The 56646-nt window shown below is 69.8% G+C and carries 53 protein-coding genes (1 of these 53 only partly in view); 4 read left to right on the top strand and 49 right to left on the bottom strand.

Features of this window, described 5'->3' with window-relative positions:
* Positions 1 to 278, top strand: partial view of a transcriptional repressor LexA gene (lexA, locus tag H6A07_RS08490; RefSeq protein WP_204814492.1) — the 3' end only. 373 nt of this gene lie to the left of the window's left edge; the window shows 278 of its 651 coding nt (coding positions 374–651); its start codon lies off the left edge, out of view; it ends in the stop codon at positions 276 to 278.
* On the top strand, positions 275 to 1057 hold the full coding sequence (locus H6A07_RS08485; protein WP_239471174.1) for a heparan-alpha-glucosaminide N-acetyltransferase: 783 nt from the start codon (positions 275 to 277) through the stop codon (positions 1055 to 1057). Before lexA ends, H6A07_RS08485 begins: the two co-directional genes overlap by 4 nt.
* Here H6A07_RS08485 and hflX read toward each other — a convergent pair.
* The 28 genes from hflX to H6A07_RS08345 all read right to left on the bottom strand — a co-directional run bounded on the left by hflX (position 1054) and on the right by H6A07_RS08345 (position 30853).
* Entirely contained in the window at positions 1054 to 2358 is a 1305-nt protein-coding gene (gene hflX / locus H6A07_RS08480) for a GTPase HflX (RefSeq protein WP_204814491.1), read from the bottom strand. The genes H6A07_RS08485 and hflX overlap by 4 nt on opposite strands.
* The gene (miaA, locus tag H6A07_RS08475) at positions 2345 to 3289 is read right to left on the bottom strand and encodes a tRNA (adenosine(37)-N6)-dimethylallyltransferase MiaA (RefSeq protein ID WP_204814490.1); all 945 of its coding nucleotides are present in this window, start codon (positions 3287 to 3289) and stop codon (positions 2345 to 2347) included. The genes hflX and miaA overlap by 14 nt, the downstream gene beginning before the upstream one ends.
* Positions 3286 to 4653, bottom strand: coding sequence for a tRNA (N6-isopentenyl adenosine(37)-C2)-methylthiotransferase MiaB (gene miaB / locus H6A07_RS08470; RefSeq protein WP_204814489.1), 1368 nt, complete (start codon positions 4651 to 4653; stop codon positions 3286 to 3288). The genes miaA and miaB overlap by 4 nt, the downstream gene beginning before the upstream one ends.
* A complete protein-coding gene (locus H6A07_RS08465; protein WP_204814488.1) occupies positions 4653 to 4970 on the bottom strand; it encodes a stage V sporulation protein S in 318 nt (105 codons plus the stop codon). The genes miaB and H6A07_RS08465 overlap by 1 nt, the downstream gene beginning before the upstream one ends.
* 93 nt (positions 4971 to 5063) lie before the next feature.
* Positions 5064 to 6158, bottom strand: a complete 1095-nt coding sequence (locus H6A07_RS08460) for an ATP-binding protein (protein WP_204814487.1) — start codon at positions 6156 to 6158, stop codon at positions 5064 to 5066.
* A 5-nt stretch (positions 6159 to 6163) separates the two neighbouring features.
* A complete protein-coding gene (gene rny, locus H6A07_RS08455) occupies positions 6164 to 7726 on the bottom strand; it encodes a ribonuclease Y (protein ID WP_204814486.1) in 1563 nt (520 codons plus the stop codon).
* Positions 7727 to 7970: 244 nt separating this feature from the next.
* Complete coding sequence (locus H6A07_RS08450; RefSeq protein ID WP_204814544.1) at positions 7971 to 8183, bottom strand: hypothetical protein; 213 nt, start codon at positions 8181 to 8183, stop codon at positions 7971 to 7973.
* A gap of 22 nt (positions 8184 to 8205) precedes the next feature.
* Positions 8206 to 8805 (bottom strand): hypothetical protein, encoded by a 600-nt coding sequence (locus H6A07_RS08445; protein WP_204814485.1) that lies wholly within the window; start codon positions 8803 to 8805, stop codon positions 8206 to 8208.
* A gap of 42 nt (positions 8806 to 8847) precedes the next feature.
* Entirely contained in the window at positions 8848 to 9519 is a 672-nt protein-coding gene (locus tag H6A07_RS10390) for a RecX family transcriptional regulator (RefSeq protein ID WP_204814484.1), read from the bottom strand.
* Positions 9516 to 10622, bottom strand: coding sequence for a recombinase RecA (gene recA / locus H6A07_RS08435; RefSeq protein ID WP_204814483.1), 1107 nt, complete (start codon positions 10620 to 10622; stop codon positions 9516 to 9518). Before recA ends, H6A07_RS10390 begins: the two co-directional genes overlap by 4 nt.
* Positions 10623 to 10837: 215 nt before the next feature.
* Positions 10838 to 11359, bottom strand: coding sequence for a CinA family protein (locus H6A07_RS08430; RefSeq protein ID WP_204814482.1), 522 nt, complete (start codon positions 11357 to 11359; stop codon positions 10838 to 10840).
* Positions 11360 to 11363: 4 nt separating this feature from the next.
* The gene (pgsA, locus tag H6A07_RS08425; RefSeq protein WP_204814481.1) at positions 11364 to 11957 is read right to left on the bottom strand and encodes a CDP-diacylglycerol--glycerol-3-phosphate 3-phosphatidyltransferase; all 594 of its coding nucleotides are present in this window, start codon (positions 11955 to 11957) and stop codon (positions 11364 to 11366) included.
* A 1-nt stretch (position 11958) separates the two neighbouring features.
* Positions 11959 to 13224: a 30S ribosomal protein S12 methylthiotransferase RimO gene (gene rimO / locus H6A07_RS08420; RefSeq protein ID WP_239471185.1), complete on the bottom strand. Its 1266-nt coding sequence runs from the start codon at positions 13222 to 13224 to the stop codon at positions 11959 to 11961.
* Positions 13225 to 13293: 69 nt separating this feature from the next.
* A complete protein-coding gene (locus tag H6A07_RS08415) occupies positions 13294 to 13791 on the bottom strand; it encodes a YajQ family cyclic di-GMP-binding protein (protein WP_204814479.1) in 498 nt (165 codons plus the stop codon).
* Between the two features lie 41 nt (positions 13792 to 13832).
* Positions 13833 to 15395, bottom strand: coding sequence for a helix-turn-helix domain-containing protein (locus tag H6A07_RS08410; protein WP_204814478.1), 1563 nt, complete (start codon positions 15393 to 15395; stop codon positions 13833 to 13835).
* Position 15396: 1 nt separating this feature from the next.
* The gene (locus H6A07_RS08405) at positions 15397 to 17898 is read right to left on the bottom strand and encodes an FtsK/SpoIIIE family DNA translocase (protein ID WP_204814477.1); all 2502 of its coding nucleotides are present in this window, start codon (positions 17896 to 17898) and stop codon (positions 15397 to 15399) included.
* A 3-nt stretch (positions 17899 to 17901) separates the two neighbouring features.
* Positions 17902 to 19563: a ribonuclease J gene (locus tag H6A07_RS08400; protein ID WP_204814476.1), complete on the bottom strand. Its 1662-nt coding sequence runs from the start codon at positions 19561 to 19563 to the stop codon at positions 17902 to 17904.
* A gap of 559 nt (positions 19564 to 20122) precedes the next feature.
* Positions 20123 to 22357, bottom strand: coding sequence for a polyribonucleotide nucleotidyltransferase (locus H6A07_RS08395; RefSeq protein WP_204814475.1), 2235 nt, complete (start codon positions 22355 to 22357; stop codon positions 20123 to 20125).
* Between the two features lie 129 nt (positions 22358 to 22486).
* On the bottom strand, positions 22487 to 22765 hold the full coding sequence (gene rpsO, locus H6A07_RS08390; RefSeq protein ID WP_204814474.1) for a 30S ribosomal protein S15: 279 nt from the start codon (positions 22763 to 22765) through the stop codon (positions 22487 to 22489).
* A gap of 165 nt (positions 22766 to 22930) precedes the next feature.
* Positions 22931 to 23680 (bottom strand): DNA repair protein RecO, encoded by a 750-nt coding sequence (recO, locus tag H6A07_RS08385; RefSeq protein ID WP_204814473.1) that lies wholly within the window; start codon positions 23678 to 23680, stop codon positions 22931 to 22933.
* A 3-nt stretch (positions 23681 to 23683) separates the two neighbouring features.
* Positions 23684 to 24595, bottom strand: a complete 912-nt coding sequence (gene era, locus H6A07_RS08380; protein ID WP_204814472.1) for a GTPase Era — start codon at positions 24593 to 24595, stop codon at positions 23684 to 23686.
* Between the two features lie 16 nt (positions 24596 to 24611).
* Positions 24612 to 24992: a diacylglycerol kinase family protein gene (locus H6A07_RS08375; protein ID WP_204814471.1), complete on the bottom strand. Its 381-nt coding sequence runs from the start codon at positions 24990 to 24992 to the stop codon at positions 24612 to 24614.
* Positions 24989 to 25504: an rRNA maturation RNase YbeY gene (ybeY, locus tag H6A07_RS08370; protein WP_204814470.1), complete on the bottom strand. Its 516-nt coding sequence runs from the start codon at positions 25502 to 25504 to the stop codon at positions 24989 to 24991. The genes H6A07_RS08375 and ybeY overlap by 4 nt, the downstream gene beginning before the upstream one ends.
* The gene (locus H6A07_RS08365) at positions 25501 to 26460 is read right to left on the bottom strand and encodes a PhoH family protein (RefSeq protein ID WP_204814469.1); all 960 of its coding nucleotides are present in this window, start codon (positions 26458 to 26460) and stop codon (positions 25501 to 25503) included. Before H6A07_RS08365 ends, ybeY begins: the two co-directional genes overlap by 4 nt.
* Positions 26461 to 26662: 202 nt before the next feature.
* Positions 26663 to 27928 carry a MiaB/RimO family radical SAM methylthiotransferase gene (locus H6A07_RS08360; protein WP_204814468.1) on the bottom strand — a complete coding sequence of 422 codons (1266 nt, stop codon included), beginning with the start codon at positions 27926 to 27928 and terminating at the stop codon, positions 26663 to 26665.
* Positions 27925 to 29163, bottom strand: a complete 1239-nt coding sequence (dnaJ, locus tag H6A07_RS08355; RefSeq protein WP_204814467.1) for a molecular chaperone DnaJ — start codon at positions 29161 to 29163, stop codon at positions 27925 to 27927. The genes H6A07_RS08360 and dnaJ overlap by 4 nt, the downstream gene beginning before the upstream one ends.
* Before the next feature lie 69 nt (positions 29164 to 29232).
* The gene (locus H6A07_RS08350) at positions 29233 to 30312 is read right to left on the bottom strand and encodes a DnaJ domain-containing protein (RefSeq protein WP_204814466.1); all 1080 of its coding nucleotides are present in this window, start codon (positions 30310 to 30312) and stop codon (positions 29233 to 29235) included.
* A 70-nt stretch (positions 30313 to 30382) separates the two neighbouring features.
* Positions 30383 to 30853 carry a deoxycytidylate deaminase gene (locus H6A07_RS08345; protein WP_204814465.1) on the bottom strand — a complete coding sequence of 157 codons (471 nt, stop codon included), beginning with the start codon at positions 30851 to 30853 and terminating at the stop codon, positions 30383 to 30385.
* Between the two features lie 299 nt (positions 30854 to 31152).
* Between H6A07_RS08345 and H6A07_RS08340 the strand changes: the two genes are divergently transcribed.
* Positions 31153 to 32085, top strand: coding sequence for a GIY-YIG nuclease family protein (locus tag H6A07_RS08340; protein ID WP_204814464.1), 933 nt, complete (start codon positions 31153 to 31155; stop codon positions 32083 to 32085).
* A 119-nt stretch (positions 32086 to 32204) separates the two neighbouring features.
* Here the strand turns inward: H6A07_RS08340 and hemW are convergent, their stop codons facing one another.
* From hemW to lepA, 3 genes are all read right to left on the bottom strand, one after another.
* Positions 32205 to 33419 (bottom strand): radical SAM family heme chaperone HemW, encoded by a 1215-nt coding sequence (hemW, locus tag H6A07_RS08335; protein ID WP_239471173.1) that lies wholly within the window; start codon positions 33417 to 33419, stop codon positions 32205 to 32207.
* 130 nt (positions 33420 to 33549) lie between these two features.
* Positions 33550 to 34551, bottom strand: a complete 1002-nt coding sequence (locus H6A07_RS08330) for a tRNA dihydrouridine synthase (protein ID WP_440589998.1) — start codon at positions 34549 to 34551, stop codon at positions 33550 to 33552.
* Positions 34548 to 36359: a translation elongation factor 4 gene (gene lepA, locus H6A07_RS08325; RefSeq protein WP_204814537.1), complete on the bottom strand. Its 1812-nt coding sequence runs from the start codon at positions 36357 to 36359 to the stop codon at positions 34548 to 34550. Before lepA ends, H6A07_RS08330 begins: the two co-directional genes overlap by 4 nt.
* Positions 36360 to 36468: 109 nt before the next feature.
* Between lepA and rpsT the strand changes: the two genes are divergently transcribed.
* Positions 36469 to 36732: a 30S ribosomal protein S20 gene (gene rpsT, locus H6A07_RS08320; protein WP_193530213.1), complete on the top strand. Its 264-nt coding sequence runs from the start codon at positions 36469 to 36471 to the stop codon at positions 36730 to 36732.
* A gap of 169 nt (positions 36733 to 36901) precedes the next feature.
* Here the strand turns inward: rpsT and H6A07_RS08315 are convergent, their stop codons facing one another.
* From H6A07_RS08315 to H6A07_RS08230, 18 genes are all read right to left on the bottom strand, one after another.
* Complete coding sequence (locus tag H6A07_RS08315) at positions 36902 to 38035, bottom strand: hypothetical protein (protein ID WP_204814463.1); 1134 nt, start codon at positions 38033 to 38035, stop codon at positions 36902 to 36904.
* Between the two features lie 111 nt (positions 38036 to 38146).
* A complete protein-coding gene (gene holA / locus H6A07_RS08310) occupies positions 38147 to 39109 on the bottom strand; it encodes a DNA polymerase III subunit delta (RefSeq protein WP_204814462.1) in 963 nt (320 codons plus the stop codon).
* 13 nt (positions 39110 to 39122) lie between these two features.
* A complete protein-coding gene (locus H6A07_RS08305; protein ID WP_239471181.1) occupies positions 39123 to 39428 on the bottom strand; it encodes a type II toxin-antitoxin system RelE/ParE family toxin in 306 nt (101 codons plus the stop codon).
* Positions 39418 to 39753 (bottom strand): type II toxin-antitoxin system Phd/YefM family antitoxin, encoded by a 336-nt coding sequence (locus H6A07_RS08300; protein WP_204814460.1) that lies wholly within the window; start codon positions 39751 to 39753, stop codon positions 39418 to 39420. Before H6A07_RS08300 ends, H6A07_RS08305 begins: the two co-directional genes overlap by 11 nt.
* A complete protein-coding gene (locus H6A07_RS08295; RefSeq protein WP_204814459.1) occupies positions 39750 to 42080 on the bottom strand; it encodes a ComEC/Rec2 family competence protein in 2331 nt (776 codons plus the stop codon). Before H6A07_RS08295 ends, H6A07_RS08300 begins: the two co-directional genes overlap by 4 nt.
* A complete protein-coding gene (locus tag H6A07_RS08290) occupies positions 42073 to 42732 on the bottom strand; it encodes a ComEA family DNA-binding protein (RefSeq protein ID WP_204814458.1) in 660 nt (219 codons plus the stop codon). Before H6A07_RS08290 ends, H6A07_RS08295 begins: the two co-directional genes overlap by 8 nt.
* 181 nt (positions 42733 to 42913) lie before the next feature.
* Positions 42914 to 44161, bottom strand: a complete 1248-nt coding sequence (gene thiI, locus H6A07_RS08285; RefSeq protein ID WP_204814457.1) for a tRNA uracil 4-sulfurtransferase ThiI — start codon at positions 44159 to 44161, stop codon at positions 42914 to 42916.
* Between the two features lie 7 nt (positions 44162 to 44168).
* Positions 44169 to 44453, bottom strand: a complete 285-nt coding sequence (locus tag H6A07_RS08280; RefSeq protein ID WP_204814456.1) for a DNA-directed RNA polymerase subunit omega — start codon at positions 44451 to 44453, stop codon at positions 44169 to 44171.
* Complete coding sequence (gmk, locus tag H6A07_RS08275) at positions 44428 to 45033, bottom strand: guanylate kinase (protein WP_204814455.1); 606 nt, start codon at positions 45031 to 45033, stop codon at positions 44428 to 44430. Before gmk ends, H6A07_RS08280 begins: the two co-directional genes overlap by 26 nt.
* 2 nt (positions 45034 to 45035) lie before the next feature.
* The gene (gene mihF, locus H6A07_RS08270) at positions 45036 to 45344 is read right to left on the bottom strand and encodes an integration host factor, actinobacterial type (protein WP_204814454.1); all 309 of its coding nucleotides are present in this window, start codon (positions 45342 to 45344) and stop codon (positions 45036 to 45038) included.
* A gap of 159 nt (positions 45345 to 45503) precedes the next feature.
* Positions 45504 to 46226 (bottom strand): orotidine-5'-phosphate decarboxylase, encoded by a 723-nt coding sequence (gene pyrF, locus H6A07_RS08265; RefSeq protein WP_204814453.1) that lies wholly within the window; start codon positions 46224 to 46226, stop codon positions 45504 to 45506.
* The gene (locus H6A07_RS08260; protein WP_239471172.1) at positions 46220 to 47164 is read right to left on the bottom strand and encodes a dihydroorotate dehydrogenase; all 945 of its coding nucleotides are present in this window, start codon (positions 47162 to 47164) and stop codon (positions 46220 to 46222) included. Before H6A07_RS08260 ends, pyrF begins: the two co-directional genes overlap by 7 nt.
* A complete protein-coding gene (locus H6A07_RS08255; protein WP_204814452.1) occupies positions 47164 to 47955 on the bottom strand; it encodes a dihydroorotate dehydrogenase electron transfer subunit in 792 nt (263 codons plus the stop codon). The genes H6A07_RS08260 and H6A07_RS08255 overlap by 1 nt, the downstream gene beginning before the upstream one ends.
* Entirely contained in the window at positions 47952 to 49265 is a 1314-nt protein-coding gene (locus H6A07_RS08250) for a dihydroorotase (RefSeq protein WP_204814451.1), read from the bottom strand. Before H6A07_RS08250 ends, H6A07_RS08255 begins: the two co-directional genes overlap by 4 nt.
* Positions 49249 to 50184 (bottom strand): aspartate carbamoyltransferase catalytic subunit, encoded by a 936-nt coding sequence (locus H6A07_RS08245; protein ID WP_204814450.1) that lies wholly within the window; start codon positions 50182 to 50184, stop codon positions 49249 to 49251. Before H6A07_RS08245 ends, H6A07_RS08250 begins: the two co-directional genes overlap by 17 nt.
* A 20-nt stretch (positions 50185 to 50204) precedes the next feature.
* Positions 50205 to 50756, bottom strand: a complete 552-nt coding sequence (gene pyrR, locus H6A07_RS08240) for a bifunctional pyr operon transcriptional regulator/uracil phosphoribosyltransferase PyrR (RefSeq protein ID WP_204814449.1) — start codon at positions 50754 to 50756, stop codon at positions 50205 to 50207.
* Between the two features lie 323 nt (positions 50757 to 51079).
* Positions 51080 to 52906, bottom strand: coding sequence for an InlB B-repeat-containing protein (locus H6A07_RS08235; protein ID WP_204814448.1), 1827 nt, complete (start codon positions 52904 to 52906; stop codon positions 51080 to 51082).
* A gap of 64 nt (positions 52907 to 52970) precedes the next feature.
* Positions 52971 to 55991, bottom strand: coding sequence for a hypothetical protein (locus H6A07_RS08230; protein WP_369334321.1), 3021 nt, complete (start codon positions 55989 to 55991; stop codon positions 52971 to 52973).
* Between the last annotated feature and the right edge of the window lie 655 nt (positions 55992 to 56646).

The following is a 56646-nucleotide window of genomic DNA, read 5'->3' as shown; positions in this document are numbered from 1 at the left end:
TCGGGGACTCCAGCTCCTTCATCCTGCGCGTGCGCGGGGAGTCCATGATCAACGCCGGGATCTTCGACGGGGACTACATCGTCGTCAAGGAGCAGCACGACGCCCATGACGGGGAGATCGTCGTCGCCCTCATCGACGACTCCGCCACCGTCAAGACCTTCTACCGCGAGAAGGACCGCGTGCGCCTGCAGCCCGAGAACGACACGATGGACCCCATCTACGTCGAGAACCCCGTGATCCTCGGGCGCGTCACCGCGCTCATCCGCTCCGTCTCATGACGACGGGGGCCGCACCCGCAACCGGCTCCGATGCACCCGCGCCCCCTGTCGGGCGCATCGGCATCTTCGACGCCGTCCGGGGCTTCTCGGTCATCTCGATGGTGCTGTTCCACCTCTGCTACGACCTGCGCTTCATCGTGGGCGCGGACCTGTCATGGTTCGCGCCTCCCCTGCAGGACGTCTGGCGCTGCAGCATCTCCTGGACGTTCCTCTTCATAGCCGGCTGCATGTGCCCGCTCTCCCGCAGCAACCTGCGGCGCGCGGCCCAGTACGGCGCCGTCGCCCTGGCCATCTGGCTCGTCACCACCGTGGCTGCGGTGGACACCCCCATCTCGTTCGGCATCATCTACTGCATGGCGGCCTGCACGCTCGTCGCCTGGGCGCTCGACCGCCTCGGCCTCCTGCCGCGCGGCCCGCTCGCGGCGGCCGTCCTCCTCGTCGGGTTTCTCGCCCTCCAGGGCCTCTCCGACGGCACGGTTGGCCTCGGGCCGCTCTCCGTGGAGCTCCCGCACGGGCTCTACGAGACGCCCTGGCTCTCCTGGCTCGGCCTCCCGGACGCCGGCTTCGCCTCGGGGGACTACTATCCCCTGCTCCCCTACCTGCTCATCTATCTCGCCGGGGCCGCAATGGGCGCCCACTGGGCACGGCGCGGCTACCCCGCCTGGGCCCGCGCGGCCCATGTCGCGCCCCTCAACTTCGTCGGGCGCCACGCGCTGGCCGTCTACGTGATCCACCAGCCCGTCATACTCGGCCTCTGCGTCCTCCTCGGGACGCTCTAGCCCTCCTCGTTCTCGCCCACCACGTAGGGCGCGAGCGTCGAGGCCATGCGCGCGTCGGCGCGCACGGTCGCGAGAAGCCCCTCCTGGACGTAGCGCTCCCGCATGACCTGGCAGCGCTCGTGGACCATCTTCATGAGCAGGCCCTTCTCGTAGGGCACGAGTACCGTCAGCGCCACGCTGCCCGCGCTCGCCTCGCGGGCGATGCGGTAGAGGAGCCCGCGCAGGCCGCTTCCCTCCAGGGCGGAGACGACCTGGGCGTCGGGGTGCGCGGCCTGGGCGGCGCGTAGGGCCTCCTCGTCGAGCAGATCGCACTTGTTGAGGACCTCGACGCAGCGGATCTCGTGCGCGCCGATCTCCTCGAGGACGGAGCGCACGGCGGAGATCTCCAGCTCGCGATGCGGGTCGGACGCGTCCACGACGAGCAGGACGAGGTCGGCCGCGCGCACCTCGGCGAGCGTCGACTTGAAGGACTCCACGAGCGTGGTCGGGAGCTTCTGGATGAAGCCGACCGTGTCGGTGAGCGTGACCCGACGGCCCTCCTCGAGGTCGAGCGCGCGGGTCGTGGGGTCGAGCGTGGCGAACAGCTCGTCGCGCACGTACACGTCCGACCCGGTCAGGCGGTTGAGCAGCGTGGACTTGCCGGCGTTGGTGTAGCCCACGAGCGCGACGCGGTAGACCCCCGAGTCCCACCGGGCCTTGCTCTGCACGCCGCGACGGCGCTCGAGCCGCTCCAGCTCGCGGCGCAGCGTGGAGATGCGCGCCCGGACGAGACGGCGGTCGACCTCGAGCTGGCTCTCGCCCTGCCCGAAGCGGCTGCCGATGCCGCCGCGCGTCTGCTCGCCCACGAGGTGGCTCCACATGCCGCGCAGGCGCGGGAGCACGTACTGGAGCTGGGCGAGCTGGACCTGGAGGCGCCCCTCGTGCGTCTTGGCGTGCACGCCGAAGATGTCCAGGATGAGTGCCGTGCGGTCGATGATCTTGACGGGCTCCCCCACCGCGCGCTCGAGGTTCGCCTGCTGGGAGGGCGTGAGCTCGTCGTCGAAGATGACGACGTCGGCATCGAGGGCCCGGACGGCCGAGACGAGCTCCTCGACCTTGCCCTTGCCGATGAAGGTCTTGGGGACGGGCGCGTCGAGCCGCTGCGTCATCGTGAGAACCACCTCGGCGCCGTCGGTCTGCGCGAGGCGGCCGAGCTCGGCGAGCGACTCCTCGCAGCCCCACTCCGAGCGTCCCAGGTCGACTCCCACGAGGATCGCGCGCTCGGGGACGGGCGCGGTCGAGAGCGGCCTAAAGCGTCCCACGCGTCGCCTCCCCCGCGTCACCGACGACGAGACGGGCCGCCTCGCCGACGCTCGTCTCGTCCAGGTCGATCCAGCAGACGCGCCCGTCATGGCGGAACCACGAGAGCTGGCGCTTCGCGTAGCGGCGCGACCGGCGCTTGATGAGCTCGACCGCCTCGTCGACGCTCGTCTCGCCGTCGAGCGCGGCGAGCAGCTCCTTGTAGCCGATGGCCTGACCGGCGCTGAGCTCCCTCGTCAGGCCGCGCGCCGCGAGGGCGCGCACCTCGTCGAGGAGCCCCTGCGCCATCATGTCGTCCACGCGGGCGTCGATGCGCGCGTAGAGGCGCTCGCGGGACATCGTGAGTCCCCACAGGCGCGCATCGTAGTGCGGGGCGCGCGCATGGAGCCCCTCGTGATGGCGGGCGTAGGAGACGCCCTCGTCAAGCATCTCGAGCGCGCGCACGACGCGGCGGACGTTGTTGGCGTGGACGAGCGCCGCACTCTCGGGGTCGCGCTCCGCCAGGAGCGCGTGCAGGGCCTCGGCGCCGCGCTCCCGCGCGATGCGCTCGTAGCGCTCGCGCGAGGCGCCGCCCTTCTCGCCGGCCGGAAACTCCATCTCGTCGATGACGGCGTTGAGATAGAGGCCCGTGCCGCCGCAGAGGACCGGCACCCGGCCCTCCCCGAGCGCGGCGTCGATGCAAGCGCGCGCGTCGCGCTGGAAGAGACGGACCGAGTAGTCCTCGAGCGGGTCGGCGACGTCGACCATGAGCAGCTCCGCGCGGCGCTCCGCAGGCGGCGTCTTGGCGGTCCCGACGTCCATGCCGCGATAGACCTGCATCGCGTCGACCGAGACGACCGGGCTTCCGAGCCGCTCGGCGACCAGGTCGGCGAGAGCGCTCTTGCCCGAGGCGGTGGGCCCGACGACGCAGACGACCGCGCCGCGCCCGCTCATCGCGGGTCGCCCTCGACCGAGCCGCGCAGATACCAGGTGCGCGCCTGCTCGACGCGGACGTCGACGATGGAGCCGACGAGGTCGTCGGCGGAGCGCCCCTCCGGGAGCGAGAAGTGCACGGTCCGGTTCTTCTCGCTGTGCCCGACGAGGATGCTCGCGTCGCGCTTGGAGGCCCCCTCGACGAGCACGCTCACGAGGCGGCCGAGGTCCTCCTGGTTCGCCGTGTGCGCCTGCTCGGCCACGAGGTCGGCGAGACGGTCGAAGCGCCCCTGGATGACCTCTCGCGGCGTATCGTCGGGCATCTCGGCGGCCGGCGTGCCGGGGCGGCGCGAGTAGATGAAGGTGAACGCCGATGAGAAGGCGGCCTCGCGCACGAGGGAGAGCGTGTCGAGGAAGTCCTCCTCGGTCTCCCCGGGGAAGCCGACGATGATGTCGGTGGAGAGAGCCAGCTCGGGCATCGCGGCGCGGAGGCGGCCGACGAGCTCGAGGTACTCCTCGCGCGTGTACCTGCGATTCATGGCCTTGAGGACGCGCGTGGAGCCGCTCTGCACGGCGAGGTGGAGGTGCGGCATGACGGCATCGAGCTCCGCCATCGCGCGGATGACGTCGTCGCCCAGGTCCTTGGGGTTGGAGGAGGTGAACCGGATGCGCTCGACGCCCGTCGCGGCCACGCAGCGCAGCAGCTCGGCGAAGCGCGGCTCGCCGTAGATGTTGCGCCCGTAGGAGTTGACGTTCTGGCCGAGCAGGGTGACCTCGCGCACGCCGTCGGCCACGAGCCGCTCGACCTCGGCGACGACGCTCTCCATGGTGCGGCTCTTCTCGCGGCCGCGCACGTACGGGACGATGCAGTAGGTGCAGAAGTTGTTGCAGCCCGTCATGATGGGGACCCAGGCATGGAAGGCCGTCGCGCGGTGGCTCGGCAGGTCGGTCGAGAAGGACCTCCCCTCCTCGACGGTGTCGACCTCCGCCCGCGACCCGTCGCCCGCGAAGGCGTCGGCAAGCAGGGAGGGCAGGCTCGAGATGGCGCTCGTGCCGAAGACCACGTCGGCGCAGGCCACGTGCTCGCGGATCTTCTCGCCGTCGCGCTGGGCGATGCAGCCGCCGATGGCCACGACGCGCCGGCCCGAGGGGGGCGTGGGCGCGCTGACCATGGCCGAGGCCTGGCCGTAGAGGTGCTGGTCGGCCTTCTCGCGGACGCAGCAGGTCATGAAGACGACGATGTCGGCGCCGTCCGGGTCGTCCACGCAGATGCAGCCGCACTCGTCGAGCACGCCAGCGACGCGCTCGGAGTCGTGCAGGTTCATCTGGCAGCCGAAGGTCCTGACGTAGTAGGTCTTGCCTACGAGCTCGCGCGGGTGTTCCATCAGGCCTCAGCCCTCTCGGGCGCCGTGGCCGCCGCGACGGCGGACGGCGCGGTGACGCGGTGCACGTAGACGGCGATCCTGATGGCCGTGCGGCTCTCCCCGCCGATCTCCACGTCGGAGAAGGTCGGCGCGCAGGAGATGTCGACGCCGGTGGGGATGAGGAAGCCGCGCGCGATGGCGACGGCCTTGATCGCCTGGTTCACGGCCCCGGCGCCGACACACTGCATGTTGACGGGCACGCCGTCCTTGACGAGCCCCGCGATGGCGCCCGCGACGGACGCCGGCGAGGACTTGCTCGAAACCTTCAGATAGTCCATGGGTGAGTCTCCTGGTGTGACGGTGCGACGTGTCAGGTTCGTGTGTGCGACAGACCTTGATTCTACTGGTTGGCGGACGGCATGAGAAGCGCGCTAGTCGGACGGCGCGAGGTCGAAGGTGACGGTGAGGCGGTGTCCCGAGACCCGCACGCGCGGCGCGGCGGAGAGGGTGAGGTAGTAGCGGTCCGCGATCATAGAGAAGTCGCGCTCCATGAGGCGGGAGAACTCCTCGGCGTCGGCGGGGGCGATCCTGAGGCCGCGCCGGTCGCGCTCGAGGTCGACCTCGCGCTCGCCGGCGGACGCGCAGTCGACATCCCCGCTGCGCGTGAGGCGCGCGGCGACGCCCCGCAGCGGGCGGATCTGGCCCGAGACGATCCGATGCGCGGTGCGCTCGGACATCTCCAGACCGAGCGCGGCGGCCTGGTCCCTGAGCTCGCGCGCATCCGCCGCGGCGCGCAGGCGCTCCACGACGGGCAGCTCGTCGAGGGAGTCCATGAAGAGCAGGTCGGAGCCGTCCACGGAGCGCGGCGCGCGGGCGCGGGCCGTGGCGACCACCTCGGCCGGGGAGCCGAGGTAGACCTCGCAGGTCCCGCGCTCCTCCAGGGCGAACTCGCAGCACGTCCGGACGATGTTGTGCGGGCCGCGGACACAGGTCTCGCGGCCGTCCTCGTCGGTGCCCACCGCCGGCCAGCTGGACTGGTCCGCGCGCTCGGGAAGGGCGTTCACGTCGGTCACGACGCGCAGCGCCGTCCCCTTGCCGGGCGCCGAGGAGACGACCTCCGCGCTGACGGCGTTCTCGCGTATCGAGAAGAGCGCCATGCCGCGGCCGTGGATGCCCCAGCGGTCCATGTGGACCGTCTCGAGCTTGGAGGTGACGCGCGCCTCGAAGACGCGCTCGTGCATGTCCTCCGGGATGCCGGATCCGTCGTCGAGCATGGTGGTGGTGCGCAGGTCGCCCTCGCGCGTCGTGGCGACGTAGATGTGCCGGGCGCCGGCGTCTCGGGCGTTGCGCAGCATCTCCATGACCGCGTCCTCGACGCAGCGGACGTCATGCTTGGCCTGACGGCGCTCGGCCTCGGCGACGCGCAGGCGCACGAACCCCTCGCCGAGGCTCTCCTCGACGCGCAGGGCCCGGTCTCCCCCCAGGAAGGAGACGAAGTCGGCGAGGCCGCCGGACGCGCCCGACACGACGCCTACTTGGCGACGTCGACGGCGCGGGACTCGCGGATCACCACGACGCGCACCTGACCGGGGTACTCCATCTCGTCCTCGATCTGCTTGGCGATGTCGTGGGCGAGGACCGCGGCCTGGGCGTCGGAGATCTTCTCGGGCTCGACCATGACGTGGAGCTCGCGGCCGGCCTGCATCGCGTAGGTGCGCTCGACGCCGTCGTGGGCGTTGGAGATCGCCTCGAGCTTCTCGAGGCGCTTGATGTAGTTCTCGGCGGACTCGCGACGGGCGCCCGGGCGGGCGGCGGAGATGGCGTCGGCGGCCTGGACGAGGACGTCGAGGACCGTGTCGGGGTCGACGTCGGCGTGGTGCGCCTCGATGGCGTGGACGATCTCGGGACGCTCGCCGTAGCGGCGGGCCAGGTCGGCGCCGATCACCGCGTGCGGGCCCTCGACCTCGTGGTCGATCGCCTTGCCGAGGTCGTGGAGGAGTCCCGCGCGCTTGGCGGGCGCCTCGTCAAGGCCGAGCTCGGAGGCCATGATGCCGCAGAGCGCGGAGACCTGGACGGAGTGCGAGAGGACGTTCTGACCGAAGGAGGTGCGGTAGCGGAGTGCCCCGAGGGTCTTCACGAGCTCGGGGTGCAGGTCGTGGATGCCGGCGTCGAAGGCGGCCTGCTCGCCGGCCTCGCGGACGCGCTCGGCGACGAGGGCCTCGGCCTTCTTGTAGAGCTCCTCGATGCGCGCGGGATGGATGCGGCCGTCGGCGATGAGGTTCTCGAGCGCGACGCGGGCGGTCTCGCGGCGCACCGGGTCGAAGCTCGAGAGCACGACGGTCTCGGGCGTGTCGTCGATGACGAGGGAGACGCCGGAGACCTGCTCGAAGGTGCGGATGTTGCGCCCCTCGCGGCCGATGATGCGGCCCTTGAGGTCGTCGGAGGGGATGTGGACCGAGGTCACCGTAATCTCGCCGGCCTGGTCGGCGGCGCAGCGCTGGATGGCGGTCGAGACGATCTCGCGCGCGGTCTTGTCCGCCTGGGCGCGGACGCGCTGCTCGGCCTCCCTCAGGATCTGGGCCTCCTCGCGCACGGAGTCGGCGCGGACGCGGGCGAGCAGCTCGTCGTGGGCCTCCTCGGTCGAGAGCCCGGCGATGCGCTCGAGCTCGCTGGACTGGCGCTCCACGAGCTCGTCGAGGTCGCTCTTGCGACGGTCGAGCTGGCCCTGGAGGCTCGAGAGCTGGTGCTCGCGGCGGTCGAGGGCGTCGTTTCTGTGGTCGAGGGACTCCTCGCGCTGCATGATGCGGTTCTCGAGCGTCTGGAGCTCGCCCTTGCGCTTCTTCTCCTCGGCCTCGGAGTTCTGCTTGAGTTGGAGGATCTCCTCCTTGGCCTCGAGGACGGCCTCCTTCTTGGCGTTCTCGGCCTGGCGCGCGGCCTCCTGCGTGATGCGGTCAGCCTCGCTGCGCGCGGAGTCGAGCTGCGCCTCGGCGTCACGGAGCTTGGAGCCGGCCTTGCCGGCCAGCAGGAAGTACACGAGGGCGGCGCCCACCACGAGGCACACGGCCCCCACCACGATGGTAATGGGATCTGTCATGTCTGCTCCTCAAAGTCATTCGCACGTTGGTTCAGGAGACCGTGCGCGATCGCGCGACGGAACCCGCCGTGGAGGTGCAGTCATGACGCTTGCCGCGCGAGCGGCTATGGCAGCTAACGTGACCTACAGAGAACAGAATCGGCAGCTGGCGGACCAGCGAGAGAATGCGCTCCACGAGCATTCATATCCTAGCCCCGATGTAAGCTCCTTGTCAAACGAGCCGCAGGTGAGCGGCCGGCGAAAATCACGCGGCGCAGGTCACGCGAGAAGCCTCCTCGTCAGCGAAGCGCTCCATGATCACGCGCTCGCAAATCTCGTCGAAGTCGGGCTTCATGCCGTGCTCGGGAGTCATCTTCTCGACGAGAAGAGCCTCTTTCCGCCAGAGGTCGCTGTCATAGGAGGAACACGTTCTCAGATACTCCGCGAGGGGGTTGCAGTCATCGTCGTACGCTCTCATGCGCCTCGAGGCCTTCAGGGCCTCAGCGAATATGCTCAATGTGCACCCCCAGCTCATCCCTAAAAGCCCGGAGCAACCTGGCTTCATCCGCTCCCCAGAGCTCCTGGATTCGGTCGACCCTGTCATTGTCGATAGTATACCCCGGAGCAGGTTCGCCGACGATCTCGAAGACGTACAGGCTGCCGTCGTGGCAGGCGATGACGCCGCGTTTGGCACCGGTCGCCTCAAGGCTCAGGATGTCTGGGGCGGACGGGGGCATGCTGCCCGGATGGTTGTGGACGATGACGACCTCGGCCCCTCCCTTCACCGCGAACGACGTCGCCACCCGCAGCCCGTCGGTGAACTCGACCCGTTTGGGGACCCGCGCGGTGACTGTGCTTCCGATGAGGGGGCCGTCCCTCAGGTCGTAGACATACAGGTCCTCGTAGGACGTGCCGCTGCGATGCCCGAGCATGCGAACGATTCCCCGGTGGACCGCCTTCGCCGCGCGCGGTCCGACGGCGCGTCTCACGCGGGCGCGGTATGACTTGCCCCGCACGAAGACCAGGTCGACGACCCTGTGCGAGGCGTCCTCGCGCCAGTCCTCGAGAAGATCGGAAACGGCCTGGGGCTCGTCGTCCATCCCGTCACCCCCCCTGCCGAGAGGCACGCCTCGACTGCGGCGCTACTCGCCCACCCCCTCGAGGACCTCGCGGGCGACGGAGGTGGCGAGCGGAATCGCGAAACCGCGACCGCAAAGGAAGCGCACGAGCTTCTGGTAGTCGTTCTTGCCGGTGAGGCGGCGACGCGAGGCGAGCGCAAGGGCGCGCTCGCGCTCGTCGTCGGCGGAGAGGAACTCCTCGGGCCAGCCGGGCACCTCCGTCGGCTCGACGCCGCGACGGGAGAGCTCGCGCTCGATCTTGACCCTCCCCCACCCGGCGAGCGCCTTCGAGCGGGCGAACGCGGCGCCGTAGCGGGCGTCGTCGACGATCCCCACCTCGACCGCGCGCGCGACGATCTCCTCGACGACCGAGCGCGCGTAGCCGTCGCGCAGCAGGCGCTCGGTGAGCTCGCGCGAGGAGTAGTCACGCCTGCCCACCAGGTCCTCCATGCGAGCGTGGGCGCACCGGCGCGAGAGCTCCCCCAGCCGGAAGAGCAGCTCGGCCCTGCTGTCGGGCACGGCCTCCTCGCGGGACAGCCGGTCGAGCGCCCTCCCCACGGCGACGGGCACAACGATCCGCTCGTCTCCGTGGCTCGTCGAGGACACGCTCAGCTGCGCGCGGGGAGCCCTCCCGCCCGACGGGCGCGCGCCGCGAGCGGGAAGCTCGACGGACCACGCGAACGAGGGCTCGCTCACGAGAGGGCGTCCGAAGCGGCGTCCTCGGGGGCGAGGTCGGTGACCTCGCCGACGCGCTCGTCGCCGAGCTCCAGCCCGCAGGCGACGCGGACCTTGTGGTCGATCTCGTCCATGAGGTCGGGGTTGGAGGACAGGAACTCCTTGGCCGCCTCGCGTCCCTGCCCGAGCCGCTCGCCCTCGTAGGTGTACCAGGCGCCCGACTTGTTGACGATCTCGTAGTCGACGGCCATGTCCAGGATCGAGCCCTCCTTGGAGATGCCCTTGCCGTACATGATGTCGAACTCGGCCTGCTTGAAGGGCGGGGCGACCTTGTTCTTGACGACCTTCACGCGCACGCGGTTGCCGATGACCTCGTCCTTGTTCTTGATGGAGTCGATGCGGCGGATGTCCATGCGCACGGACGAGAAGAACTTGAGCGCGCGGCCGCCGGGCGTGGTCTCGGGGTTGCCGAACATCACGCCGATCTTCTCGCGCAGCTGGTTGATGAAGATGCAGGTGGTGTTGGACTTGGAGAGCGAGCCCGCGAGCTTGCGCAGCGCCTGGCTCATGAGGCGGGCCTGCAGGCCCACCGTGGAGTCGCCGATCTCCCCCTCGATCTCCGCGCGGGGGGTGAGCGCCGCCACCGAGTCCACGACCACGACGTCGATGGCGCCGGAGCGCACGAGCATGTCGCAGATCTCGAGCGCCTGCTCGCCGGTGTCCGGCTGGGAGATGAGCACCTCGTCGATGTCCACGCCGATGCGGGCGGCATAGCCCGGGTCGAGCGCGTGCTCGGCGTCGATGAACGCGACGACGCCGCCCATGGCCTGGGCCTCCGCCAGGATCTCGAGCGAGAGCGTGGTCTTACCCGAGGACTCGGGGCCGTAGATCTCCACGATGCGCCCGCGCGGGACGCCCCCGATGCCGAGCGCCGCGTCCAGCGCGATCGAGCCGGTCGGGATCGCCTCGACCTCGAGGCTCGGGCCGTCGTCGCCGAAGCGCATGATGGCGCCCTTGCCGAACTTCTTCTCGATCTCATCGGTGGTGGACTTAAGGACCTTGTCACGCTCCTCGCCGGTGGTGCGCGGCTTGATCTCCTTGGTGATGCCCTTGCTCTTGGCCATGCTCACTCCCTTGCTCGCGATACGTCGCCATGGTATACGAACAACCGTTCTACGTCAACCGACGTGGGACAAGCGTAGCCGGGGGCGCTAACACGGGCCTCTCGCCTGGCTGCCGCATAGCTCTCGGCGGGCTCGCGGCTGGCCGACCCGGCCCGGAGGACAGCAGGCCGAGGACCCGGCGAGACCGGACGAGCGCAACGGGGCTCAGCGGAGCCTCACGACATCTCCATGACGGCCGTCCCCAACAGGCCCACTGCGGCGCGGACCGCCTGGTGCCGGACCTCGGCGCGGTCCCCCGGGAACTCGAAGCGGCGCGTGAGCGAGCCGGCGGGCGCGCACACGCCCATCCAGACGGTGCCGACGGGCTTTCCGGGCTCCGCTCCCCCGGGTCCGGCGATGCCGGTCACGGAGACCGCCACGTCGCAGCCGAGGACGCGCCGGGCGCCCTCGGCCATCTGAGCGGCGCACTCGGAGGACACGGCGCCGAGCGCGGGGTCGTCGAGCACGTCCGACGTCACGCCGAGCACGGCGTGCTTGACCGGAATCGCGTAGCTCACGACCCCACCGCGCACGACGTCGGAGGAGCCGGGGACGGCGGTGAGGCAGCCGCTCACGAGCCCGCCCGTGCACGACTCGGCGCACCCGAGCGTGAGGCCACGCCCGCGGGCGCGGGCGAGAAGCGCGGCGCACTCGTCATAGAGCCCAGCATCGTCGCTAAAGATCGTGCGGTCCGCCATGCGCTCACTCCCCGAAGACGACGTGGCGCGCGTTCCAGAAGTACTGGACGCCCGAGACCACCGTGAGCACGACGGCGGCCACCATGAGCGCGCGGGCGACGAGGTCGACCATGCCCCCGAGCCCCTGGAGCCCCGTCGCGAGCAGCGCGTAGGCGAGGTAGTAGCCGCACAGCGACACCATCGTGACCGCCGTCTTGGCCTTGCCGAGCCCGTCGGCGGCGATGACCTGGCCGTTCGCGCCGGCGACCATGCGCAGGGCGCTCACGAGGAACTCTCGCACGAGGATGACGAAGACGACCCCCACGCCCACCTCGCCGCGATCGAGCAGCAGCAGGAGGGCGGAGAAGACGAGAAGCTTGTCCGCGATCGGGTCGAGGAACTTCCCGAAGTCCGTGATCTCGTCGCGGGAGCGGGCGAGGTAGCCGTCGACCTTGTCCGTGAGCGAGAGCGTGAGGTAGACGAGAAACGCCGCCACGGCGAGCGCCGGCTCGGCCGGGCCGTCCGCGAGGGCCGCCACGACCATGAACACCGGGATGAACGCGATCCTCACGCAGGTCACGACGTTGGCCGGGGTCCAGACGCCCTTATCGCCCGCCATGTCACTCGCCCCCTTCCACGAGCTCGCCGACGAGCTCGTAGCAGAACGCGTCCACGAGGTCGACGGTCACGACGTCGCCGACCGTGGCCTCCCCATACGGGATGTGGACGGCGCCGTCGGAGTCCGGCGCCTGGAACCACGCGTGGCCGATGAGCTCGGGGCCGTCCGCGCCCTCCTCCACGCCGTCCACGATCACGCGGACGCGCTCGCCCACGTGCGCCGCCGTGGCGGCAAAGCCCAGCTGCTCGGTGAGGTCGATCAGGCGCTGCGTGCGCTCGAGCTTGACGGCCTCGTCCACCTGGCCGTCCATGCGCGCCGCAGCGGTTCCCTCCTCCTGCGAGTACGCGAAGACGGAGCAGTAGTCGAAGCCCTCCGCGGCGATGAAGTCGTAGAGCTCGTCGGCCTCCTCGTCCGTCTCGCCGGGAAAGCCCGCCATGCCGGTCGTGCGCAGCACCATGCCGGGAATCTCCGTGCGCAGGCGCGAGAAGAGCGCGCGCAGCTCCTCGGGCGAGCCGGAGCGGCCCATGGCCCTGAGCACGCGCGCGGAGCAGTGCTGGATGGGGATGTCGATGTAGGGCAGCACCTCGGGGACATCCCGGATGGTGGCGATGAGCTCGTCGGTCATGCCCTCGGGCTGCAGGTAGAGCACGCGCACCCAGCCGCCGTAGGGACGCACGGCCTCCGCCACGCGCCGCAGGAGCGCGGCGAGCGTCTCCCCCTCGCCGAGGTCGCACCCCCAGACGCCCGTGTCCTGGCCGATGAGCACGACCTCGCGCACGCCGCCGGCCATGAGCGCGCGGACCTCGGAGACGACCTCCTCGGCCGGGCGGGAGTGGTAGCGGCCGCGGATGTAGGGGATCGCGCAGAAGGTGCAGAAGCGGTCGCAGCCCTCGGAGATCTTGACGAAGGCGCTCGTGCCCTCGACCGTCCGCAGGGTCTCGGGGAGCGCGTCCTTCTCGCCCGCGGAGAGCCCGAGCACCGCGCGGACCACACCGACGATGCCGTCCTCGTCCTCGGCGCGCACGAAGGCGGCGACCTCGGGGAGCTCGGCGGCGAGCGCGTCGCCGTAGCGCGACGGCACGCAGCCGCACATCACGATCGGGCAGGCGCGCACCCCCTCGGCGCGCTCCTCGGCGAGCTCGAGTGTGGCCTCGACCGACTCCTCGGTCGCCGAGGCGAGAAACGAGCACGTGTTGACGATGGCGACGTCGGCCTCGCCCGCCTCGGGCGTCTCCTCGAAGCCGTCCGCGAGCAGCAGGGCCCGCATGCGGTCGGAGTCCACCTCGTTCTTGGCGCAGCCGAGCGTGACGATGAGAAAGCGCACGGGACCCCCTCGCTAGCGGTAGTTGACGAACTGGAGCGGCTGGCCGTAGTCGCGCTGGCGCAGCTCGCCGATCACGGTCTGCAGCACGTCTTTGGAGGCCGAGCTCACGCGGAGCTTGTCGCCCTCGACCGTGGCCTTGGCCTTGAGCTTAAGGTCGCGGACGTCCTTGGCGATCTTCTTGGCGGTGTCCTGGTCGATCCCCTGGATCACGGTGCCCGTCTGGCGCACGGTCATGCCCGAGGCTGCGACCGGGTCCGCCCAGCGCACGGCCGTGAGGTCCACGCCGCGCTTCACGAGCTTGGAGCCCAGGATGTCGCGCACCTGGGACGCCACGAACTCCGAGGGCGCGGAGATCTTGAGGACGCCCTCCTTCTTGGAGAGCTCGAGCGTGGCGCCCGTCCCCTTGAGGTCGTAGCGCTGCGAGAGCTCGCGGGCGGCCTGCTGGCAGGCGTTGTCCACCTCCTGCATGTCGACCGTCGAGACGACGTCGAAGCTTGATTCCTTGGCCATGGTCTGCCTTTCCCGGGCGCGCGGCCCGCGTCGTGATGGGTCTACTGCTCGGTGGCGGCGTCGGCGTCTCCGCCGTCCGTCGTCCCGCCGTCGGTCGCGTCGGCGTCCGCGTCGTCGGGCAGGGGCGTCCCCTCGATCGTGACCGAGCCGAGCCCGCCCGCGCGCGGGGAGAGCTGGACGCGCTCGCCGTTCTTGGTCACGGTGACCACGTCGGGGTTGGCGACCTGGATCGTGATCGAGTCGTGGACGGTGTAGCTCTGGCGCCACGGCCCCGTCACGCTGTCCGCGACCTCGCTCGTGCCGTCGCAGGTGATCTCCACCCAGGAGACCGAGCCGCTCTCGATGCTCACCTCGACGACGGTCTCCTCGGGCTCGGCGTCCGCGTCGGCATCGGCGTCAGCGTCGGCGTCCTTGTCGTCGCCCACGTCCGTCGCGTCGGGCTCGGGCTCGTCCGCCTGCGCGTCGTCCGTCGCGTCCGGCTCGTCGGTCGCCGCCGGCTCGTCCGCGTCGGAGGCGCCCGCGCCGTCGACGGGGACCACCTGGGCCGGCTCGTCGGCCTGGTTGTGGCCGCCGACGCACGAGCTCACCGAGAAGAGCAGGATCGCGGTGAGGACCACGGCGAGAAGGACGATCAGGGCGAAGAGCGCGCGGCGCGGATCGGAGAGGAACTGCGCCACGACCCCGCCGCGCCGGGGAGGGCGGGAGGAGCCGCCGGAGCGGCCGCGCGCGGGGCGGCGCCTCACGTTGGGGCGCTCCACGCTGGCGATGTTGCGGGAGGAGCGCCGGCCCGAGGCGGTCGCTGCCGAAGCGTAGGGGCGCGGGCGCTCGTCGAGCCGGAGGTCGTCGGTGTACTCGCCCTCGCGGACGCGGCGGGTGCTCACGTCGTCGTGCAGGTAGAGCCTGCCGGTCCGGGCCGAGGAGCGCTCATCGCTCCCGGAGGAGGAGCGGTACTGGCGCTCGCTCAGCAGCCGGCCCGCCTGGTCCTCGCGACGGCGCCGCGAGGCGGGGGGCCGGCGCCGGGCCGTGCTCGAGGACGGGCGCTCGTGCGCGGAGGGGGCGTTGTTGGGCCGCTCGTACGGGCGCGGGCCGTAGGAGCCATACGCGCCGGCGCCGGTCAACCCCGCCGAACCGGTGCCGGTGCCAGCCAGGGGCACGGACCCCCTCGGGCGCACCATCGCCGTGGTGGCAAAGTCGCCGAGGTCGCCGGCGGGGCCGCCCCCGGTCGGCAGCAGCGGCCGGTACTCGACGTAGGCCTTGGGGCGCGAGCCGGCCTCGTTGGGCATGTCGTAGCCGGAGAGGCCGCGCCCCGACTGCGTCTGGCGGGTCCGGCGGCGCAGCTCGTGGGAGGTCGTGCCGTGACGGTGCTGGTAGACCTCCTCCTGGAAGAGGTCCACGATCTCGCGCGCGTTGAGGCCGAGGTAACGGGCGTAGCTGGAGAGCATGCCCTGCGCGTAGCCGCTCTGGGGCATGTGGTCGAAGTCGCCCTGCTCGAAGGCCACGAGCACGTCCTCGCGCAGCTTGAGCGTGCGCGAGGCCTGCGCGATGGAGAGGCCGAGCTCGCTGCGGCGCAGCGCGAGGGCCTCGCTGAAACGGGGCAGCGGCATGTCACTCGACCCCCTCGTAGGCCGCCTCGGCGGCCCTCAGCTCCTCGAGGCCGTCCTTGTCGAGCAGCACGTCGCGCGGCTTGGAGCCGTTGGCGGGCCCGACGACGCCCTTGGCCTCGAGCATGTCCATGATGCGGCCGGCGCGCGCGTAGCCCACCGAGAGGGCGCGCTGCAGCCCCGAGGTCGAGCCGAGCTGGGAGTCCACGACGATGCGCGCGGCCTCCCAGACGAGCGGATCGTCGTCCTTGGCGCCGCCGGGCTCGGAGCCGCCCGGGGTGGTGGGGACCACGGCGGTCAGGATGTCCTCGTGGTAGTCGGCGGCGACCTGGCCCCGGATGAACTCGACGGTCTTCTCGATCTCCTCGTCGGAGACCCAGCAGCCCTGCGCGCGCCTCGGCTTCTTGCCGCGGAGCTTGACGAGCATGTCGCCCTTGCCCAAGAGCTGCTCGGCGCCCTTCTGGTCGAGGATGATGCGCGAGTTGATGGAGTTGTCCACCGAGAGCGCCACGCGGTTGTCGATGTTGGCGCGGATGAGGCCCGTGACGACGTCGGCTGAGGGGCGCTGCGTGGCCACGATCAGGTGGATGCCCGCCGCGCGGCCGAGCTGCGCGATGCGCACGATCGAGGACTCCACGTCCTTGCCGGCGACCATCATGAGGTCGGCGAGCTCGTCGATCACGATGACGAAGTACGGCATGTGCTTGGGGGGGTTGTCCATCTCCGCGTACTTCTCGCCGTCCACGTTCCTGTTGAAGGTCTTGATGTCGCGGACCTTGTAGTGCTCGAAGACCTTGAGGCGCCGCTCCATCTCGGTCACGCCCCACTGCAGGGCGCTCGCCGCCTGCCGCGGCTCGGTCACGACCGGCACGTAGAGGTGCGGCAGGCCCGCGTAGCCCGTGAACTCCACGCGCTTGGGGTCCACCATGATCAGGCGCACCTGCTCGGGCGTGGCGCGCATGAGCATGGACATGATGATGGCGTTGAGCAGCACCGACTTGCCCGAGCCGGTGGTGCCGGCCACGAGCAGGTGCGGCAGGCCCGCCAGGTCCACCACGATCGGCCGGCCCTCGGAGTCGCGCCCGAAGGCGCAGTCGAGCGGGCCGCCCGTGGCGTACGGGAGCACGTCCGAGAGGAAGACCGGCTGGGGCTTCTCGTTGGGGATCTCGATGCCCACGAGCGAGGTGCCCGGGATCGGCGCGAAGATGCGGACCGACTTGGCGGCGAGCGAGAGGGCGATGTCGTCCTCGAGGTTGACGATCTTGCTCACGCGCTCGCCCTCGCCCATGGAGATCTTGAACGTGGTGACCGAGGGGCCGGCGATCCAGCCCTCCACGCGCGAGGTGAGGCCGAACTCCTCGAGCGTGCCCTGCAGGCGCTCCGCCGTGGCCTTGAGCTCGGCGTCGCCCGCGTAGGACGCGCCGGCGTCCGGGTTCTCGCGGAGGATGGAGAGCGGCGGGAGCTGGTAGGACTCGTCGGCGTCGCCAGGGCGCGAGAGGGTGGCGGGGGGACGCTCCGGGGAGGCCTCCTTGGCCGAGGGGCGCCGGGAGGCGTCGAGAAACGCGGGCACGCCCGCCTTGGCGCGCCCGGAGGAGGCGTCACGCCCGGCCTCGCGGCCCTTCTCGCCGAGCCTGCCGGACTTCCGCTCGGGCGCAGCCGGGCGCTCGAGGACGGTCGTGGCGGGCTGCGCGTCGTCGAGCAGGGTGGCCTCCACGTCCTCGTGGCGGCGCGCACCGCGCTTGAGCACGCTCGTCTTGCGGTTGCCGATGAAGGACGTCGCGGCCTCGGGGGCCGCCTCGTCGTCGAAGAGGGAGGGCGCCGCCTCCGCCGCGCCGGGCTCACCCTGGTCGGCGGCGGCGTCGATGATCCGGCGCTCGCGGCGCGCCTGGGCGCGCTCCTCGTGGCTCTGCGCGGCGGCGGCGAGGCGCTCGCGCGCCCGCGAGACGGCGCCGGAGATGGAGAAGCCGCACACCACGACGCCCGCCACGGCGACGCCGGCCAGCACGATGTTGCCCACGACCACGCCGACGAGCTCGAGCAGGCAGTAGGCGATCGCGCCGCCCACGTAGCCGCCGGCCTGCCGCGCGGCGGCGGGGGCGAAGATGGCCTCGGGGTCCTCGGCGGGCCCGACGAGGTTGAGCGAGATCATCGCGAGGACGGCGACCACGATCAGGGCGAGGCCGAGCGCCACGCGACCGGGCACGCCCTCGTCGCCGTCGATGAAGAAGGTGACGGCGAAGGCGAGCAGCGCCGCCGGCACGAGGGGCGCGGCCACGCCGAAGGAGAGCGCGAGAAAGTCGCGGACGGCGCTCGTCACCACGGCCGTCGAGGGGACGACGATCGTGGCGAACAGCGCCGCCGCGAGCACGACGAGGACCACGCCGATGATGTCGCCGCGCACGGTCCCGACCAGCGTCGCGGCGGGCGCGGCCTGGGGGGCGCGCCGCTGCTGGGCGCGGCCCCGGGTGCCCTTCTTTGCTGCGTTTGAGGTGCGTTTTGCGGGCATGAACTAGACCTCCATGACGACCGGGATGACCATCGGCCGCGTGTGCGTCTTGTTCCAGAGCAGGTTCGAGAGGGAGTTTCTGACGCCGCGGCGCAGCGCGTCGATGCTCGCGCCGTCGCCGGAGCCGAGGAGCTTGGCCACCTGGGCGCGCACGACCTCCTGGGCGTCGCCCTGCAGGAGCTCGTCGGCCGAGGAGGAGAGCCCCCGGCCCGATACCTCGACGGCGGACACCGAGCGGCGGCGCACGACGACGCTCGCGGTGATCACGCCGTCCGCGCCGAGCTTCTGGCGGTCGCGCAGGACCACGGGGTCGGCCTCGGTGACGGTGCCGCCGTCCACGTAGACCACGCCCGACTCCACGGCGCGGCCGCGGCGGACCTTGTGCTTGACCATCTCGAGCGAGTCGCCGTTGTCGAGCACGAAGACGTGGCTCGCGGGCACGCCCATCTGGACGCCGAGCTCGGCGTGGGCGCGCAGGTGCTGGGCCTCGCCGTGCACGGGCATGAAGTAGCGCGGGCGCGCCATCGCGAGCATGAGCTTGAGCTCCTCCTGGCTCGCGTGGCCGGAGACGTGCACCGTGCCCTTGGACTTGTCGTAGATCTCGCAGCCGATCTTGGAGAGCGCGTTGATGATCGACTGGACGCTCTTCTCGTTGCCCGGGATCGGCGTGGCAGAGATGATCACCGTGTCGGACTCGTGGATCGAGAGCGACTTGTGCTCGCCGGTGGCCATGCGCGCGAGCGCGGAGAGAGGCTCTCCCTGGCTGCCGGTGCACAGCACCACGACCTTCTCGTCCGGGATGCGGTCGACGTCGTAGGCGTCGATGATGTTCTCCTCGTCGATCTTGAGGTAGCCGAGCTCGCGTGCCACGCGGGTGTTGGTGAGCATCGAGCGGCCGGTCACGACGACCTTGCGGCCCACGGCCACGGAGGCGTCGCAGATCTGCTGCAGGCGGTGGATGTGGCTCGAGAACGCCGCCACGAAGACGCGCCCGGGGGCGTTCTTGATGACGTGGCGCAGGTCGCGGCCAACCGAGGCCTCAGACGGCGTAAAGCCGGGGCGCGTGGCGTTGGTGGAGTCGGAGAGCAAAAGGTCCACGCCGGACGCGCCGAACTTGTTGATGGCGTGGAAGTTGGGGCGGCGCCCGTCAATCGGCGTCTGGTCGAACTTGAAGTCGCCGGTGTGCATGACGGTGCCCGCCGGCGTCTGGATGAAGACGCCGAAGGCCGCCGGAATCGAGTGCGTCATCGAGAAGAACGTCACGGTGAAGGCGCCGAGCGTGATCGTGGAGCCGTCGTTGACCTCGCGGGTCTTGGGGTTCCTGATGCCGTGCTCGTCGAACTTGCCCTGGATGATGCCCAGCGTGAGCTTGCTCGAGTAGATGGGCACCTTGCGCGTGAGGTCCTGCAGCAGGTACGGCAGGGCGCCGGTGTGGTCCTCGTGGCCGTGGGTGATGATGATGCCGCGGAGCTTGTCCTCGTTCTCGAGGACGTAGGTGTAGTCGGGCAGGATGAGGTCGATGCCGGGCTGCCCCTCATCGGGGAACATCAGGCCGGCGTCGACCAGGATCATGTCGTCCCCGTACTCGAAGGCGGTCATGTTCTTGCCGATGCCGTCCAAGCCCCCCAGCGGGATGATCTTGAGCGCGATGTCTTTCTTGGGCATTCCTGGGTGGTTCCTTTCGGGTGGGTCGGTCAGATATATGAGACGGCCCCGGGGGCCGTGCCAATTCGCATACCCGTTCATCTTACCCGAGAAGGACCGACCGCTCGCCGGTTCCACGATGGCTTCACGCGTCCGGGGCTCCAGGAATCCGGGGGCTTGTCGCTGGGCGCTCTAGGAATTCGGAACCTTGTCGCAAGGTGTTCTAGGAATCGCCGCCCTTGTCGCAAAAGAATCTAGGATTTGGGGACCTTGTTGCGACATAATCTAGGAATCGCGGGCCTTGCAGCGCCGGCGGGCAGAAAACCGGACACGCGCACGGGTATGCCGCGACAAGGGCGGCCATTTCTAGAAAGCGATGTCGCAACACCCGGGATTCCTAGAGCGCCCCGCGACAAGGTCAGCGTTTTCTAGAACAACCCGCCGACAAGAACGCCCCCTCGGTAAGCGCCCCAGTCGAGTGACGGAACCGCCCCCGGCGTTTCGAAAGGAAGTTCCACGAAGTGCACTTCCTGGAGGAACGCCGGGGGCGGCTCAACTCACGTCAGAGGATGACGACGCGCTACGCTCCGTGGTGACGGCGCGGGCGCGGACGGTCCTCGCCGCCGTTGTCGCCGGGGCGACGGCGCGGCCCGCGGTGCTCGCGGCGCGGACGGTCCTTCTCGCCGCCCTCGTGGGAGCGGCCGTGACCGGCGCCGGCCGGGGCCTCGGGCTTGTCGATGCGGTCGAGGCTGATCTTGCCCTTCTCGTCGACCTCGAGGACGCGGACCTTGACCTCGTCGCCGATGTTGAGGACGTCCTCGACCTTGTCCACGCGGCCCTGGGCGACGCGGGAGATGTGGAGCAGGCCGTCCTTGCCGGGGATGAGCTCGACGAAGGCGCCGAAGGGCTGGATGCCCACGACGCGGCCGGTGTACTCCTCCCCCACCTCGGGGACCTTCACGATGGCCTTGATGCGCTCGGCCGCCGCGTCCGCCGCGTCGCCGACGCCCGCCACGAAGACGGTGCCGTCCTCCTGGATGTCGATGGAGGTGCCGGTGTCGTCCTGGATGCTGCGGATGACCTTGCCGCCCTTGCCGATGACGTCGGAAATCTTGTCGGCCGGGATGGAGAGGGTCAGGATCTTGGGCGCGCAGTCTTTGGTCTTCTCGCGCACGCCGGGCACCGCGTCGAGCATGGCGTCGAGGATGAACATGCGGCCCTCGCGCGCCTGCATGAGCGCGGAGCGCAGGATCTCCGGCGTGAGGCCGGTGGCCTTGTTGTCCATCTGCATGGCGGTGATGCCCTTGGTGGTGCCGGTCACCTTGAAGTCCATGTCGCCGAGGAAGTCCTCGAGGCCCTGGATGTCGGTGAGGACGACGGTCTTGCCCTCCTCCTGGATGAGGCCCATCGCCACGCCGGAGACCGGGCGCTTGATGGGCACGCCGGCGTCCATGAGCGCGAGCGTGGAGCCGCAGGTGGAGGCCATCGAGGAGGAGCCGTTGGACTCCATGACCTCGGAGACCACGCGGATCGTGTAGGGGAACTCGTCCTCGGACGGGATCACCGGGAGGAGCGCCCGCTCGGCGAGGTTGCCGTGGCCGATCTCGCGGCGCTTGGGGCTGCCCATGCGGCCGGTCTCGCCGGTGCAGAACGGCGGGAAGTTGTAGTGGTGGATGTAGCGCTTGCCGTCGACCGGCTCGATGGTGTCGAGGCGCTGCCACTCGTTGAGCATGCCGAGGGTGCAGACCGAGAGCACCTGGGTCTGGCCGCGCTGGAAGAGGCCGGAGCCGTGGACGCGCGGCAGGTAGTCGCCCTTGACCATGAGCGGGCGCACCTCGGTGGGCGTGCGGCCGTCCACGCGCTCGCCGGTCTCCACGACCATGAGGCGCATCGCGTGCTTCTCGAGGGCCTTGAGCTCCACGGGGATGGCGCGGCTCCACTGGGCCTGCTCCTCCTCGGTGAACTCGGCCTTGATGGCGGCCTTGAGGGCCTCGACCTTGCCGATGCGGGAGAGCTTGTCGGCGTCCTTGAGGGCGGCCTCCATCTCGTCGTAGTGGGCGAAGATGCGGTCGTGGACCTCGGGGACGGGCTCGTCGAGGACGTACTCGCGGACCGGGAACTCGCCGTTGGCCGCGCGGACCTTGTCAAAGAACTTCTTCTGCTCGGCGCAGAACGCGGCGATGGCCTCCTGGCCGAAGGCCATGGCGGCGAGCATGTCCTCCTCGGAGATCTCCTCGGCGCCGGCCTCGAGCATGGAGATGAAGCCCTCGGCGCCGCCGAGCTCGAGGTCGAGGTCGGAGTTGTCGCGCTCCTCGTAGGTGGGGTTCACGATGAACTCGTGGGTGTCGCGGTCGCGGCCGATGCGCACGCACGCGAGCGGGCCCTCGAAGGGCACGCCGCCCACGGTGAGGGCCGCGGAGGCCGCCATGACGCAGATGGTGTCCACGGGGTTGATCTGGTCGGCCACGAGCGTGGTGGCCACGACCTGGACCTCGTTGCGGAACCCGGCCGGGAAGGACGGGCGCAGCGGGCGGTCGATCATGCGGGCCGTGAGGGTGGCCTTCTCGGACGGGCGCGCCTCGCGCTTGAGGTAGCCGCCGGGGATGCGGCCCACGGCGTACATCTTCTCGATGAAGTCGACCGTCAGCGGGAAGAAGTCGTAGTCCTTGCGCTCCTTGGAGACCACCGCGGTGAGCAGGACCGTGGAGTCGCCGCACTTGACGAGGCAGGAGCCGGTGGCCTGCTTGGCCAGCTCGCCGGTCTCGAGCGCGTAGTGCTTGCCGTAGAGGTCGAACTCGTGTGTAACCTTTGCCATTTCTTTTCCCTTATCTCCGCCTGCCCCGTTGCAGGCGGGCCGTCTCGGCGGCCGGGTGGCCGCCCGTCCGCGCCGGGCGCGGACAAACCAAAGAAGGGGCGCCCTCGGGCGCCCCTCCGATTGACCGCTCTACTGGATGTTGTCGCGGATGCCGAGGCTCTTGATGAGGGTGCGGTACTCCTCGATGTTGCGAGCCTTGATGTAGGACAGCAGGCGGCGGCGCTTGCCGACGAGCATCAGCAGGCCGCGGCGGGTGTGGAAGTCCTTCGGGTGGACCTTCATGTGCTCGGTGAGGCCCTTGATGCGCTCGGTGAGCAGGGCAACCTGCACCTCGGCGGAACCGGAGTCCTTCTCTCCCTTGCCGTACTGGGCGACGAGCTCGGCCTTGCGCTCCTTGGTAACTGCCATGTCAAACCACCTTTCACAGAGATTCGCCCCGAACTGGGAAGGCCGTCAGGCAGTTGGCGGGCCTCCAGGTACGGGGTACTGACCTGCGGTATGGTACCACAGTCGCGGGCCGAGGTCCTTCTCGCCAGAAAATCCACGAAGCGTGCGGCGGCGCCCCGGGCAGCCTCACGCGCCGAGGTAGAACTCGAGTGCGCGCAGGCGGGCGTCGAGGTGCGTGGCGGCCCAGGTGTGGGCGGCGCCGAGCAGGAAGAGCGCGGTCTCAGCGTCCGCCTGGGCGGCGAGCAGCTCGTCAAAGGTGCTGGCCAGAAGCGCGCGGAGCCACGCAATCTGGCTCGGCGCGACCTCCTGGGCGCCGGCGACCTCGCGCGCGCAGCTCGCGCAGAGCACGCCCCCGGCGGCGGCCGAGAAGTACGTCACGTCGGCGTCCCCGCAGGCGCAGCAGGCAGCGAGCTCGGGACGCCATCCCCCGTGGGCGAGCACCTTCCAGACGTAGGCCGCCACCGCGAGGTCGAGATGGGCGCGGTCAGACGCCTGCTCGCAGGCGGCGAGCGCCCGCGAGCAGATCGGACAAAGGAAGGCGTCCGGGGCGTCCTCGAAGCAGGTGAGCCGCGCGACCTCGGCCACGGCGCTCGCCGCCGCCACCCGCTCGTAGTCCCCGCGCAGGCGGGCGTGCGGCTCCACGGTCTGCGCCTCGGAGACGACGTCGAGCGAGCGGCCCTCCGCGAGGAGGAAGTCGGTCTCGCAGAAGAGCTCCACGCGAGCGGCGAGGCGGCCCCCGGGCTTGCGGGCGCCCTTGGCGACGGCGCGCACCTGGCGACCGTCGGCGGCGAGCAGCGTGAGTATCAGGTCCTGCTCGGCCAGCTTGGTGCGGTCGAGCACGATCGCACGCGTGCGGTAGGTGCGCCTTCCGGCCACGCCCTACTCCTCCACCGAGTAGCCGAGGCGGCGGATCTGCCGCTCGTCGCGGCGCCACGCCGGCGAGACGCGCACCGTGAGGTCGAGAAACACCTTGCAGTTGAGCAGGCGCTCGATGTCGCGGCGCGCCTCGGTGCCCACCTGCTTGATCATCTGGCCGCCCCGACCCACGACGATGCCCTTCTGTCCCTCGCGCTCCACGAGGATCGTTGCCGTGATCGTGGCGTGGTCGTCGTCGGTGAAGTCGATGTCGTCGCAGAGCACGCCCACGGAGTGCGGGAGCTCCTGACGCAGGTGCAGAAAGAGCTTCTCGCGCACGAACTCGGCGACGAGCTCCTCGGGCGAGGCGTCCACGTCCATGTCCTCGGGAAACCACCGCGGCCCCTCGGGCAGGTGCGCGGAGACGAGCTCCACGAACGCGTCCACGTTGAAGCCCTCGGTCGCCGAGACCACGAGCTCGTCGTCGAAGTCCGCGAGCGCCCGGGCCGCCTCGAGCTGCGCGGCCACCTGCTCGGGGCCCGCGAGGTCCGCCTTCGTGAGCACGAGCAGCTTGTAGCCGGCGTCGGCGCGGGCCACGTGGTTGGCCACCCACTCGTCGCCGCGTCCCACGGGCTTGGTGGCGTCCACGAGAAAGGCCACCACGTCGGCGTCCGCGAGCTCGCCGAGGGCGCTCTTGTTGAGCTCGGAGCCCAGGGCGTCCTTGGGCTTGTGCAGGCCCGGTGTGTCGATGATCACGAGCTGGCTCGAGGGCGTGTTCACGACGGCGCGCATGCGGCGGCGCGTGGTCTGGGCGACGGGGCTCGTGATCGCGAGCTTCTCGCCCATGATGGCGTTGAGCAGCGTGGACTTGCCGGCGTTGGGACGCCCGACCAGCGCCACGAACCCGCTGGTGAAGGGCACGTTCTTCTCGGTCATGAAAACTCCTTGCAGGCTAGAGGCGCGCGATGATCGCGTTGGCGAAGACGAGCACGCCCACGATCGCCACGATCACCGAGAGCACCCACACGGCGGCGGCCGCGATGTCCTTGGCGCGGCCCGCGAGCGGGTGGAACTCCGGCGACACGAGGTCGACGACGGTCTCGACGGCGGTGTTGAGCAGCTCGGCCATGATGACCACGCCGCAGCAGAGCAGGATGATCGCCCAGCTCAGGAGGTCGAGCTGCAGCGCGAGGCCGGCCACGACCGCACAGGCGCCGGTCGCGAGCATGACCTTGATGTTGCGCTCGGTGGCGACGGCGGTGCGAAAGCCCTGGATGGCAAAGAGGAAGCTCTTGCGAAAGCCGGGGTGGTCGCTCTTCGATCCGGGGATCATGCGCCCTCCCCCTCACGGTGCCGCGTGATCACCACGCGGTCGAGCGTGCCGTCGGTGGGGATCAGTGCGAGGACGTCCGTCTCGAGGTCCTCCATCGCGGTGGCGGAGGCGTCGTCGAGGTGGTCGTGGCCGAGCAGGTGGAGCATGCCGTGGACGACGAGCAGGCGCTCCTCGTCGGCGGGGGTGGTGCCGAAGGCGGCCGCCTGCCGGGCCACGTAGCTCGGCGCGAGCACGATGTCGCCCAGCTCGCAGGGCATCTCCGGGTCGCCCGCGAGCTCGGGGTCGTCCGGGCGCTCGCACTCGAGGGACAGCACGTCGGTGGGCGCGTCGACGCCGCGCCACTCCGCGTTGAGCTCGCGCATGCGACCCTCGCCCACGTAGCTCACCGAGACCGCGCACGGCCGCGCCACGCCCTCGTGCTCCAGCACCGCGTCGCAGCAGCGGACCAGCTCGTCCTCCGTGAGCAGGGGCTCCGCGCCCTCCTCGACGTCCAGGTAGCACTCGGCGCTCATCGCTGTCCCCTCTCCTGCGCGTCCCGTTCGTAGGCGTCCACGATGCGCGCGACGAGCGCGTGGCGGACGATGTCGTTGCGGTCGAAGTCGACGAAGGAGATCCCCTCGAGCCCCTCGAGCACGCGGCGCGCGGACTCGAGGCCGCCCTCGCCGGGCAGGTCGCGCTGGGAGGCGTCGCCGGTCACGACGAAGGTGGACGAGAAGCCCAGGCGGGTGAGGAACATCTTCATCTGCTCGGGCGTGGTGTTCTGCGCCTCGTCGAGGATCACGAAGGCGTTGTTGAAGGTGCGCCCGCGCATGTAGGCGAGCGGGGCGATCTCGATGATGCCCTGCTCGATGAGGACGTTGCCCTTCTCGATGTCGGTCATGTCGAAGAGCGCGTCGTAGAGCGGGCGCACGTAGGGGTCGAGCTTCTCCGCGAGCGTGCCGGGCAGGTAGCCGAGCGACTCGCCCGCCTCCACGACCGGCCGCGCGAGCACGATGCGCCCGACCTCGCGGCGCTTGAGGGCGGCCACGGCCATCGCCATCGCGAGGTAGGTCTTGCCGGTGCCGGCCGGCCCCAGGCCGAAGGTGACGGTGTTCCTGCGGATGGAGTCCACGTAGCGCTTCTGCCCGGCCGTCTTGGGCCGGATGGCGCGCCCCCGGAAGGTGAGCAGGATGTCGTCCCCGCTGACGAGGGCCCGCTCCGCGCCGTGGCGCACCTGGTCCACGATGACGTCGACCTCGCCGGCGGTGGGCGTCTCCCCCATCTCGACCAGGCGGATGAGCCGGGAGAAGACCGAGGTCACCTGGTCCACCACGTCGGCGGGGCCGGACACGCTCACCAGGTTGCCCCGCACCGAGACCATGGCGTCGAAGCCGGACTCGATGCGCCTGAGCAGCGAGTCCGCCGGCCCCATCAGCGCGGTGGGGTCGACCGAGTCGGGGATGGTGAGACGGACCTGCGTGGGCTCCATGTTCCTCCTGGGACGGGCGTACGCCTCCGATGATAGCCCATCGGGCCCGACCGGTCGCCTCGCGGCGCGGGGGGCGTCGGCGCGGCGGACGGGGCGCGTCGGTGACTCAGGTGGAGAAATCGGACGTTTCCGGGCCGATTTGGCGAGAAGAACGTCCGTATGGTCCACCTGAGCGCGGCCGGGCGCGGCGGCGTCGCCGCGCCTAGAGCAGCTCCGCGGTCAGCGTCGCGTCGTCGCGGGCGCCGGTGAGGCGCACGGGCACGAGGCTGTCCACGGGGACCGAGGAATCGAGAAGAACGTCGAAGAGGCCGCCCGTGACGCCGCGCCCGGGCGACTGCACGACGACGAGGTCCCGCCCGCCCACGAGGCGGCGGGCCTCGGCGAGGCGCAGCTCGTCGGCAAGGGCGCGGGCACGCTCGCCCCGCGCCGCCATGACGTGCGGGTCCACCTGGCCGGCCATCGTGGCGGCCGGCGTGCCCGGGCGCCGGGAGTAGCGGAAGACGTGCATCTTGGCGAAGCGCATCTCGCGGCAGAACGCGAGCGACCGCTCGAAGTCGTCATCCGACTCGCCCGGAAAGCCCACGATGAGGTCAGTGCCGAGGGCGAGGTGCGGGAGGCGCTCGCGCGCGGTCTCCACGACGCGCCGGAAGTCCGCCGTGCGATAGACGCGCGCCATGCGGCGGAGCGTGTCGTCGCAGCCGGACTGAAGGCAGACGTGCAGGAACGGCGCCACGCGGTCGCCGGCGGCCGCCATCACGGAGCAGAGCTCGGGCGTGACGTCGGGCGGCTCGATCGACGAGAGGCGGATGCGGCCCACCGACGTCCGGGAGAGCACAAGGTCGAGCAGGGCCGGCAGGCCGAGCTCGCGGCCGGACTCGTCGGCAGCGCGGTAGCTCCCCAGGTTGATCCCCGTGAGGACGACCTCGTTCGCGCCGCGTCCCTGCGCGGCGAGCACGGACGCCAGGACCTTCTCGGGCGCCAGCGAGCGCGCGGCGCCCCGGGCCCGCCAGACGATGCAGTAGGTGCAGCGATTGTCACAGCCGTCCTGGATCATGATGCCGGGGCGGGTGCGGCCGGTCGGGGTGGGCGTCTGCGCGGCGGGGCGCTCGGCGGCGTCGCCGGCGAGCCCGAGGGCGCGCACGGCGAGCTCGGCGACCGCGCCCTTGTCCTTCTCGACCCGAACGTTGGGGGCGAGCGCGGCGAGCTCGTCGGCAAAGAGGTTGGCCACGCAGCCCGTGGCGATGACGAGCGGCGCGCCCGGCAGCGACGCGGCGCGGCGCACGGCCTTGCGGGTCTTGGCCTCGGCCTCGCCGGTGACGGCGCAGGTGTTGACGATCACGACGTCGGCGTCGCGCTCGCCGACCAGGGTCGCGCCCGCCGCCTCGAGGTCGAGCGCCATCCGGTCGAGCTCGACGCGGTTGACGCGGCACCCGAGGTTGACCAGGGCGACGCCGCGCGCCTCCCTCACCTGCGCCCGCCCTTGAAGGGGTTCTTGGGCGCGTGCCAGCGCTCCTTGGAGAAGTGCTCGGCCACGTTCTCCGCGGCGGCGGAGAAGCCCCGCGGCTCGTCGTCCTTCTCGGCCTTCCCGTCCTTCTCGCCCGTCGGCTCCGGGCCGAGCCCCCGCTCGGCGACGATCGAGGCGACGTCAAGCAGCTGCTTTCTGGTGAGGTCGCGCGGGACCTCGATCTGGACCACGGCGACGAGGCTGCCGCGGGCGACCATGCCCGTGCGCGGCATGCCGCGGCCCTCCACGGCGATGCGCTGGCCGAACTGGCAGCCGGCCGGCACCTCCACGGTGACGCGCTCGCCCTCCATGATGCCGTCGATCGTGACCGAGGTGCCCACGATCGCCTGGAGCGCGTCGACCTTCACGGTACAGTAGAGGTCGTCGCCCTGCCGCTCGAAGCGCTCGTTCTCGGCGACCTCCACGCTCACGACGAGGTTGCCGCAGGCGTCGCCGCGCAGGCCCGCCTCGCCCTTGCCCTCGACGGTGAGCGTCTGGCCGGAGTGGACGCCGGCGGGCACCTTGACCTCGACCTTCTCGCGCGAGGGGGTGCGCCCCTGGCCCCCGCAGGTGTCGCAGGGGTGGTCGATGACCTGGCCCTGGCCGTGGCAGACCGGGCAGGTGGTCTGGGTCTGCATCTGGCCGAAGATCGTGCGCTGGACCTCGACCACGCGGCCGGTGCCGTGGCAGCGCTCGCACGCGTGGAGCTTGCCGCCCTCGGCGGCGCCGGTTCCGTTGCAGTCCTCGCACGGCGCGAGGCGCGTGTAGGCCACCGTCTTGGTGCAGCCGGCGGCCGCCTCCTCGAGCGTGACCGTGAGACGGATGCCCATGTCGCGGCCGCGCGTGCGCTGGGCGGCGCCGGAGGAGCCGCGACCGCCCATGCCCCCGAAGAACGAGTCGAAGATGTCGCCGAAGCCGAAGCCCCCGCCGCCGAAGATGTCAGAGACGTCGACGTAGTCGGAGCCGAAGCCCGCCGGCCCGTTCGGGTCGCCGTAGCGGTCGTAGTTGGCGCGCTTCTGGTCGTCGGAGAGCACGGTGTAGGCCTCGTTGACCTCCTTGAAGCGCTCCTCGGCGTCCGGCGAGTCGTTCACGTCCGGATGCAGCGTGCGCGCCTTCTTGAGAAAGGCCCGCTTGATCGTCTTTGCGTCCGCGTCGCGAGGCACCTCGAGCACCTCGTAGTAGTCCCTCTTTGGTTCCACGGTTTCCCTATCACCCCAGACGTACGTGACACAGCGCGGCGGGACGGCGCGCCCCGCCGAAAGGCAAGCTTAGATGAGGAAGTAATACGGCCTCATGGTGCACGAGAACATCATCGCCATGAAGAGCGCCATGAGAAGGCCGTTGGAGAGGCCGTTGAGCGCCGCCATGCCGGCGTTTCTCCACCAGCGGCGCGAGGCCCTGAGCCCGTCGCGCGCCACGAGGTAGACCCCGAAGCCGACGACAAGGACGACGAAGACCGCGAGCGAGGCGAGCGTGCCGGTGACGAGCCCGAACGCGACGAACGGCAGCGCGAAGCCGATGAGGTTGCAGCCGCTCGCCTGGCGGCGGGTCAGGCGCTCCTCGGGCACGCAGACCCGGCAGACGAAGTCGCCGGCCTCAGAGCCGTTGGTGCCCGCGTTGCCCATGCCGGGAACGCGCACCTCGTCACCGTCGTGGGCGCCCTCCGGGACCTCCACGACGACCTCGCTCGCCGTGAGCGTGCGGCCGGAGCCGCCGCAGGCCGAGCACGGGTCGGCGACGACGCGCCCGGTGCCCTCGCACTCCGGGCAGGTCATGGCCATGACGCCGAAGATGCCGGTGTCCACGGTGATGTTGCCGCGACCCCCGCAGGTGGGGCAGGTCTCGGGGTGGGCCGACTCGACGGAGCCCGAGCCGTGGCAGACGTCGCAGGGGGCGTAGCGCTGGTAGGTGACGCCGCGCCGCGCGCCCTTGGCCGCCGTCTCGGCGTCGACCGTGAGCTCGTAGACGACGTCCGCGCCGGCGCGGGGCCGGTAGGCGCGCGAGCGGCGCCGCGAGGTCGTGCCGCCGAAGGGCCCCCAGCCGAAGGGGCCGCCGAAGCCGAACGGGTCGGAGTAGCCGCCCTGCTGGCTCGGGGCGCCGCCGTAGCCGGCCCCCGCGAAGGGGTTGCCGGAGCGCATGGCGTCGTAGCGCTTGCGCTTGTCGGGATCGGAGAGGACCGCGTAGGCCTCGGAGACCTCCTTGAACCTCTCCTCGGCGTCGGGCGCCTTGTTGACGTCCGGGTGGAGCTTGCGTGCCTTCTGTTGGAAGGCCTTGCGGATGTCCTCCGTGGAGGCGTCCTTCTCGACGCCGAGGATGGCGTAGTAGTCCTTGTCGTTCATCGATGCCATGTGGCGGGTCCCCCGTATGCGCGGTGCTCGGTGCTCACAACTTTTTTAGTATAACCGCGCGCGCCGGCCTCTATTCAGAAAGCGCAATCTGGCGATATGCGACGCCGCAGCGCTGGAGGATGTTCTTGGAGATGAGGTTGTCCTCGGTGCCGTCGTACTTGTCGTCCAGGTAGACTACCTCGCCGATGCCCGCCTGCACGAGGGTCTTGGCGCACTCGTGGCACGGGAAGAGCGTCACGTAGACCGTCGCCTCGGTCATGTCCTTGAGCGAGCCGCGGTAGTTGAGGATGGCGTTGGCCTCGGCGTGGATCACGTAGTTGTGCTTGTCGTGCAGGGGGTCCTCGGCGGTGCCCCAGGGGAACTCGTCGTCGTTGAGCGCGGAGGGCGTGCCGTTGTAGCCCACGCTGAGGATGCGGTGGTTGGTGTCCGCGATGCAGGCGCCGACCTGCGTGTTGGGGTCCTTGCTGCGCAGGCTGGCCGCCACGGCCACGCGCATGAAGAACTCGTCCCAGCTGATGACGTCGACGCGCTTGCCCGGCATGGTGTCCCCTCTCGACGGCGTTTGTCCTGCTAGCATGGCGCATTTGTGGTTCGCGCGCAACTCGGGGAATCTGTCCGCTGCCTCGAATCCCGACTCACGCACGCCCAAGCGCTCTGTTGAGAGCACGCAAGTAGGGATTTACCGTCTTTCGGACAAGAATCCCGACCCACGCGCTCTCGTCAGCAGGCGCAACTCGGTTTTTGGACAAAGCTCAGACGAGAAGGGCGCGAAGCAGCAAGGCGGCTCGCCGCCCGGGCGATTCGTGCCACACTGGACCCACGACCCCCTTGGGCGGTGCCATGAAGCCGAGCCACGACACGTTGGATGCGCCCATTTCCGCTCTGCCGCTCCTGGGCATTACCGAGAAGAACGTCGGAAGCTACTCGGTCAGGCTCAACAAGATTCTCCCCCAGCTCAATCCCTTCTCACTGCCACGAGAGGCGCTGTACGACCACCTCTTTGGCCACCGGTGGTCCGACAAGGAAAAGAACCGCCGCTACCACATACACGGCGAGCGCGTGCTCCAGTTCCTGCAGCTGGGGCAGGATTCTTCTCAGTACCTGTTCATGGGCTGCTTTTCCATGGCGGGAATGAGCGTGGTGAAAGGCCACGACGGCCCCCTCGATCTCGTCTACGACTGGCGGGGACATGAGGTTGAAGGCCTTGCGCCTTTTGTCGGGCGTCTCGTGATCAGCTACAGGCGTGACAAGGGATACACGGGCATGGACTTTGACCTCGCCAACCCCAAGAACGCGAGGAGTTTTCTCGAGCGGGCCGTCGTCCACAGCGTCAGGCCGACACCGCTCCGCGTGAGGCCGTTTCCGGGCTATGACCAGGTGCGCCTCTCGCATCCCGAGCTGGTCGCCGCCGTGCAGGACGGAGCGTGGCAAGTCGCCCTGGGCAACGTGCAGGGCGTGTACCTCCAGACCGACCTCTCCAACGGGTGGCACTATGTCGGCGCCGCATACAGCAAGGCCGGGGAGCGAACGGGGCTGCTCTCGCGGCTGACCGAGTACGCCTTCGGCGATCACACGGGTGACAACCTGCAGCTCAAGCAGATTCCCGACGCAACAAGCCACATCGAGCGCTACTTCCAGTACTCGATTCTGGAAGTGTTCGACATGAAAGCGGACGCACACACCATAGTCGAGCGCGAGCACTGGTGGATGCAGACGCTCAGCTCGGTGCGCCACCTCGACGACCCGTACCCCCACGGCTACAACACCCTCTAAACAAACCGCCGACATGCCGGCGCTGCAAAACGGCGAAGCAGGAGCAATTGCGGAAAACGAGCACTCTCAAGGAGCGTTTTTCCGTAGACGCTCCGTCTCGACGAGAGCGGGGACGGCGGCTAGCAGCGGGCGGTCGTGACCTCGCCGGGGGCAAGGTCCCAGAGGGCGCCGTAGAGCTCGTTGCCGAGGAGCCAGCCCCGCTCGGTGGGCGCGAGCCGGCCGTCCCTCTCGGCCAGAAGGTCGCGGGCGAGAAGGTCGTCGAGGGTGTCATCGAAGCGGGCGCCGAGGAGCTCCTGCGCGCGCGCCACGAGCTCGGGACGCAGGCCCTCCGTCAGGCGCGCGCCGAGCATGAGGTCCTCCGCCACGGCCTGGGGCTCGCTCAGGTACTCGAGCGAGAAGGACAGCGCGGAGAGGCGCGGGTCCTCGGCGAGGTCCCGGCGGCCCGTCTCCACCGTGAGGCGCGCACGGGCGGTGCCTGAGGCCGGCGCGGGCAGCTGCGGGCAGGCTTCCCGAAGTCTCAGGTACTCCTCGAGGTTGAGCATGCTCGAGGCTCCGGTGCCGAGACCCACGTAGGAGGCGCCGGTCCAGTAGGCCTTGTTGTGACGGCACTCCTTACCTGGCCGGGCATAGCTCGCCACCTCGTAGCGGGCCAGGCCAAAACCCTCAAGCACGACCTGAGCCTGCATCATCCGCTCGGCCTGCACCTCGGGGTCGTTCCACGCGCAGGGGTCGTCGGCGTAGCGCCGGTCGAGCGCCGTCCCTTCCTCGATCTGGAGGGGGTAGACGCTCACGTGGCCCACGCCGAGTGCCGCGGCCGCCGCGAGGGTGCGCGCCCAGCTCTCCCCCGTCTGCCCCGGAGTCGCGCACATGAGGTCGAGCGAGACGTCGAGGCCGCTCGCCAAGGCGGCCGCCACCCGCTCCCGCGCACACGCCGCGTCATGGAGGCGCCCTAGCTCGGCGAGCTCGGCGTCATCGAGGCTCTGCACGCCGATCGAGAGCCGCGTGGCGCCGGCCGCGCGCGCGGCGAGAAGGACCTCGTCGGCGAGCGAGTCCGGGTTGGCCTCGCAGGTGAGCTCGGAGGGGGCCGCCAGCCCCACGACCCTCTCGATCAGCGAGCCGAGGTCCTTCTCGCCCAGAAGCGTCGGCGTGCCCCCGCCGACGTAGGCCGTCTCGCAGCCCTCGAGCAGACCGAGCGCCGCCACGTCGTCCAGCTGCGCCTCGAGCGCGCGCACGTACGCGCCCATGAGCGGGTCGTCCGCAAGCGTGGCCCACGAGGCGAAGTCACAGTACGCGCACTTCCGCGCGCAGAACGGTATGTGCAGGTAGAGCGCCATGGTCATCCACCGGGTCGGGGTCTGATAACGTGCAGAATCAAGCACAACTTTCTATATCCGCAGATAAAAATAACGCACTTGTCGAATTTTGCACGTTATTCGCGGACGGCACACGCGCGGGCGGCCCCACCTAGCACACGTGCGCGCGGACCTCAGCGGCGACGGCGAGGAACTCCTCCGCCGTCTCGCAGCCCATGGCGGCGTTGCGCCAGCGCGCGGCGTCGGGCATGCCCTTGAAGTACCAGCCGGCGAGGCTGCGGGCCCGCTTGAGGTGGGCGCCCGTGGCCTCGAGCAGGCGCACGTGGCACTCGAAGGCCGCGATCCTCTCGGCGGCGCTCGGCTCGTGGCCCGAGAAGACCCACGGGTTGCCGTAGGTGCCGCGCGCCACCATCACAGCCGAGGCATCGGTCTCGGCAAGCGCGCGCAGCGCGGCCGCGTGCGAGAGGATATCTCCCGAGGCGATGACCGGCACCGAGACCGCGTCCGCCACGCGGTCGATGACGCCCCAGTCGGCCTCACCGTGATACATCTGCGTGGCAAAGCGCCCGTGCACGGCCACCGCCGCCGCTCCGGCGTCCTCCATCGCACGCGCGAACTCGGGCGCCACCTCCTGGCCCGCGTAGCGCCCGCGCCGGATCTTCACCGTCACGGGCACGTCCGGCGCGCCCGCGCGGCACGCGCGCACGATCTCCGCCGCGAGCCCGGGGCTCTCCAGCAGCGCCGAGCCCTCGCCCTTCTTGGTCACCTTGGGCACCGGACACGCCATGTTGACGTCGATGAGCGCGAGCTTGCCGCCCAGCCGCGCCGCCACGCGCTCGGCGGCCTCGCGGAAGAGCTCGGGCCTGGAGCCGAAGAGCTGCACCGCGATGTCGGGCTCGGCCGGGTCGGGGTCGACGAGCTCCCAGCTCTTCTCGCCGTAGTGGAGCCCCGCGCAGGACACCATCTCCGAATAGGCCAGTGCAGCGCCGCCCGCGCGCGCCATGAGGCGGTAGGCCGCGTCGGAGACGCCCGCCATCGGCGCCATGAGAAGCTTGCTCGCAAGCTCGCCGTCCCACGCGGGCAGCGCGGGGCAGAGCGCGGCGGCGGGGGCGTAGGCGGCCAGGACCTCGGCGGCCGTCATGCGCTCGCTCACTGGTCGTCCACCTTGAGGACGGCGAGAAACGCCTCCTGCGGCACTTCCACGGAGCCGATCTGCTTCATGCGCTTCTTGCCCTCCTTCTGCTTCTCCAGGAGCTTGCGCTTGCGCGAGATGTCACCGCCGTAGCACTTGGCCAGCACGTCCTTGCGCACGGCCTTGACGGTGCTTCTCGCGATGATCTTGTTGCCGATGGCGCCCTGGATGGGCACCTCGAACTGCTGGCGCGGGATGATCTCCTTGAGCTTGTCGCAGAGGCCGCGTGCCATCGCGTAGGCCTTGTCGCGGTGGACGATGAAGCTGAGGGCGTCCACCTCGTCGCCGGAGAGCAGAATGTCGAGCTTCACGAGGTCGGACGGGCGGTAGTCGCTGAACTCGTAGTCCAGGCTCGCGTAGCCCTTGGTGCGGCTCTTGAGCTGGTCGAAGAAGTCGAGGATGAGCTCTGCCAACGGGATGTCGAAGTGCATCTCCACGGACTTCTCGGTGAGGTAGACCATGTTCTGCGTGACGCCGCGATGCTCGATCGCGAGCTGCATGACCGCGCCCGTGTACTCGGGCGGCACGATGACCTTGGCTTTGAGGAACGGCTCCTCGATGCGCTCGATGCGCGTGACGTCCGGCAGGTCCTGCGGGCTGCGGACCTCCAGCATCTCGCCGTCGGTCTTGTAGACGTGGTAGTCCACGGACGGCGAGGTGGCGATGAGCGACAGGGCGAACTCGCGCTCCAGGCGCTCCTTCACGACCTCCATGTGCAGGAGCCCCAGAAAGCCCACGCGGAAGCCGAAGCCGAGCGCCACAGAGGTCTCGGGGCTCCACGTGAGGGAGGGGTCGTTCACGCGCAGCTTCTCCAGAGCGTCGCGCAGGTTCTCGTAGTCCTTGTTGTCCACCGGGAAGAGGCCCGTGTAGACCATCGGCTTGGCCTCGCGGTAGCCCGGCAGCGCCTCGGCGCAGGGCCGGTCGGCCCCGGTGAGCGTGTCGCCCACCCGCACGGCCTCGGGGTCCTTGAGCCCGGTCACGACGAAGCCGACCTCGCCGACGCCCAGCTCGTCCACAAGCTGCTCGGCCGGACGCTTGACGCCCACGCCGTCCACGAGGAACCCCTCGCCGGCCTGCATCATGGCGAGCTGGTCGCCCTTGGCGATGTGGCCGTCAAAGACGCGCACCGTGGCCACGACACCGCGGTACTCGTCGAAGTAGGAGTCCAGGATGAGGGCCTTGAGCGGCGCGTCGTAGTCGCCGGTGGGCGGCGAGACGAGAAGGACGATGGCCTCGAGCAGGTCGTGGATGCCCTCGCCGGTCTTGCCGGAGACGCACACGGCGTCGTCGGCCGGGATGGCCAGGTCCTCCTCGATCTCCTCCTTGACCTCGTCGGGGTGGGCGCTCGGCAGGTCAATCTTGTTGATCGCCGGCACGATGTCGAGGTTCGCGTTCATCGCCAGGTTGGCGTTGGAGACGGTCTGCGCCTCCACGCCCTGGGTAGCGTCCACCACGAGCACCGCGCCCTCGCACGCCGCGAGGCTGCGGGAGACCTCGTAGGTGAAGTCCACGTGGCCCGGCGTGTCGATAAGGTTGAACTGGTAGGTCTCGCCGTCGTCGGCGTCGTAGGTCACGCGGACGGCGTTGGACTTGATCGTGATGCCGCGCTCGCGCTCGATGTCCATCGTGTCCAGCAGCTGCGCCTCCATGTCGCGCTCCTCCACCGTGTGGGTGAGCTCGAGGATGCGGTCCGAGATGGTGGACTTGCCGTGGTCGATGTGCGCAACGATCGAGAAGTTGCGGATATGTGAGGTATCGGTCGTAGACATGAGGTGAATGATAGCGAAGTGCACGCCCTCATGCTATACTCAGCAGGCTGACCTCACCGTGTCTCAAACAGAGGCCTCAGAACGAAAAGCTTTTCGAAAGGAACCGCACGTGGCTAACATCAAGTCTCAGAAGAAGCGCATCATCACCGCCGAGAAGGCGCGCCAGCGCAACCGCGCCGTCCGCTCCGAGCTCAAGACCGCCGTCAAGGGCGTTCGCGCCGCGGTCGAGGCCGGCAACGCCGAGGACGCGCAGCTCGCCGCCAACAAGGCGTGCCGCCTGCTCGACAAGGCCGCTTCCAAGGGCATCATCCACAAGAACCAGGCCGCTCAGCGCAAGAGCGGCGTGCAGAAGCTCGTCAACACCATCAAGTAGCTTCCGCTCACAGCGTGACCGCAAGCGGACCCGGGGTGCTGCCCGGGTCCGCTTTTTTGTGTTCTCGTCGTACCGGCTGCGCAATGCGCCCTCTTCGGATAATGCGCTCAAATAAGCACAGGTTTATATATCTGCAGATGAGAATTACGCGCTTGCACGATTGAGCGCGTTATTGCACGGCCACCAGATGCTCCCACGGCCGCCACGCGGCAAGCTCGTGGGCGTACCGGGCGCCCGGAGGCCACGGCAGGAGCGACCAGATGAGCTGCTGCCGCCGTCCTCCCCGCGACCTCGCGACGGCCGCCCTGACGTCCTGCAACACCGTGCCCCCGACAAGCTCCTGCGCAGCCGTCGCCGCCAGCAGCATCACCGCGTCCAGGCCGCCGGGGGCGAAGAGGTCCTCGGACGTGACCGGCAGGATCCACCATCCCGTCGCCGCCAGCTCGCGATTCCTCCTGAGATCGTCGAGGTACTTCTCGCGCACCTGCTCCGCCGCGTGCCAGGCGTCCTCGGAAGTGGGCGCGGAGACCACGGAAGCAAGGTCGAGATGGTCGTGGCCGTCGTAGTTGAACCCCACGTGCAGGCCCCTGAGCTCGATGTCGGGAACGCGGGACCCCCTGCATCCCAAAGACACCAGCTCCGGGGTCAGGCCATGCCGCACGTTGAGGTCGACGTCCCCGAACCCGTAGCCAAGGTCGTCGGGACCCATGCACGCCACGAGCGCGACGATCGCCTCCATGGGAGACCACGCGTTGTCACGCACGAAGCCCAGGTTGCGGCGGGCGAGAAGGACGCTGCGCCGGCGCCCCACCCGGTCGAGGTACGCTCCGATCCGATTCACGGAGGTCACGGGCGGCACGTCATAGGTGACCTCGCCCAGCCGGGGGTCTGCGGCCGAGCGCGCGTACGTGCCGCACAGCTCGTAGCCGAGAAGGGCGTGGACCGCCGGCTGCATGACGTCGGCGAGCTCGAGGAACAGCAGCTCGGGACAGGGGATGGAGATGCCTTCCCCAAGGTCGACGAAGGAGCCGTCCGGCAGCGTCGAAGACCGCACCAGACAGCTGAAGAAGCCTCCGCGTGCACGAGTTTCGAGGCTCGGGGCAAGAATCTCAACCGGACTGGTGACGCTCGGCGGGCTCTCGAGGGCGAGGGCCTCGTACGGCACCAGGCCGGGCGTCCAGCGCTGGCGAGGACTGGGGTCCGGGGGCGTGAGGTCGTGACGCTCCGCAGAGAGCGGCCGGCGACCCGCGCGAAACACGCGCAGCGCCCGGAGCGCGCTCAGCCTGTCAAACGTGAGGTCCATGAGAGGCACCCTCCCTCCCCGATTAACGCGCTCGATCAAGCACAGGTTCTTATATCAGCAGGTGAAAATAACGCGCTTGTACGATCGAGCGCATTATTCCCGGAGGAAGAATCAGCGCGCACCGCAGATGCGGGCGATGAGGGCGACCATCTCGGTCCGTTCGTCCGCGCCGCTCTTGAGGGCGCGCTCGGACCGCGCGCAGGCGCCGAGAAGGTCTTCGAGCTCGCCGTCGGCGAACGCGCGCGCCCACCTGACGTGGTTCTTCACCTGCCACTCCTGCTTCCCGAGCTCGGAAGCGAGCGAGGAGGCCGCCCCGCGCGCGGCGAGCGAGCGGGCGCAGATGAGCTCGCGCAGCCGCCCGACGACGAGCGAAAGCAGCCCGAGCGCCGACCCGTCGAGCAGCCGGTAGAGGGCGAGCGTGCGGTGGGCGTCGCGCGCCGAGAGCCGGTCGAGGAACTCCCAGGGCTTGACCTCGGCCACGCGCGCGACGTTGGCCTCGACGAACTCCCGCGTGATCGCCCCGGAGCCGCCGAGAAGCGCCGCGAGCGCGCTGATCTGCGTGTCGAGCATCGTCGTGGACTCGCCGACGCGCGCCACCAGCTCGCGCACCGCGTCCGGGCTGATGGAGACGCCGTGGGACGCGGCGAGCTTCTGCACGTAGGGAGGCAGGTCGCGCCCCTTCTTGGCGGCGCACTCGATGACGGAGCGGGGCCCGACCTTGGCGACCGCCTTGTAGAGGCGCGTCGAGCGCGCGAGGCTCGCCGCGACGAGCGCAAGGGTGCAGCTCTCGTTGGGGCTCTTGAGGTAGTCGACGATCGCCTCGGAGACCGCCTTGGGCAGCTTGTCGGCGGCCTCGACCACGACGACGCGCCGCTCGCCGCCCATCGGGAGCGTGTTGAGGGAGGAGAGCAGGGCGACCGGCTCGAGGTCGGCCGACGCGACGATCTCCTCGAGGTTGAACATCGAGAACGGCCCGTCTACGCGGGCGCGCAGGCGGGCGACCGCCTGGTTGCGCTTGAGCTCGTCCGGCCCGACGATCAGGTAGGCGGGCAGCAGCGCGCCCTTCTCGGCCATGGGTCCTCCTTCGCTAGAGCAGGCGGGCGTAGTCCTGGAGCGCATGGAAGATGCGCGCCACCTCCACCACGCCGCCTCTAATCCGGCAGAGCGCGACGTAGCTCAGAAAGCCCGCGCGCCGGTAGCCTCCTGCGGCGAGGCGCCCCTCCGTCGCGCGCGGGTACATCTCGGGGTGAGCGGCCAGGTTGTCGAGCACGAGGTCGAGCCGCTCGTGGAACCGCAGGGCGGCCCCCGGGTTCCCCAGCCCCTCGGCGAGGTAGCTGACGATGCGGTCGCGGTCGCGCTCGGCGGCGCGTGCCAGAATGACGTCAGAGGCCATAGCGCTCACCGAGCCTCTCCCGGGAACGGCGCATCGACTCGCGCGCGTCGACGACGCGGCCGGCACGGAAGTCTTCCTCCGCCTCGTCGACCAGCCGATAGAGCTCGGCGCGCGCCGCCTCCATCCGCATCGCGTCGAGCAGCTCCATCGACACGGCGGCGAAGCACTCCTCGCCGTTGCGGGTCACGATGACGGGCTCGTCGGACTCGTTCACGATCCGCGCGAACTCGACGGTGTTCTTGATGTGCTTGATGGGAACGCACCGTGGCATCTCACACCTCCTCTGGGCCACAATCATGGCCCCCATGATAGCACGTTCGCTCATGACGCTCCCCCTCTCTGACAGCTGACGACGGGGCCCTCGGCCCCCGGCTCCACGCACACGTCGCCCACGTCCTTGGTGCACAGGACGAGCGAACCGACGTCCTCGAGCATCCCCACGCAGACGGGGTCGGGATGCCCGTAGGAGTTGCCCTCCCCCGCGCTCGCGACGCTCACCTCGGGAGCGAGCGCGGCGGCGATCTCGGGCGTGAGCGAGGCCTCGGAGCCGTGGTGGCCCACCTTGAGCAGGTCGACGTCGCCCACGTCCTCGCGCTCGACGGCGGCACCGGTCTCCTCGCGCTCGGCGTCGGCGGCGAGAAGCGCCGTGAGCTCCCGGCCGTCCACGTCGTAGCTCACCAGCAGCTCGAGCGACCCCTCGTTGCCCTCCCCCGCCGCCGGCTCCACCGGCGACACGACGCGCATCGTGAACCCGCCGGCGCGCAGCAGGTCGCCGTAGCCCGCCTCGTCCACGGGGAGCCCGGCGGCCGCCTCCGGGACCTCGGTCAGCTCGGGCACGACGAGGCGGTCCACGTCCACCACGCCGAGAAGGTCCTCGAGGCCCCCGGCGTGGTCGCTGTGGAGGTGCGTGAGCACCACCGCGTCGAGATGGCCCACGTTGCAGCGCGCGAGGGCCGAGACGACGGCGTCGTCGGGCCCGGTGTCCACCAGCACGGCGGCGGCCCCGTCCGTGAGCAGGATCGCGTCCCCCTGCCCGACGTCGAGCACGCGGACGCATGCCGGCGCGAAGCAGCGCCAGCGCACGTGCCAGCACGCCCCTGCGAGGACCAGGGCGCAGGCCACACCGAGAAGCGCCCGACGCGTAACGCGCGGCCAGGCGACCAGGAGCGCCGCGAGCGCGACCGCGAGCGCCAGCAGGGCGGGCCCCTCCTCCACGTCCACGGCGACGCACGCGCCGGGCAGGCCCGCGAGCGACCGGAGCACCACCATGAGGGCGCCCCCGACGGCCTCGCAGCCGAGAAGCGCGACCGCCTGGGCCGCCGGCACCCCCACCAGCAGCGCCGCCGTGAGCCCGAGCGTCAGCAGCGCCGAGAAGAGCGGGGCGAGAAGCACGTTGGCGAGCGGCGCCACCAGCGAGAGGCTCCCGAAGGCGGCGCAGGTCATCGGCACCGTCACGGCCTGCGAGACGAGCGTGAGCGCGAGCGCCTCCCGTGCGTCCGACCCCGCGCGGCGAAGCGCCGACCGCACGCGGCCCCTTCGGGGGGCGGCCGACGGCCGGGCCCCGATGACGCGCAGCACGTAGTTGACGTACGGGCCGAGGGCGCAGATTCCGCAGACGCACGCGACCGAGAGCAGGTAGCCGAGCTGCCCCGTCACCCCCGGGTCGGCGAGGGCGAGGGAGAGCGCCACGACGCTCGCCGACGAGAGCGGGTGCGAGCGCCTCCCCACGAGCCCGGAGAGCTCCGCGACGAGCGACATCCCCCAGGACCTGACGGCGGAGACGGGCGCCCCGCAGAACAGGACGAGGAGCCCGGTCGAGAGGAGCAGCGCCACCGAGCGCGCCACGGGTCTGAGCGGGGCCCGGCGCAGCGCGAGGCCGACGAGGGCCGTGACCAGCACGAGATGCCCTCCCGAGACCGCGACGAGGTGCGAGACGCCGCAGCGCGCGAAGAGCTCGTCCAGCCCCCGTTCCGACATCGCCCGTGTGGAGCCGCAGACGCTCCCCGCGACCAGTGCCCGCGCGTCCGAGGAAGCCGCGTCGAGGCTCTCGAGCACCCGCGCGCGCAGGCCGAGCACCGCCCCGAGCGGGCCCCGGGGCGGCGAGCTCGAGAGGACCCGCACGACCCGCACCGTCCCCGCGAGCCCCTGCGCGCGCGAGGTCGCGCCCCACTCGTTCTCCTCGTTCGGCGAGAACCTGCCCACGCACCTCACCGTGCTTCCCGCCTCGATCGGCTCGTCCGCGACGAGCCACACCGAGCCGGCTCCCCCGACCAGCCGCGCCCGCCCTCGCCATCCGGAGGCCCCCTCGCTCATGTCCCCCTCCAGCGCGAGCTCGTGGGCGGAGACCGGGCTCGAGGAGAGTTCCCCCGCGACGGCCCCCTGGGCCGCGAGCTCGGCCGCACAGGCGAGCGACGCGCAGGTGAGCGACGCCCCCACGGCCACGGCCAGCGGCACGACGGTCCGGAGCCGTCCCCGGCGGGCGAGAAGGGCGGCGGCGCAGGTGACGGCCACGAGCCCGACGGCGAGCCGCACGCACGCGGCGGGGTCGGGCCCGGCCGCGAGCGTCAGGCGGCAGAGCGCGACCGCCGCGACGAGCGCCCAGAGCGCCGGCGGGAGGAGCGGCCGGTCGGGGCGCTCGGGACGCCTAGACACAGACCAGCTCCCGCAGCCGCTCGAACTTCTTCTCCCCGATGCCCGAGACGCGCATCAGGTCCTCGATGGTCGAGAACGGGCCGTTGGCCTCGCGGTCCTCGACGATGGCCTGCGCGGTGGCCTCGCCGACGCCCGGGAGTTCGTCGAGCTCCTCGACGCCCGCCGTGTTGAGGTTGACGAGGCCGCCCGCCTCCGCCCCACCGGAGGTGCCGGGCGCGGCGGGCGCGCTCTCCCCCTCGACGGGGACGTGGACCTTCTCGCCGTCCGCGACCGGGGCGGCCAGGTTGAGCGTCGAGGTATCGGCCCCCTCCGCAAGGCCGCCCGCCGCGTCGATCGCGTCGGCCACGCGCGAGCCGGGCTCGAGCTCGTAGACGTCCGGCGAGGCCACCGCCCCGTCGACGTGCACGACGAGCGGCGCTTCCGGCTCCTCGGCGTCGTCGGGGACCGTTTCCCGCGTCCCGGCGTCGGGCACCGCGACCTCCTCGGCGCGCTCTATCGTGAGCGAATCGGGCGCCCGGAGCGCCATCCCCGCCACCACGGCGACGGCCGCGACCACGACGAGCGCCGCCACGGCCGCCCCTTTCGCCGCCAGCCCGTACCGCCGCACCGTCCTTCTCGCCCGCTCCCGCATCCCGGACCCCACCTGAGCCATGCGACCACCCCCACACCAGCATGCGCCCCTCCTCGCGGCGCCGGCGCGACGCGGGAAGAAAGTCGCGCGCCAAGCTGACAGCTGGCTGACCGTGCCGCCGCACAAGAAGAGACGCCCCCGTCATCGGGGACGTCTCTCATGCAAGGTGCAACTGTATGCGCGCCGCTTGCCGGCGGGGGCGCTACCGTTCGGCCGGGGAGGCCCCGGCGAGTTGTCTGTGGTGGTCGCGCAGGGTCCCCTTGGGCGCGTGATAGGAAGGGCACTGCGGGAAGTCGCGCCACTCGACGTGCTCGACGAGGTCGGCGACCATTCCCTCGTGGTCGAAGCTCTCCCACGCGGCGAGGACCTCGCGCATGCGCGCGTGCGTCTCGGGCCGGCGCGGCATGAAGAGGGTGCAGCAGTCGGGCGCCGTCTGGCAGGAGATGTCGTAGGTGCCGATCTCGTGCGCCCGCGCGATGATCTCCTGCTTGTCGGAGCCGATGAGCGGCCGCAGGACGGGCATCGTCACGGCCTCGTTGACGGCGGCGATGTTCTCGAGCGTCTGCGAGGCCACCTGGCCGAGCGACTCGCCGGTCACGAGCGCCTTGGCGCCCTCGAGCTGCGCGATCCTCTCGGCGACCTGCAGCATCACGCGCCGGTACATGATGATGCGCAGGCTCTGGGGTACGGCGAGCGAGATCTCCCGCTGGCGCTCGCCGAACGGGACCACGTAGAGGCGGCCGATCGTGCCGGACGGCGCAAGCGCCTCGACGATGTCCTGGCAGAGCCACTCGCTCGTGTCGGCGGTCATGGGGCGGCCCGAGAAGTGCACGGGCACGCAGATGGCGCCGCGACGGCCCACCATCCAGGTGGACACCGGCGAGTCGAAGCCGCTCGAGAGCAGCGTCACGACCTTGCCGGCCGTGCCGACCGGAAGGCCGCCCACGCCGGGCGCCGAGGCGGCGTAGACGTAGGTGGAGCCCTGGACCACGTGCACGACGACGGTGACGTCCGGGTGGTGGACGTCGACCAACTTGTCCGGGAACGCCTCGCAGAGCTCGGCGCCGACGATGCGGTTCATGTCGAGCGTGTGCACGGGATAGGTGGTCGAGGAGCGGCGCGCGTGCACCTTGAAGGTCCGGAAGTCGCCGGCCTCCCCGAGCGCCCGGACGGCGGCCGCGCGGTACTCCCCCTCGTCGAGGCCGCACTTGTACGCGAGCGAGACGCGCGCCACACCGGGCACGCGCCTGATCGCGGCGGCGAGCTCCTCGGAGGCGTGGCGGTCCTCCGTCTCCACGACGATGTAGCCGGAAATGCGGGAGATGGCGGAGACGGGGAAGTCCCGCAGGGCCCGGTGGAGGTTCGTGACGAGCTGGTTCTCGAAGGTGGAGCGGTTCTTGCCCTTGAGGCCGATCTCGTGGTAGTGGACCAGGCAGAGTCTCTCGGTCATGGAGCGCCTACAGGGCGATCGTGTTGGCGCCCTTGATGTCCTCGTCGAAGTCCTCCTTGACGAAGCCGAGGGTGCCGTCCTCGATCTCCTGCATCGCGACCGAGACGGGGTCCTTGCCGGAGACGACGGTGGTGATGTCGTCGAAGTCCTGGATGGCCGTCACGCGCAGGTGCTGGCCGCGGACCATGTTGTTGATGTCACAGGCGCGCTTGGAGGCGATGGAGCACAGCAGGAACGGGTTGTGCTCGGTCTTCTCGAGCAGGTTGTCAATCTCGGGCTTGATCACGGACATCGTGTGAGGGACCTCCGTCCATCTCGTACGTGCGAATAAGTTCTTCCAGCTCGGAGCAGGCGCGCTCGAGGTCGTCGTTGACGACGCGCGCGTCGTAGTCCGCGGCGTGGGCCATCTCGGAGCGGGCGTTGGCGAGACGCAGGCGGACCTGCTCCTCGTCCTCGGTCCCCCGGCCGCGCAGCCGCCGCTCGAGCTCCTCCATGCTGGGCGGCTCGATGAAGACGAGCACGGCCTCCGGCATGGCCGCGCGGACCGCGAGGCCGCCCTGGACGTCGATCTCCAGGACCACGGACTCGCCGCCCGCCAGGACGCGCTCGACCTCGCTCCTGAGCGTGCCGTAGCGGTGCCCGTGCACCCACGCCCACTCGAGGAACTCCCCGTCGGCGAGGCGCCGGTCGAACTCGGCGTCGCTCATGAAGTGATAGGAGACGCCGTCGGTCTCCCCGGTCCGAGGCTCCCTCGTCGTCGCAGAGACCGTCAGGCCCAGACAGGACATCCGCTCACGCAGCAGCGCGACGAGCGTGCCCTTGCCCACGCCTGACGGTCCGGAGACGACGAAGACTCGTGCTCTTCTGGCCAACTCTACTTGGAGAGGGCCTCGACGAGCTGCTCGCGCTGGCGGGCGCCCAGGCCCTTGACGCGACGGGTGGCGGAGATGCCCAGCTCGTCCATGATCTTGGCGGCCTTGGCCTTGCCGTAGCCGGGAAGCGACTCGATGAGCGCGGAGACCTTCATGCGGCTGGCGATGGGGTCGTCGGACTCGAGGACGGACTCGAGGGTGACCTTGCCGCTCTTAATCTTCTCGCGCAGCTCGGCGCGCTCGTGACGGGCCTGGGCGGCCTTGGCGAGGGCGGCCTTGCGCTGCTCGTCGGTAAGCTGGGGTAGAGCCATGTGTTCCTCCAAACATCGTCTAACCAATGAGCCCGGGGGGCACCCCTCGTTCGGCTCGATACTCTAGTTTGCCCGTTGAGCGGGCACTTTGCAAGACCTCTTCACCAAAGGTGCAGGTCGGGAGCATTCCTACACAAACGCCTGCGGCGCTCGCGCGCGCTACGCCATGAGCTCCGCGCAGATCGCGTCGAAGGCAGTGACGGGGTCCTCCGCGCCCGTGATCGGGCGGCCGATGACGAGCTTGGACGCCCCGGCGGCGATTGCGGCGGCCGGCGTGGCGATCCGCTTCTGGTCGCCCACCTCGGCGCCCGCCGGACGTACCCCCGGGGTCACGATGAGGGCGTCAGGGCCGAGAAGCGCGCGCATCTGGTGCGCCTCCTGCGGCGAGCACACGATGCCGTCGGCACCCGCGCCGTAGGACAGGCTCGCGAGGCGCGCCACCTCCTCGGCGACCGGCGCCTCCACGCCGATCTCGGACAGGGCTGCCTGATCCATGCTCGTGAGCACGGAGATCGCCACGAGGCGGGTGCGCTCGCCGCCGCGCTTCTCGGCCGCCTCCTCCGCGCCCGTGCGGGCCGCAGCGATCATCGCGGAGCTGCCCAGGCCATGGATGGAGAGGATGTCCGCGCCGGTGAGCGACGCCGCGCGCACCGCGCCCTGCACCTGGAACGGGATGTCGTGGACCTTGAGGTCGAGAAACACGCGCAGGCCGCGCTCGCGCATCGCGTCCACGATGGCGGGGCCCTCCGCGTAGAAGAGCGTCATGCCCACCTTGACCCACGTGGCCTTGCCGGCGAGCATGTCCGCCAGCTCGAAGGCGCGCTCCTTCGAGCAGTCCAGCGCGATGATGACCTTGTCGCTTGCCTCTTCGTACGTCAGCATTCGAAGGCTCCAATCAGCTCGTTGATGTCCGTGACGCCCTGCTCGGCGACCCAGGCGGTAAGGCCGTCCACGACCTCGGCCGCGCAGGTGGGGTCGGAGAAGTTGGCGGTGCCCACCGTGACGGAGGTGGCACCCGCGAGGATCATCTCGGCCGCGTCGCGCCAGCTCGCGACGCCGCCCATGCCGTTGATGGGGATCCGCACGGCCTGCGCGGCCTCCCAGACCATGCGCACGGCGATGGCGTGGATGGCCGGGCCCGAGACCCCGCCCGTCGGCTTGGAGAGGCGGCTTCTGCGGGTGCGCACGTCGATGGACATGCCGTTGATCGTGTTGATGAGGCTGAGGGCGTCCGCGCCCTCGGCCTCGCAGGCGCGCGCGATCTCCGGCACGCGCACCGGCGCCATCTTGACGAGGAGCGGCCGCCTCACGCGCGGGCGCACCGCGCGCACGACCTCGGAGGCGCTCTCGGGCGTGCCGCCCACGAGCGCGCCGCCCCGGGCGATGTTGGGGCAGGAGATGTTCAGCTCCACGCCGCTCGCCCACGGACAGAGCTCCTCGATGAGCTCGACGGCCGCCACGTACTCCTCCACGGAGTGGCCGGCGGCCTGCACGATCACGCGGCAGCCGCGTCCCTCGAGCCCGGCGAGGTACTCCCCGTACTGCTCCACCATGCCGCGCACGCCCGGGTTGGCCAGGCCCACGGTGTTCATCATGCCGGAGGGCACCTCGCACATGCGCGGCGCGGGGTTGCCGGGCCACGGCTCGGCCGAGCATCCCTTGAGCGTGATCGCGCCGAGGCGGGACACGTCGAAGAAGTCCTCGAAGACCGACCCGAAGGCGAAGGTGCCCGAGGCGGTGTTCACGGGATTCTGCATCCACACGCCTCCGAGGTCGACGGCCATGCTCACGTTCTTCTCGTCCAGGCTCTTCTCGGCCATCACCACGCCACCTCCTCGGCGTCGAAGACCGGGCCGTCCTTGCAGCAGGACTTGTAGGTGCCGTCGGCCATGGCCACGTTGCAGGTGCCGCACGCGCCGAAGCCGCAGCACATCATCCGCTCCATGGAGACGCGGCAGGCCACGCCGGCCTCGCGGCACAGGCGCGCGACGCCGGCCATCATGACCTCGGGCCCGCAGGTGTAGACAACGTCGTAGTCGTTTTTGGCAAGGAGGTCGGCGAGGGCGTCGGTGGTGAACCCGCGACGCCCGGCGGACCCGTCGTCGGTCGTGACGGCGACCTCGCCGGCGCCAAGCTCGCGCAGGACGTCCGTGCCCCAGAGCTTGCCCGCAGTCTGCGCGCCCACCACGACGTCGAAGGCGACGCCCGAGGCGGCGAGCATGCGCGCGCACGCGACGACCGGCGTCACGCCCACGCCGCCGGCCACCACGCAGGCGCGACGGGCGCCCGGGACGGCCGGCCAGGGGTTGCCGCAGGGGCCCACGGCGGTCGAGGTCTCCCCCGCCGCCATGGCCGCGAGCCGGCGCGTGCCGTCGCCCACGACGGCGTAGACGATCTCCACGGTCCCCGCGTCCGCGTCCGCATGCGAGAAGGACAGCGGGATGCGCAGGATCTGGCTCGCGTCGCCGGGCACGGCGACGTTCACGAACTGGCCGGCCCGCAGCTCGCCCGCGAGCTCGGGGGCGAGAAGGACGACGCGCATGAGCCCGTCGGCGACGCGCTCGTTGGAGACGACCGAGAACTCGTGGACGCCCAGGCCCGCCGCGCTCATCGGAAGCCCCTCCTCACCGGGGTAAGCGCTCCGTCGGTGAGCGTGCGACGGCCGGCGACGAAGACGTCGGAGGCGCAGCCGGTGAGGGTCTGGCCCAGCCAGGCGGAGTTCTTCGAGCGGCTCTGGAGCCAGTCCTCGGTGACCGTGACCTTGGCGGCTGGGTCGATCAGCGTGAGGTCGGCGGTGGAGCCGGCCGCCACGCGCACCTCCGGGAGGCGCAGGCAAGCACGGGGGTTCACAGCCATGACCTCGACGAGGCGCGACCAGCTCATCGTGCCGGGGAGCACGAGGTTGGTGAGCATGAGCGGCAGCGACGTCTCCAGGCCCACGATGCCGAAGAACGCGATCTCCCACTCGCAGTCCTTCTCGTGCGGCGCGTGCGGGGCGTGGTCGGTCACGATGCAGTCGATCGAGCCGTCGAGGACGCCCGCGCGCAGGGCGGCGGCGTCGGAGGCCGTGCGCAGCGGCGGGTTCATCTTGAGGTTGGTGTCGTAGGCGTCGGTGATGTCGTCCTCGCAGAGGAACAGGTGGTGCGGCGTGACCTCGCAGGTGACGGGCAGGCCCTCGGCCTTGGCGGCGCGTACGAGCTCGAGGCCCTTCTCGGTGGAGATGTGGGCGATGTGCAGGGCGCAGCCGGTCATGCGGCAGAGCTCGATGTCACGGTAGATCTCAAGCTCCTCGCCCAGCGCCGGCCACCCGAACATGCCGAGGCGCGTGGAGGCGCGGCCCTCGTTGATGACGCCGTGCGTGGTGAGCGACTCGATCTCGCAGTGGGCCGAGACGACCTTGTCGAACTGGCTCACGTACTCCATGCAGGTGCGCATCATGCCGGCGCTCTGGACGCCGTGGCCGTCGTCGGAGAAGGCGACCGCGCCCTCCATGACCATGTCGCCGATCTCCGCGAGCGTCTGGCCCTTCTCGCCCACCGTGAGCGCGCCGATCGGGCGCACGTGGCAGAACCCGGCGTGGCGCGCACGGTCTATCTGGTAGCGGACCTCGGCGCCGTTGTCGGTCACCGGGTCGGTGTTGGGCATCGTGGCAACGTCGGTGAAGCCGCCGTGGACCGCGGCGCGGGAGCCGGTCTCGATGGTCTCCTTGTACTCGAAGCCGGGGTCGCGGAAGTGCACGTGCATGTCCACGAGGCCGGGCACGAGGTACTTGCCGGCGGCGTCGATGACGCACGCCCCCTCGGGCGCCTCGAGCGCCTCCCCCACCGCCGCGATCTTCTCGCCGTCAATGAGCACGTCACGGACGTCGTCGAGGCCCACCTGGGGGTCGACGACGTGGGCACCCCTAAGCAGATACGCCATTGTTCTCTCCTCCCAGAAGCAGGTACATCTCGGCCATGCGCGTGAGGACGCCGGCGTTCACCTGGTCGAGGATGCGCGAGCGCGCGCAGTCGGCCACGTCGGCGTTGATCTCCATGCCGCGGTTCATGGGGCCCGGGTGGCAGATAATGGCCTCGGGCTTCATCTTGTTCACGCGCGCCATGTCCAGGCCCCAGAGGCGGTTGTACTCGCGGCGGGACGGGATGGCCGCGCCCTCCATGCGCTCGAGCTGGACGCGCAGCATGTAGACGACGTCCATCTCGGGGATGACGGCGTCGAGGTCAGCGGTCTGCGGGACGCCGTAGTAGTCCGGGTCGTCCACCTGGAAGGTGGGCGGGCCCACGAGCGTGACGTCGGCGCCCATCGTCTTGAGCGCGGGCACGAGGCTGCCGCAGACGCGACTGTGGGAGAGGTCGCCCACGATGGCCACCTTGAGGCCGTCGAGGTGGCCGAAGTTCTCGCGGATGGTGTAGAGGTCGAGCATCGCCTGCGTGGGGTGCTGGTGCTTGCCGTCGCCGGCGTTGATGACGACGGCGTCGGTGTGCTCGGTGATCTTCTGCGGCGTGCCGGCGAGCTTGGCGCGGCAGATGAACATGTCGACGTTCATGGCGTCGATGGTCTCGATCGTGTCGGCGAGGCTCTCGCCCTTGACGACGGAGCTCGTGGCCCCGCCCATCGAGAGGGAGTCGGCCGAGAGGCGCTTCTCGGCGAGCTCGAAGGAGCTCTTGGTGCGCGTGGACGGCTCGAGGAAGAGGTTGACGATCGTGCGGCCGCGCAGCGCCGGGACCTTCTTGATCGCGCGCTTGTTGACCTCGGAGAACGAGCGCGCCGTGTCGAGGATCTGCGTGATGTCGTCGGCGGTGAGGCTCGTCGTGTCGATCAGGTGTTTGACGGACAGCATCTAGGGGCACCTCCTGTGCGCTAGTCGGTGGGCTTGGTCCAGATCTCGACCGCATTGGTCTCGTCGTAGGGGGCGATGGTCACGCGGACGTCCTCCTCGTGCGAGGAGGGGACGTTCTTGCCCACGTAGTCCGCGCGGATGGGGAGCTCGCGGTGGCCGCGGTCGACCATGACGGCGAGCTGGACGGTCTTGGGGCGCCCGAGGTCGATGAGGGCGTCCAACGCGGCGCGGATCGTGCGCCCGGTGTAGAGGACGTCGTCCACGAGGATGATGTCGCGGCCGTCCACGTCGAAGGGAATGTCGGTGCCAAACTCCACCGGCGCGATCTTGCGGCGGACGTCGTCGCGGTAGAAGCTGACGTCGAGCGAGCCCACGGGCGGGCGGCTCCCCTCGATCTTGGCGATCTCGTCGGCGAGCAGGGGCGCGATCGCGGCGCCGCGGCGCACGATGCCCACGAGCGCGATGCCCTCCGCCCCCTCGTTGCGCTCGATGATCTCGTGCGCGATGCGCGTGAGCGCGCGGGCCATTGCCTGGCCGTCCATAATCTGGGCCTTGAGCTCGGGCTGTTCCATGGGACTCCCTTCACGAAAAAAGACGCCCGACCGTGCGGCGCGAGCGTCAAGAAGGGTGTATGAGCGTCCCCGGAGGGCCTGACCTTGCTGGCGTCTCGCACCGGCTTAAAGAATCGCTGTTAGTGTACGTCACCGGGGACGCGGCCGCAAGGGCGCGCTTGGCGGGCGCGCGGCCCGGGATGCGCCCCCCGTGACGGCTTCCGCGCCGAGACGGAGCATCTGCGGAAAACGAGCCCAATTTTTGAGCAGAATTCCGCAAATCCTCCGTCTCGGCAGAAGACCGACGACCGAGTGACACAGATGCGGGGCGGGACGTTAGGTTGCTAGCTGCGACGCCTCGCAGCTGCGCCGAGGCCAAGCGCGGACGCGCCGACAAGAGCCGGGACAAGCGAGAAGAACGCGCTCGCGTCGCCCGTTGCGGGCAGGGAGGGGGCGTCCTTCTCGGGCTTCGAGGGCTCCTGGGGTGCGACGTAGTCCGGGTCCTTCGCGCCGCAGGCGGTGCAGACGCCGTCCACGTAGTCGTGGCCGGTCGCGGGGATCTCCGCCGTTGCCTCGGCCCGATACGCCTTGCCGTCGAGCTCGACCGTGGCCGCGTAGAGCATCGTGCCGGGCTCGGTGCAGGTGGGCTCCTTCTCGACCGACTCAGCAGGCTCGGCGGTCAGCACCTCGATGTGGGACGGGTCGGTCGCACAAGTGAAGGTGGCAACGAACTCCGTGCCGTCCTCCGACCATCCCCACTCGGGCTCGCCCCACGCGTGGCCCTCGGCCGGGACCTCCCGGTAGGTGCTGTAGCCGCAGGCGCACTCGTCGTAGGCCTCCCAGCCGGCGTCGGTGCAGGTCGGGGCCTGGGCGTCGCGGTGCGTCAGAACGTGCGATTCGTAGGTCGCCGTGACGGTAGCGCCGCCGGCGGGTGCCGTAAAGGTGGTCTCGGGGCTCGTCGGGTCGGCGAGAAGGGCATCGGCGTCGCCACCCTCGACCGCCCAACCCGCAAAGTGACCGTCGGCGTTATACGGCTCCGCAGAGATGGCGACCTCGGAGCCGGGCACGTGGGAGGACGTCTCGCCGTCGACGGTCACGTCGTAGGCCGTACCAGCGGGCTCGATGCGCAGGTAGGTGTCGTTCTGGTCCAGGGCATAGGGCTCGTCGGCGCTCTGCGTTGTCTGCGTGGCCGAGGTGCCCCACTGGTACCAGTCGGAGCCGCCGAGATCGAGGTCATCTCCGGCGTAGAGAGCCCACTTGCCGCCCTCAAGTAGGACGACGGAGTCATCAGCGATGCTCGCCACGCCGGCGGCACGCATCGCCTGGCCGTTGGCACAGGTCGAGTCGACCGTGCTCCCGCTGATGGTGATGTCGCCCCTGCAATAAACGCCATAGAGGTCTGAGCCCGAGGTCACCGCGAGGCTGCTGCCTCCCTTGACCGTGAAGTTACCATCGGACTGAACCACACCGGATGTGGTAACGACGCGAGCCCCACCCTCAATGGCGGTGCTCCCATACGAGTGCATCACAAAAGAATCGGCTGCCTTGGCACCGATGGTCTCGACGCCAAGGACGGTACCCTGGCCCGTGACGAGGATGTCGGTCTGAGCCTTCACGGCTTCAGACTTTCCGGCAGTCACGTCGACCTTAGCCCCACCTTGAATGGTCACCGAACCCTTCTGCGACTGGATGCCCCAAGAATTGGGGGCGTCGATAATAACGGTGGTACCGTCGCAAATTACTACGTCATGATAGGCCGCGATGGGGGCAGGAGACTTATTGTCAGTAGTAATCGTCAGACTGCCGGGACCCGAAATGGTGATGTTGCCAAACGACTCGCCCTCACCCGAGGCATTAATCGTGGCATTGGCCGTACAATCTCCCTCAAGCTTGATGTTGAGATTGGTTTCGGCCGCCGCCCAGATGTTTCGCCGAGTCGAGGAACCGGTCGTCTCAGTCAGCTCGGCATCGTGAAGCGTGAGGACTCCCGTCTCGGGGTCGTACTTGGCATAGCCGTCGCCGCATTGGACGTAGTTGTCCTCCGCCTCCTTAACGATGTCGATACCGTTGACTTCAATTTCGCCACGTGTTGCCGCGTGGGCAGGCGAGGGCGCGGCAAACAGCAGTGCCGCGAAGGCGCACACCGCGAGCGCTCCGATTTTCTCTCTCATAGAAATCCTCCTGATGGCCCGCCCGGCCCAGAGCCGGGCGGGCAAAAGGCGCGGACAAGTCTGCCTAGAAACGGCGCCTCCTACCAATCAGAGCACCCGAGAGGGCAAGGAACGAACCGGATGCCGCAATGGGGGCGAGAAGAACCGTCGGGTCGCCCGTGGTGGGCAGGACGGCAGAGTCACCGCCTGGCTCGGGCTTAGTCGCCGGCTCCTTGGGCTCCTCGTCCGGATTGGTGATGGGCTTCTCCTCATCCGGGTCGGTTACGGGCTCGTCCGGGTCCTCGGGGGCGACGTAGTCCGGGTCCTTCGCACCGCAGACGGTGCAGACGCCGTCAACGTAGTCGTGGCCAGTTGCGGGGGTCTCCTCGTAGGTGCTGTAGCCGCAGGCGCACTCGTCATAGGCCTCCCAGCCGGCGTCGGTGCAGGTGGGTGCCTGGCCCTCGTGGTGCGTCAGAACGTGGGGCTCGTAGGCGGCGGTGACGGTCGCGCCCCCGGCGGGCACGGTGAGGGTGGTCTCGGGGCTCGACGGGTCGGCAATGAGCGCGGCGGTCTCGTCGTCGGAGGCCTCCCAGCGCACAAAGTGGCCATCGGCATCGTAAGGCTCGGCCGAGATCTTGACCTCGGAGCCGGGCACGGAGGAGGACACGACGCCGTCTACGGTCACGTCGTAGGTCGTGCCCGCAGGTTCGATGCGCAGGTAGGTGTCGTTCTTGTCCAGGGCGTAGGCCTCGTCGGAGCTCTGCGTTGCCTGCGTGGTCGAGGTGCCCCACTGGTACCAGTCGGTGTCACCGAGGTCGAGGGCACCGGCGTAGAGGCCAAACTTCCCGCCCTCGAGCAGGACCGTGGAGTCGGTAATGCTCACTGCGCCGCCAGCTCGCATTCCCTGGCCGTTAGTGCAGGACGAGGTGACCTCGCTCTCGCTGATGTTGATGTCACCCCAGCTGAAGATGCTGTACAGGCTCGAATCTGAGGAGACAGAGAGGCGACTGCCGTCTGTGATGACAAGGTCGGCGTCACTATTGTGTTGGTAGCCGTTCTCAACCATGCCAACCACGTTTACCGTCGAGCCCTCGACGGTGATGCCATAGGTGCAGAGCAGGGCATAAGACGTAGGAGTGGTCGTGACCGCAAGGTTGCTCGCTCCCGTTACCCTCGCGGAATCAGCGCGGATTTGGGAAGTTGCCTCGAGCGAGGAGCCCTCCTCAACAATTACGTCCCCGAAGGTATAAATAACGCGCGTGCTGCCTCCCGTGGGGTTTGCGGTAAGGCTTGAGCCACCGCTGACCGTAAGACCATCGTTGGCCGTGATGTCGCCTATACTTTTGACGGTCGCCCCATCATCGATGATGAGGCAGTCCCTGATATTCAGAGCATTCGGGCTATTGTCCGCATTAACCGTGACGTCAAGGAGCGTCTCCTCGCCCGTGACGAGAAGATCGGTGTTCGCCGTCACCGTTTCGATCATGCCGGAGGTTACGGTGACCTTCGCGCCACCCTCAACGGTAATCGACCCAACTCGAGTCAGAAGGCTCTTCGCGCTGGGAGCGGTGATCTTCACCGTCGCGCCGTCAATGACGATGCTGCCCGCAGCGTAGACGGCCGTGGAGCCCGAGTCGTCATCCTCAACCGTGAGGCTTCCGCTGCCTGAGATGGTGATGTTGCCAGTCGTGTCCGCTTCCTGATTCTGGAACTTCGTCTCGATCGAACCCTTCACCGTGTTGTCGCCCTCGAGCACAATGTTCAGGTTCGCGTCAGGATCAGCCCAGATGCCGCACGTCCCGTCCGAGACCTGCTCGGCACCCTGGTCGATTACGGCGTTGCTGAGCGTGAGGACGTTCTTCTCGGGATCGTACGTGGCATAGCCCTCGCCACAAGAGACGATGTTGTCCTCGTCGGCAACGATGTCCACCCCGTTCACCACGATTGCGGGAACCGCCTGCTCAATGGTGATGTTCACCGAGTTGGTCGCAGCGGGATCGGACGCGAAGTAGAAGACGCCCTCAGTCTCGTCGTAGCCCGGGACGTGGGACACGAGCGCCCGCACCTCGTACGTGCCGGCATCGGTCGGCAGGCCGTCAGTCCACTCCTCAGTCCCCTGGGTGCGATACTGCCAGGACTCCACGTCTCCGCCGGCAACCTCAAACAGATCGGCCTCGATCGAGTCGCCGTCATAGACGGGGTTGGCGTCCGGATCGATGACGGAAAGGGTTCCGGAGGCCGAGGTAGCCGAGGGAACAACGACGTAGGGATACGTTGCAGACGTGTCTCCGTCAGGGTTGGCGATCACGGCGTAGCCCTCGGGCGCGCTTACGCCGAGGATTGCGCCTCGGTTGGAAGTATCCTCGGGATCGGCGACGGAAGCGCTGGCACCAGCAAAAGTTCCACCGGTAAGTTCGACCAGCGACGCAGAATCCCCGTTACCGCCTGAACCGATGGCCTCTGCGCCGTCTCCTGGGGTAGCCGAGATAAATCCGCCCGTGATGTTGATGGGATTCTCAATGGTGTGAGCGCTGCCGCCGCCGATGCCGGCGCCGCCAGCGTTGTTGGAGCCAAAGCCGCCAGTCGCCGTTATAACGCCACCAGAGATGTTGATGGTAGGAACCCCGCAATAGCCACCACCGCCACCGATGCCGGCACCGCCCCTGCCTGCGGTTGCCACAACGGTTCCGCCAGTAATGGTTATGGACACACTCTCGTCGAGATAATCGCCCCCGTTGCCGCCGCCGATGCCGGCACCATACTCACCGCCAGTCGCGCTGACCGTGCCCCCGTTGATGGTGATGCTCCGAATATCAGCAGATGAGCGACCGCCGATGCCGGCCGCTTGAGGGCCACCCGTAGCGGTGATGGAGCCGCCGTTGATGGTGATTTCTCCCGATGACCATGCGGGCTCCGCACCAATAGCTGCGTAGTCACTTCCGGCGTTACCTGCGATGAGCTCGCCTGACCCAGAGGGACTTTCGGCGAAAATCGTAAGCGAGTTTGTGCCGGTTACGGAAATGCCGGAGGTGGCGTTCAGCGTGGCATCATCACCGAGGATGAGATTGACATCGCCGCTGACCTCAATGCGGCTGGAAATCGTCACGTCGTTCTCGACCACATACCAACCTGAATTCCAAGTGGTCGTTGCCTCAGTGACCGTGGTGGCGCTCTGTGCGCCCGCGTCGGTGCCTGCGGCGCCGTTTGCGTCAACGTAGTCGGCAGCGAGTGCCGCGTTAGGCGCGATGAGGGTTACTGCCAGCGCAAGGGCGCTGACGGCAACCCCCCCCCCTCAGAAGTTTCATAGCCCATCACCTGTCTTTCTCGGAACTTTGGGACAGCTCTCACGTACTTTCAGGATGCTATACCGCAGGCTGAAGATACCCGAGCACTAACCGGCGAGAGAGACGGGCGACTACGACGAGCGGACGTTCGTCGAGACAGAAAGACCGCACAGAGGTGAGATTCTCCAGAAGCCCATTCTGTGCGGTTCTTCTGTCTCGCTGATAAAAACGGGGCGGGCTCCCGTGGTTGGAAGCCCGCCCCGCATCACTTCAGCGAAGACACGACGCTAGCTGAGCGGGTACCCGCAGTTCATGCAGAACTTGTCGCCGGGGGCTGCGGGCGTGCCGCACTCAGGGCAGAACGCGACAGGGGCGGCAGCGGGCGCGGGCGCCGGTGCGGGCTCGGGCTCCGGCGCGGGAGCGGCGACGGGCTCCGGCGCAGGGGTAACGACGGGCTCCTGTCTCTTATACACATCT

The organism is Olsenella uli (assembly GCF_016899935.1).
Taxonomy (GTDB): Bacteria; Actinomycetota; Coriobacteriia; order Coriobacteriales; family Atopobiaceae; genus Thermophilibacter; species Thermophilibacter uli_B.
This window is presented reverse-complemented; position numbering and strand designations above follow the sequence as displayed.

Bases quoted from the DNA above. Each gene is read 5' to 3' on its own strand.
- H6A07_RS08485 (WP_239471174.1), top strand. From the start codon at position 275: ATGACGACGGGGGCCGCACCCGCAACCGGCTCCGATGCACCCGCGCCC.
- miaA (WP_204814490.1), bottom strand. From the start codon at position 3,289: ATGAGCGGGCGCGGCGCGGTCGTCTGCGTCGTCGGGCCCACCGCCTCG.
- miaB (WP_204814489.1), bottom strand. From the start codon at position 4,653: ATGGAACACCCGCGCGAGCTCGTAGGCAAGACCTACTACGTCAGGACC.
- H6A07_RS08465 (WP_204814488.1), bottom strand. From the start codon at position 4,970: ATGGACTATCTGAAGGTTTCGAGCAAGTCCTCGCCGGCGTCCGTCGCG.
- rny (WP_204814486.1), bottom strand. From the start codon at position 7,726: ATGACAGATCCCATTACCATCGTGGTGGGGGCCGTGTGCCTCGTGGTG.
- H6A07_RS08450 (WP_204814544.1), bottom strand. From the start codon at position 8,183: ATGAGAGCGTACGACGATGACTGCAACCCCCTCGCGGAGTATCTGAGA.
- H6A07_RS08445 (WP_204814485.1), bottom strand. From the start codon at position 8,805: ATGGACGACGAGCCCCAGGCCGTTTCCGATCTTCTCGAGGACTGGCGC.
- recA (WP_204814483.1), bottom strand. From the start codon at position 10,622: ATGGCCAAGAGCAAGGGCATCACCAAGGAGATCAAGCCGCGCACCACC.
- H6A07_RS08430 (WP_204814482.1), bottom strand. From the start codon at position 11,359: ATGGCGGACCGCACGATCTTTAGCGACGATGCTGGGCTCTATGACGAG.
- pgsA (WP_204814481.1), bottom strand. From the start codon at position 11,957: ATGGCGGGCGATAAGGGCGTCTGGACCCCGGCCAACGTCGTGACCTGC.
- rimO (WP_239471185.1), bottom strand. From the start codon at position 13,224: ATGCGGGCCCTGCTGCTCGCGGACGGCTTCGAGGAGACGCCCGAGGCG.
- H6A07_RS08415 (WP_204814479.1), bottom strand. From the start codon at position 13,791: ATGGCCAAGGAATCAAGCTTCGACGTCGTCTCGACGGTCGACATGCAG.
- H6A07_RS08410 (WP_204814478.1), bottom strand. From the start codon at position 15,395: ATGCCGCTGCCCCGTTTCAGCGAGGCCCTCGCGCTGCGCCGCAGCGAG.
- H6A07_RS08405 (WP_204814477.1), bottom strand. From the start codon at position 17,898: ATGCCCGCAAAACGCACCTCAAACGCAGCAAAGAAGGGCACCCGGGGC.
- H6A07_RS08400 (WP_204814476.1), bottom strand. From the start codon at position 19,563: ATGCCCAAGAAAGACATCGCGCTCAAGATCATCCCGCTGGGGGGCTTG.
- H6A07_RS08395 (WP_204814475.1), bottom strand. From the start codon at position 22,357: ATGGCAAAGGTTACACACGAGTTCGACCTCTACGGCAAGCACTACGCG.
- rpsO (WP_204814474.1), bottom strand. From the start codon at position 22,765: ATGGCAGTTACCAAGGAGCGCAAGGCCGAGCTCGTCGCCCAGTACGGC.
- era (WP_204814472.1), bottom strand. From the start codon at position 24,595: ATGACCGAGAAGAACGTGCCCTTCACCAGCGGGTTCGTGGCGCTGGTC.
- H6A07_RS08375 (WP_204814471.1), bottom strand. From the start codon at position 24,992: ATGATCCCCGGATCGAAGAGCGACCACCCCGGCTTTCGCAAGAGCTTC.
- ybeY (WP_204814470.1), bottom strand. From the start codon at position 25,504: ATGAGCGCCGAGTGCTACCTGGACGTCGAGGAGGGCGCGGAGCCCCTG.
- H6A07_RS08365 (WP_204814469.1), bottom strand. From the start codon at position 26,460: ATGGAGCCCACGCAGGTCCGTCTCACCATCCCCGACTCGGTCGACCCC.
- H6A07_RS08350 (WP_204814466.1), bottom strand. From the start codon at position 30,312: ATGGCATCGATGAACGACAAGGACTACTACGCCATCCTCGGCGTCGAG.
- H6A07_RS08345 (WP_204814465.1), bottom strand. From the start codon at position 30,853: ATGCCGGGCAAGCGCGTCGACGTCATCAGCTGGGACGAGTTCTTCATG.
- H6A07_RS08340 (WP_204814464.1), top strand. From the start codon at position 31,153: ATGAAGCCGAGCCACGACACGTTGGATGCGCCCATTTCCGCTCTGCCG.
- hemW (WP_239471173.1), bottom strand. From the start codon at position 33,419: ATGGCGCTCTACCTGCACATACCGTTCTGCGCGCGGAAGTGCGCGTAC.
- lepA (WP_204814537.1), bottom strand. From the start codon at position 36,359: ATGTCTACGACCGATACCTCACATATCCGCAACTTCTCGATCGTTGCG.
- H6A07_RS08315 (WP_204814463.1), bottom strand. From the start codon at position 38,035: ATGGACCTCACGTTTGACAGGCTGAGCGCGCTCCGGGCGCTGCGCGTG.
- holA (WP_204814462.1), bottom strand. From the start codon at position 39,109: ATGGCCGAGAAGGGCGCGCTGCTGCCCGCCTACCTGATCGTCGGGCCG.
- H6A07_RS08305 (WP_239471181.1), bottom strand. From the start codon at position 39,428: ATGGCCTCTGACGTCATTCTGGCACGCGCCGCCGAGCGCGACCGCGAC.
- H6A07_RS08300 (WP_204814460.1), bottom strand. From the start codon at position 39,753: ATGAGCGAACGTGCTATCATGGGGGCCATGATTGTGGCCCAGAGGAGG.
- H6A07_RS08290 (WP_204814458.1), bottom strand. From the start codon at position 42,732: ATGGCTCAGGTGGGGTCCGGGATGCGGGAGCGGGCGAGAAGGACGGTG.
- thiI (WP_204814457.1), bottom strand. From the start codon at position 44,161: ATGACCGAGAGACTCTGCCTGGTCCACTACCACGAGATCGGCCTCAAG.
- H6A07_RS08280 (WP_204814456.1), bottom strand. From the start codon at position 44,453: ATGTCCGTGATCAAGCCCGAGATTGACAACCTGCTCGAGAAGACCGAG.
- mihF (WP_204814454.1), bottom strand. From the start codon at position 45,344: ATGGCTCTACCCCAGCTTACCGACGAGCAGCGCAAGGCCGCCCTCGCC.
- pyrF (WP_204814453.1), bottom strand. From the start codon at position 46,226: ATGCTGACGTACGAAGAGGCAAGCGACAAGGTCATCATCGCGCTGGAC.
- H6A07_RS08260 (WP_239471172.1), bottom strand. From the start codon at position 47,164: ATGGCCGAGAAGAGCCTGGACGAGAAGAACGTGAGCATGGCCGTCGAC.
- H6A07_RS08255 (WP_204814452.1), bottom strand. From the start codon at position 47,955: ATGAGCGCGGCGGGCCTGGGCGTCCACGAGTTCTCGGTCGTCTCCAAC.
- H6A07_RS08250 (WP_204814451.1), bottom strand. From the start codon at position 49,265: ATGGCGTATCTGCTTAGGGGTGCCCACGTCGTCGACCCCCAGGTGGGC.
- H6A07_RS08245 (WP_204814450.1), bottom strand. From the start codon at position 50,184: ATGCTGTCCGTCAAACACCTGATCGACACGACGAGCCTCACCGCCGAC.
- pyrR (WP_204814449.1), bottom strand. From the start codon at position 50,756: ATGGAACAGCCCGAGCTCAAGGCCCAGATTATGGACGGCCAGGCAATG.
- H6A07_RS08235 (WP_204814448.1), bottom strand. From the start codon at position 52,906: ATGAGAGAGAAAATCGGAGCGCTCGCGGTGTGCGCCTTCGCGGCACTG.